Here is a 56,824-nt window from a genome sequence, read left to right as displayed (position 1 = left end):
GAGATAGTACTGGAGACGGTGGTTCCATCACAATTGGTCACACTACATATTCAGATGGAACGGCATTCGCATATGTATGGAAACAACTTTTAGAAGAGCAAGGATATGACGTAGACATCACAACGTTTGAAAAGGCTTTTTTATTTGAAGGAACGACTAATGGGGATCTAGACATTTCGTTTCCTGCTTGGTTGCCATTTACAGATCAATCTTATGTTTCACTCGATACGGATGATTTAGAGATATCTGAAGAAGGAATTATGTACAAAGGAGCACATAATGGTCTTGTGGTCCCTACCTATATGGAGGATATCAACTCAATTTCGGACTTAAATGATCATATTGATGAGTTTGATGCAACCATTGCTGGAATAGATCCGGGTTCATCCCTAATGCAAATCATGCATGAAGAGATTATTCCTCACTATAATTTAGAGGCATTTGAGCTTACAAATTCGTCTGAACAAGCGATGATGCAACAGCTCGATACGGCTTATCAAAATCAAGATCCTGTAGTCGTTACGCTATGGAGTCCGCATTATGCTTTTGAGGATTATGATCTAAAATACTTAGAAGATCCTGATCAAGCCTTTGGAGAGCCTGATGATATTTATTACATGGGACGTAACGGGTTTACGGAAGATTTTCCTGAAGTCGACAGTTGGCTAAAAAATAGCTTTTTTGAAGAAGAACAGCTGTCAGAGCTGCTCTCTCTGCGCCAACAACTAGGTGATGATGAAGAAGCTGCCTCACAATGGATTGAAGAAAATCGCGATGTAACAGATAGCTGGCTTGACTAGTAAAAATAGATGGAAGACCGATTAAAAAGCTAAGGGATATCAACTCCCTTAGCTTTTTCTTCACCCTTTTGAACCTACCACTTGATCACTTTTCTCTTGATCATTTGTAAGGAAGTTTAGCGAAACCACTCCACCAATAACTAAAACAACGCCAATAAACTTTATCAAACTAATCGGCTCATCAAAGACAAAAATACTGATGACATAAATTAACGCCGTGCCAACACCTACCCATATTGCATATGCAACGGATAAAGGGATATAGTTCAGTGCATTTGCTAAACTAAACATCGCAATGACAATAGCCACTACGGCAATAATTGAATATGAGAGCTCACTAAATCCTTGGGATAACTTAATGTTTGTTGTAGAGATTACTTCGAAAACGATTGCCGAAATCAAGAAAAGTATGCCTTTAAGTTTGTTATTCACTTTTTATCACCTAGTCTCTAGTTCAAATTTATAATTAATACTCCAACTAAAATGACACCAAGAGCCGTTATTATTTTTATGTTCATATGCTCTTTAAATAAGAACACACCGATCATCGCTGTTAATACCATTCCAATGCCACTCCATGTTGCATACGTAATTCCAACCGGTAGATCGATCATGACAATCGATAACAAATAGAAGGTCGGTACATACAAAGCAATGGTAACAATCCCATACTTCTTAATGCGAAACCCTTCTGATTTCTTCATAAAAATATCGCCAATTGTAGCGATAATGATTGCTGTAAAAAGAGCGAAATATGCAGTCATCTTAAAACTCCTTCGTTATACTAATAGAGGCATTGCTACAGAATACTTTACGTAATCCATTTCCAATGTTTTTATTGTTCTCACACGTCCACATATAAGATTATTTACCCTGGTCTTTTAACTCTTCACTTATATCAACCCCAGTCCATTCATGAGATGTAGTTATTACTCCTCTATTTGGTTACAATAAAGTATAGTGTTACACCATAGTCAAGGAGGATTATTCTTGGATTTACAACATCATTTAACGACAGGGCAGTTCGCTAAGATCATGAATGTAAGCAAAGACACTCTTTTGCATTATGATAAGATGGGACTGTTCTCACCTGAAATTAAACAGGATAACGGGTATAGGTATTACCTAATCAATCAATTAGATGTATTTAATATCATTCTGGCCCTTAAAGAATTAGATATGCCCTTAAAAGAAATAAAAGAGTATATTGTGAACAGGTCACCGGAAGAGCTCATTGACCTTCTGCAAGAACAAGAAACGTACCTAGACAATAAGATTAAACAACTTCAATTGATGAAAAAGGTCCTATCAGATATGAAAAACAATACGAAACATGCGATAAAAGTAGACACTTCTGAAATAAAAGAAGAACACCAAACAAGTGAATATCTACTGTTAACAAAAGCCCATCCTTCTATTGAAGACAATGAAATTTATCAATCAATCCTTGATCATAAGAATGCTTTAAATGAACAAAACATTACGGCCTATTTATCAGCTGGTTGGATGTTTGATTCTACAAGAATAAAGAATAAAGTTGGTTTTTATTATGATTATTTATTTAGTAGAGTGGATAGAGAAAAAACAACCTATAACTATATAAAACAAGAGGGTACATACCTCATCGCCTATCATACAAGCGGCTATTCAAGGATTGAAGATACGCACGAACGATTAGTCAGATACGCTAAAAAACAGGACATGGATGTAATAGGGTATTTTTATGAAGACATTTTATTGGATGAATTAACGGTTAGAGGCTATGAACGATACCTCATTAAAGTTTCGATCATGATTAGATAAAAACAAGCACCAAGGCTTTGTAAGCCTTGGTGCTTGTACTATATCTCTTTTTACCTACTTAATCGTTTCATATAACAATGTCGATCTTTTCCTCCATACATCGGTCGCGTAAATTGAAGAGTAAAACCTGCTGCTTCTAGATTTTTTATACTAGCATGGTTCTGAGGGTGAACCGTTGAGTAGAGATACAGACACCCACTTTCCTTCGCCCGCGTTTCTCTCAGCTCATGAAAGTATCGTTGTAAACCAAGACCACGTACTGATTCATGGACTACGGTGGAATCCAATGCTGCAACTAGGGACCTTTCTCTCTCAGGTATTCCAAATTCAATACCAAGATTACTTTCACTCACACCAGGAAATGCCAATACAGAAAATGCAACTAACTCTTCTTTTCTAAAAACCCCGTATACTTCACCAGTACCATTTAGAATATCTAGGAAATAACGTTCGTCATCCATCGCAAATAACTCCTGAGAAGGTAGACGCGAAATAACGTCTAACATAAGCTCTCTTATTGCAGACAGGTCTAAATGATTTAGACGCCGTGTTTCTAACTGGTCTCCCTCTTTTGTATACAAATCCAGAACTCCCTTAGTACATAAAATTTATGTTAACATACAATTATTAGGATTTTGCTTACTCTTGAATAGTAGATAGGGTGAAAACTGAATATGAGTATTTTTATTTCTTTACTCCTTGTTATCTTATTAACATTTTCATATAAAATAGTTGATTTAACTTTTCGCATGTTGATCGGAAGAGCTTTGTACCAAAAAATAGAACATGCGATGATTTATATATGGGGAACATTGATAACGATCATTGCGTTCTTTTATGTAGATAATTTCGTCTTTCGCTTACCTATTCACTATGAACCAATCATTCCATTAATTCTTATTACGGCGATAACGTTTATGTTCACTTCTCGACACTCAGGATATCATCCGATTGGAAAAAAGAACATCTTAAACTTTGTCATAATGTACCCTATTTTTGAAGAAGTTATTTTCAGAGGGATGATGATACCAATTCTTAATAACTCACTTCCTACATACTCTGTTTTAGAATTATTTCACACACCCGTTACGCTACCGATCCTACTGTCTGCCTTTTTATTCGCAATAGCCCACTTACAATATTATAGCCTTAATCGGACTAGCGTGAAATTTATGCTGTTCGCCTTTCTAGGAGGAATTCTACTTGGGATGATTGCGAATGACTCACTATCCATCGTTTTTGCGCTATTCTTGCATATAGAATTTAATTTACTTGCAGTCTATTACTCAAAAAAGTTTAGCAAAAAGGGTAAAAGTATTTCCTGAAACAAGTAGCCTGCATCAACTTAAAAAAGTACCAAAGCTCAGAAAGCTTTGATACTAGTCAATTCATTTTAAGCCATTAATTCGATAACATAATCATAGACATTCTTAATAATTAATACTGAAGTGACCACAATGAATAGAATACGTACGAAACCACTGCCATATCTGATCGCAAAATGGGCTCCCACAATCGATCCCGCTATCCCAGACACACCCATTAATAACCCGATCGTATAATTGACTTGCCCTAAAATCATGAAGAGAATTAATGCAGAGATATTACTACCGAAGTTTAAGAACTTCGCATTACCAGCAGCCTGCAAGAAGTTATAACCAATAAAAAGAAAGGCAAACATAAAAAATGATCCCGTTCCAGGCCCCAAAAAACCATCATAGAAACCAATTGTAGTGAGAGTAACTGCAAATAGGATCCATCTTTTTTTAGTTAATTCTTTAAAAGTAGAAACACCTTTACCCCAGTCTTTTTTTACGATTGTATAAATAGCTACCACAATTAACATAAAGAGCATGACTGGTTTAAACAAGGCGGGATCAATGATATAAACTGTCCAAGCACCAAGCAATGAACCTATGAGAGATAGTGGAAAGAACTTCAGAACGGATTTTAATTCTAAATGACCCGATCGATAGAACATAAATGTACTTGTTAACGAACCCATTGTTCCAGCTAGTTTATTTGTTGCGACGGCTGCAGTAGGATTTAGACCTGCAAAGAGCAAGGCTGGGATGGTTATTAATCCTCCACCACCAACTACAGCATCAATAAACGCAGCCAGGAAACCAATTGTAATGATTAGTAAGACCATATCTATGTCTAAATTCATGTATGTCTCCTGATTACTCGTATATTTTTTTCCTTATATTTTTCTTTTTTGAATCCTTTTAAAGATAAAAATTATGCCTATAATTATGCCCACTACAAAAACCAAACCAGCTATACTGGTGACAGGTGCTAATAACAAACCATGTTCCTCCGCATCATATTTTTTAGAATATTATATCATGAGAAATAGTTAAATATAGTCGAATGGTAGTGTATGTCCCCTCATGGAGGTTTTCATATGACAAGTCACGATGGAAAAGAAGAATGGCTAGATGGTGGTAATATGTCAAACGTATACCGGTCAGGAGAAACTGTTCGACGTGATTTAAAGACTGATAGCAAAAGAGTCCATTTGTTATTAAAGCATTTAGAGAGAAAAGGTTTTGATTACGCACCAAAATTCATAGGTATTGATGAAAACAACAGAGAAATAGTAACCTTTATTGAAGGAGAAGCAGGAAATTATCCATTGAAAGAGTATATGTGGTCTAACGAATCATTAAAGGAAATAGCAAAGATGCTTAGGCATTATCATGATTCAGTCAGTGACTTCCCCCTATTAAATGAATGGAAACCAATGGAGGGTACGCCTGGGGAAAAAGAAGTTGTCTGTCATAATGACTTTGCCATGTACAACATCATTTTTAATAAACAACATCCCGTAGGTATTATTGATTTTGATGTAGCTGCTCCTGGTCCAAGACTATGGGATATCGCTTATACTCTCTATACATGTGTCCCGTTAAGTAGACTGTCATATACGGAAAAAGGTGAGATTGTCTATTATGAACAGTCTAGTGACTCTACGATTAGAAAAGAGAGAATAACATTGTTTTTTGAAGCCTATGGAATGAAAGACTTGGATAAAGATTTTTTAGAGATGGTATTGCTTAGGATAGAATGTTTATGCACATACATGATAAAAAAAGCGAGTGAAGGTGATGCAGCTTTTCAGAAAATGATCGACGAAGGACATCTTATCCATTATAAAAAGGATCTAGAATTCATTCGCGAACATGGACACGAGTGGATATAAGAGTGTGAACAACCTCCTTTAAAAATTGTAGTCATTTGCACTTTCCTATACAATTAATCCGAGGTGGGTAACTTGGAGCAATTAACGTATACACTGTTAGCTTATATAAATAATTCTCTTGAAAAAGATATTAACTACTCTATCGCAAGGAGCTTCTTAGAAAATATAGATAGGTTAGAGACGTTTTCATTGGAAGCCGTTGCTGAAACGTGTAGTGTAGCTCCTTCAACTATCAACCGATTCTGTAAAAGAATTGGCTTTAAGAATTTTTCTAACCTACGAAACAGCGTGATCTTATCCAATAAGACTAGAGAATCCTCTGAAAAAATAAATAGATATTTGGATCCAATCAGTTTTAAAGATCAGTTACAGGAAAATGTTGACATGATCGATACAATCCCAACCGAACAAATTGAGCGTATTGTTCACCATATAAATTCATCTAAGAGAATTGTTATATTGAGCTTTGAGAAATATCAAGTTCAAACGTTAGAGCTACAAAAAAAACTACTACTCTTGGGGAAATTTTGCGAATGTGACACAAACCTTTTTAAACAAATGGACACTCTAGATGTCCTGACAGAGGAAGATCTAATCATTACGATTTCTATACAAGGCTATCTCTTAGCAGAGGGTTTGCCCCTAATTGAAAAGATTCGAACAACAAAGGGAAAGCGATTACTGATCACATTTTCGGATGAGCCACAACACCATGAAGTATTCGATGAGATTATCCAATGTGGAAAAACTGAAAATAGTGCTGTAAGTAGTCATACCTTACTTCGATTATTTGATGTTCTTGTTCATTGGGTGAATGAGTACACATACGATTCTTAAACTGGTCTAAATGAGACCAGTTTTTTTATTTTTAAAAGGGTACATTATATATATGGACGTTGTTGTGTTACATTCTCGAACTGAACATATTACATGATTTATATGGAGGCAAAAATGATGGCTAATTATAAGTTCCCTAAAGACTTTTTATGGGGCGGTGCAACAGCCGCTAACCAATTAGAAGGTGCGTACCTTGAAGGCGGAAAAGGCATGAACCTTGCAGATGTTATGCCTGGTGGAAAAGTGCGACTAGATGTAATTGGAAAACCAGGTTTTGATTTTAAAATTGATCATGAGAAATATGTATATCCGAACCATGAGGGTATTGATTTTTACCATCGTTATAAAGAAGATATTGCTCTCTTTGCTGAAATGGGATTTAAAACGTATCGAATGAGTATAGCATGGAGCCGAATCTTTCCTAAGGGCACAGAATCAGAGCCAAATGAAGAAGGTTTAGCATTCTATGATCGTGTCTTTGATGAATTGAAGAAATATAATATTGAACCAGTTGTGACGATTTCTCACTATGAGACGCCACTTCATTTAATTACGGAATACGGAGGGTGGAGAAATCGTGAGTTGATTGGTTTCTTTGAACGCTATGCAACAACATTGTTTGAACGCTACCAAAACAAAGTGAAATACTGGTTAACATTTAACGAAATTAACGGTGCAACACATATTCCACTTCTAGGACTTGGATTCTCACCTGAGACAGAGGAAACGAAGTTACAAGATAGTTTCCAAGGTCTGCACCATCAGTTTGTAGCAAGTGCTCTTGCCGTAAAAGCAGCACATAAGATCATCCCTGAAAGTCAAATTGGATGTATGCTTGTATATGCACCAACTTACTCAACTGATTGCGATCCTCAAAATGTCATGCATTCATTACAAGAGCAGCGTATTTTCAATAATTATTGTGGAGATGTACAAGTAAGAGGAGCATATCCGGCATTCTCAGATCGTTACTTCAAAGAGAATAACATCTCTCTTGATATCAAAGAAGGTGACTTAGACGTCATCAAAGAAGGAACTGTTGATTTCATTTCACTAAGTTACTATATGTCCCGCACAGAGAAAAAAGATAAAACACCTGAGGAAATTGGACAAGGTAACCTAATTGGTGGCGTGAAAAACCCGTTCTTAAAAGCAAGTGACTGGGGCTGGGAAATTGATCCGACTGGACTTCGTATCGCACTTAACCAGTTGTATGACCGTTATCAAAAGCCGCTATTTGTTGTTGAAAATGGATTGGGTGCCTATGATAAGATCGAGGACGATGGGTCAATCATTGATGAATATCGTATCGATTATCTTCGCAGCCATATCGATGCAATGGGCGAAGCCATTGCTGATGGTGTCGAATTAATGGGTTATACGCCATGGGGTTGTATTGATTTAGTCAGTGCTTCAACAGGCGAAATGTCCAAGCGTTACGGCTTTATCTATGTAGATAAACAAGACGATGGGTCTGGAACACTTGAACGTAAGAAGAAAAAATCATTTTTCTGGTACCAAAATGTGATCACAACTAATGGTGAAGAGCTTTAAGAGAGAATAGATACTACTTAAAGACTAGGACAAAAGCAGATAAGCAGACCAAAACGACAAACATTCCTTAACAGGAGCGTTTGTCGTTTTTTTATATGAACATTAGCGGAAGGATAATCCGAAAACTCCCTTTGGGACCCGCACGTGGCGTGCCACGGAGCACGTTGAGGCCGAGCCCCGGAAAGCGTATAATTCTCATGTACCGGTGCTACTCAGCACATTTTATACTATTCGCTTTAATCCCAGCCCCTTTTTAATATTTATTATTTAATTGATTTACTCATTATGACACTACGGTAATTTGTCATATCCCAATCCACATACTCAACAAATTTATACCCTCTTTTGGCGTACATGGTGATTAGATGATCTGCTTTCTCAGCTGTATCAAGAGACACTTCATTCACATCTATTTGTTTATGAGCGTATAATTCAACCTCATCCAACAATTGTGTCCCTAAACCAGCTCCTTGTAACTCTGGTAGGACACCAAATTGTCCAATCACCCCAATCCCTTCTTTTCTATACCAATCGCATGCCATTTTACTACCTGGAGGATAAAAAGAAATAGTGCCAACTATTTTTTCTCCCTCCATTGCAACGAGACAGTGCGCATGCTCTATTCTTTCTAAAGTGATTGAACTGTCTTGGTGAGAAGCAACATATTTCAGCCCCATTTCAGCAAGTTGTTTATAGGCTCTATTGAGCACGTATGTAAGTTCCTCAATATCACCCAGTTTCTTATCAAAAGGTAGTATTTTAAGTTCCTTTTTGCCCTCAATTTTATCCACAGTGATCACATCCTCATATTTTTATAGATCTTAAGAATTGTTAAGGTTTTTTACAACTAAATATTAAGTTTTGTTTTATACACTTGTGCTCATATTAAATAAATGAGGTGCAAGATCACTTGAAAAACATAAAATTTTTAACACAATATATGACCAACCCTAGAACAGTTGGCGCCGTTCTTCCTAGTTCCAAATATCTTAGCCATAAAATGTTAGACAAAGTAAACTTTAAGGCCGCAACTTGCATCATTGAATATGGATCTGGGACGGGTGCTTTTACTAAAGAAATACTTAAAAAAAGAAACAAAGATACAATCATTATACTAATCGAATATAATAAAGAATTCTTTAAGCTACTTAAAGCGAATTTTGAGCATGAAGAAAATCTTTTTATCATAAATGATTCAGCCGAAAACATTGAAAAACATTTATGCGATCTTAAGATTACCTCTGTAGACTTTATCGTTTCCGGACTCCCATTTGCTAGTTTACCTACTGAAATGTCTGAAAGGATATTAACAAATACGCTTAAAATTTTAGACCAAAATGGGGTCTTCATTACATTTCAGTATACTAAATGTAAGATTTCTTTTATGGAACAATTTTTCTCTACAATTAACGTTGAAAAAGAATACAGGAATGTACCTCCAGCTTATATACTAACTTGTAAGAAATAAAATGATTAACAGGAGATTCTTATGCCACCGAAAATTCTTATCATTGATGATGATGTAGATATCAGAAACTTAATTGAGGTTTACTTAGTAAATGAAGGAATGGACACAGTAAAAGCCGAAAATGCAGTTGTTGCTTTACAGCTATTAGAATACCATGACTTTGATTTGGTTATTTTAGATATTATGATGCCTGAAATGGATGGCATCGAAGCATGTATAAAGATTAGAGAAGAACGAAATATGCCTATTATAATGCTTTCAGCAAAGTCAGAAGATATGGATAAAATTCAAGGGCTTACCTCTGGGGCAGATGATTATTTAACCAAACCCTTTAATCCTCTTGAATTGATGGCCAGAGTCAAATCTCAATTAAGACGAATGAACAAATACAACGATCATAATACTCGTGTTAAGAATGAGCTTATTGAGATTGGAGAACTAGAAATACATCTGGATACACACCAGGTTTTTGTAGAGAAGAATGAAGTTCGACTTACACCTAAGCAATTTGATATTTTAGCATTGCTCGCTCGTAATAAAGGAATTGTTCTTAGCATCCAAAAAATTTATGAGACAGTCTGGCAAGAGGATTTTTCTAGGTCCGATAACACGGTGATGGTGCACATCACAAATATTCGAAATAAAATTGAACAGGACCCTAAGCATCCCATTTATATTAAAACGATTTGGGGAGTTGGTTATAAGATATGAGGAGCAATAAATTTAGAAATAAGCTTGTCGTCAAGTTGCTAGGTGTCGTTGCTATCAGTTCTGTTATCTCTTTTATCACGTTGTTACTTTTTTTTCGTTTGGTTGCATATCTGTTCGAGCTTAACAATATTACTAATTTAAACATTACCCCTGCCATGCTGTTAACGGCTCTCGGCTTCTTATTAACTTTATCAACATTTATTGTATCTTTTGTTTTTTTCATAAGAAAAAAAATAAGATATCTAAGGGAAATCTCCGAAAATGTTCATCAAATTGCTAACGGAAAGTTAGGTCAGCTTATTAACTTAAAGGGTAATGATGAATTAACAACTCTTGCAAGAAACATAAATAATATGTCTACAGAATTAGAGTTAAAATTCCAGAATGAACGTAAATTAGAAGTAGAGAGAAATGAATTAATATCAAATGTGTCTCATGATTTACGCTCTCCCCTTACATCAGTTATCGGTTATGTAGATTTGTTGATAAAAAATAAATATCAAAATCACGAACAATATAAAGAATATTTATACATAATCAATCAAAAATCAAACCGCCTAAAAATATTAATTGAGGAGTTATTTGAGTATTCACGATTATCCAATCCATACATTAAATTAAATAAGAATGTCATGAATATGGTTGATCTAGTGGAACAAGTAGTAGGAGAACATACTCCTATATTTGAGCAAGAAAAAATGCACATACTAAAAAATATTGATGATTATAATATGCCAGTATCTATGGATGTCGAAAAAATCGTAAGAGTATATGAAAACCTTTTTGTGAACAGTTTAAAATATAGCGTAAAGCCCTCAAAAATAAAAATAGACCTTAAGAAAAATGGTGAACTAGCCATTTTCTCCATCTCAAATGAAATTGAGAAAGATGCATCGTTACAAATGAATAAACTGTTCGATCGCTTTTTTGTAGGTGAAAAGGCTAGAACAAATAATGAAGGAACTGGTTTAGGGCTAGCCATCGCAAAGAAAATCGTAGATCTTCATCATGGACGAATTTATGCAGATCTTAATGAAAATCTGATCACTTTTGTGATCGAGTTTCCCATACAGGAAACGTGAATGAGGTGTATAAATAATGATGAAAAGTGGTTTAATTCTCTCACTTATTCTTCTAATCATTGCTTTAGTTGATTTTAAGAAAGGAATAGATAGGGATGACAAGACACACAAGCTAATTCTAAATCATCTGGGACTCCAAAAAGGACAGTATTCAATTCATTCGTTTGGAGATAATCCTAATGAATTTCTCATAACGTCCTCAAAAACAATGTATATCATTAGATTCGATAATTATAAGAAACCAAGCAGAATTGTGAGGACAGAGGTGAAGTAACAATTAGGGATTATCGCAGGTCAAACGTCCATCCCATCTCTTGTAGGCTATCTAGTGTATCCTGTGGTATATCCTCTGTACTACCACTTTCTATTAGCTCACAACTATAGATCGAAGTTTGTGCAGGATAACTTTCTGCAATCTCATCGTGTGTGATCTGAATTAAATCTCCACTTTTTAAGTCGTTGAATAGGTTTTCGTCTCCTGTTTGGTTATTCATATCAATCGCACCTTGGTCACTAATGATGAGATTCACATCATTAGTTGACTTTAGAAGTGTCCCCTCCATCTTCCCTAACGTAGACTGACTGTTTTGGGACCAACCTACATATCCAACCATACTAACGGTAAGTAGGAGAACAAAGATAAACCGTTTCTTCACACGATTTCACTCCTCTTCATTTTTTTGCTCACTACCCGCTATTTACTAGATTGCACAGAGCAAGTACAATCCCTTTACATTTTACAAATTAATTTCAGCTAACAGCAGTTTGATGATTCTACTAGAAAGAAAAAAGCAAGGGACATTCTAAACAAGATAGATCATATTTTCTCAGCGCAGAGAAAAGCTAAGACTCTAAGTTTAAATAAAAATAAATCAGTACATAGCTTGTTAGTTTTTATATTCTTCTTGATATGACAATAGTGTATGTATAGATAGAAAAGAGTATAGATATAGTTAAAGCATGTACAACACCTATCGTTAGGTTCTGATTATTAGTTAAAACCATGCCTACCCCGCTTAAGAGTTGTATGATCACTAACAAAATACTTGCTGTACCTATCCATGCTAATAAGCGTTGCTCCCTGTATCTCACTAGAATCCAAATAAATAATAACACGACTAAAACGGATAAAAACATGCCCGAAATCCGATGAAACATTTGAGCAAAAACAACGTTTCCTTCGCTAAATAAAACAAATTTACCGTCACAGAGTGGGAAGCCTGAACAAGCTGTTGCAGCCCCCATATGTTTTACAAATGCACCCGTATAAATAACAGCGTACGAGTATAATGCTATTGCCACAATAAAACGTTGAAAATGTGTGCCTACGTTTACTTTAAAAGGCTTAACCTGATTTTCAAACGTAAAAAGAAAAATTGTAAAGACTGCCGCAAGAGAAACAGCGGAAAACCCAAAATGTAAAGCCATTATTAATGGAGGTTGTCCGAATACAACTTGCCCCGCTCCCATTAAGCCCTGAATAATAATGGCTAAAGAAGCTAAAAGCGCAAAGAACTTTATTTCTTTAATATAAGAAAGCTTGTGCCATGCCCAAAAGGATAGAATGAGTACCAACATGCCCGCAAAGCTAGAAATTAAGCGATGAGTGTATTCTATTATGGTCTCTAACGTGGGGTTATAGGGAATTAGCTCCCCAAAACAAAGCGGCCACGTCGTTCCACACCCTTGCCCCGAACCAGTTTTAGTTACAATAGAGCCTTGTAAGAGAACAAATAGCACAACAATCATAGTAAAAAATGTATAACCTCTGAATTTACTCATGTTCCCCACCTGTTTCTACACTTTCTATCCAATTAACAATTGTATCTATGATAATAGCTTGTTGTTCGCTCACTGTTATGAGAGCAGCGTTGTCACCAGATTGGCTTCCATAATCACCAAAAAAAGCATGATTACCGCCCTTGATTTCTACAAAATCAGTTGTTTGAGGTAAATTTATACTGTTCTCTTTAATTTTATTCGGAGTACTCAATCCATCCTCTGAGCCACTAATAGACAAGACAGGTAAACTAGAATTGAATAAATAGTCATTGCTCGCTGCATATGATCCAAGTAAAACCAGACCGTTAACTTTGTCTAACTGTTGATCTGCAAACATGGCTGCAGCTGCGCCTCCCATTGAATGCCCACCGACATACCATTGAATTACCTGATTGCTTTCAATCATTCTGTTTGCTTTTGATCTATCCAAAATTGGTAGGTTTAACGTCACTGATGGTATAGCAACCGCAATATTCTGTTTTGATAATTCTTGTGCTAAATACTCATACGCATTAGATTCAACTTTTGCACCAGGATAAAGTATTAACCCTTTTTCTGCTTCTTCCGCAGAATATAAAAGCCATCCATCGTCTACTTGATGTGCTTCTTCAATTTTAATTTCCGAACTATTTATAGCTTCGTACGTTACCTGTGTCCATATATAAAAAGATAATAAGCTTAACATTATAACTAGGCATACAATAATTAATGTTCTTTTGTTGAATAACTTTTTCATCATTAAAACCTAATTATCCCAAATCCAATTAGGATAAGGAGAAGAAATAGTCCGCTAATCAAGAGTAGTAGATAAGATTCCTCTCTCGGATTATCCTTTTTCAGGATTATCTCTGTTAGACCTATTAAAAGTAAAGCTAAGACTAATTTAACTATAAATATAATAGGGAAAGACAAATAAAAAGCTAATCCAACTCCTGACCCCAACATAAAAACGGAACAAAGGCGGAAAAGCAACTTCAGAATAAATGACCTATAAAACATATTTAATACAACAAACACAAGTAAAATTACCCATGTCCCCACATGAACCTGATATAAAAAGTCGTACATAAACAAACCCCTCTCTTCTATATGTCATTTTAGACATATTAAACTATATACATAGTAATCAGAATCAATCATTGGAGTCAAGTTTATGTGATATAATTTCGATATATAGACAAATGTTAAGGGATTGATTTTTTTATGAGCTTACAATATGCCTTATTAGGTATCATCTCTAAAAAACCCGCAACTGGTTATGATGTGGTTAGAATATTCAAAGAACAAATGGTGTATTTTTGGAACTCTACTCACAGTCAAATTTATACTGAATTGCACAAAATGGAGACAAAAGGATTAATTCATCATGAGTTGGTCATTCAACATACTTCACCGAACAAAAAAATATATTCTCTTACAGATCAAGGTAGAAAAGATTTAGTTCAATGGGCTATAGAGCAGCCATTAAAACCAGCAAAGATTAAAGATGAGTTCCTAATTAAAACCGCCGCATTCAATGTTTTAACGGTTCAAGATATGATTAAATTAATTGATGATGTCATAGAAAGAGAAAACAAAGTACTAGAAATGACAAATAGTTGGAGAGAACATTATATTAATCAAGAAGAAAATGACTTGGGTACAATGTTAACGATCGAATACGGTATTCGTTATTCAAAAATGTATTTAGATTGGTGTACATGGGCAAAAGATTATATTGAGAATTCCTTTCTCAATAAAGGTTCTAGCTAGAATAAAAGCGAAAAAAAACCAAAGCTCTAAAGCCCCTGGTCTTACTAGCTAAATAATCTAAATCCGTTCGCTGTTGAACAGTTCCTAGACTCAATTTTGAAAACTAATACCCCGCGCCACATCTAAAGGTGATGCGGGGTATTAGTTTTTTTTAAACATATCCAACTAATTGTCTATTTTAAGCTGCTATTCTTAAACCACGCAGTTAGTAAATCCATCACCCTATTAAAAGCACCCTCATCAAATGGAGACAAGATAGTAGAGCTTTCAAGCAGCTCTAAGAAAGATAAACTTCCGCCTTTTGTACATAATTCGTTATACATTCGCCACGCTTCCTCTTTATCTTTTTGAGACAATGCCCATATTTGTAATGCACAGATTTGAGCTAGCGCATAATCAATGTAATAGAAAGGGGCTTTAAACAAGTGTGATTGTATTTGCCAAAAGTTCCCTCGTTCTAAATACTCATCATCATCGTAGTTCTTGTCCGGCATATACATGAACTCAAGCTCTTTCCATTTATTTTTCAAAGCGGAAGAAGGCATATTTGGGTTTGCATAAACAAAATGTTGAAACTCATCTATACAAGCTCTGTAAGGAAGTGAAAGGATAGCATCCTCCAAATGAGCATACTTATATTTCTCTACATCCTCCTCAAATAAATCTTCTAGCCTTTCCCAAATCAAATATTCCATCGCCATTGACGTAATTTCACAGGCCTCTTTAGTAGGGAGAATATATTCTGGAAGGTTGTTTTGATTACGATAGACATGCATCTGAAAGGCGTGCCCGAACTCGTGACTTAATACTTTAACATCATTTCCTGTACCCGTTAAGTTAGCAAAAATATATGGGGTATTATAGTCACATAAATACGTGGAAAAAGCACCCCTTGCTTTTCCTGTTTTGGTACCTAGATTCAGTAGGTGATTTGTTTCCATAAAATCAAATAACTCTCCTGCTGCAGGGGATAACTCATGAAATGTCTGTTTACATTTCTCAATAATCCAAGTCGTGTTCCCCTTTGGCGTGGCATTTCCGTCAAAAAACCTTAAACTCTCATCGTAATGCTTTAAACGATCTACTTTTATTCTCTTTCTTTGATTCTCTCTTAGTTGTGTTGCTAGAGGCACAACATAATCTTTTATCATCTCTCTAAACTTCTTTACTTCCTCTTGACCATAACTAACTCTTGAAAGCCTTGCATACCCTAGTTCCACAAAGGAAGGGTAGCCAAGTTTTTCAGCTGTTTTTGTCCGAACTTTAATAAGGTCACTAAAAATAGCATCAATTTCAGATTCCTTTGTTCCCATAAGTTGATATTTTTTCTCGCTTGCTTCTTTTCTAATGTCTCTATCGGGCGAATTCAAAAAGACCTCTAGTTGAGATATGTTTTTTTCTTCACCCATACATTCAATTTTAGCTGTTGCTAAGACTTTTAAATAATTGCTAATCAGTTTATTCTCTTCCTCTAACTCATTAAGTACACGATCGTTCACTGTATTTACCGTGGCATGCGCCATTTCAAATAGCTGGCTTCCGTATTTTTCTTCTAATCCATGCTTATGATTTGATTTTATTAAGGTGTTGTAATACTTCGAAACAACCATCTCATAAATCGGCCACTTCTTATCACTAAACGTTTGCTCTTCTATGTATTCAGGGTTTGTCATATCTGTAAGGTGTCTGATTTGAGCGATTGTTAACGTTGTCAAAACATGATTTCTTAAAGAGTTAATCTCATCAATCAACTCACATTGTTTCTCGAAACAATCTACAGATTTAAATTGTTCCAAGAGATCTTCTACTGTCGTTTTAAATTCGTCAAGATCTGGCCGTTTATAGTTAAGTTTATTAAAGTTCATCATTTACCCCCAGCAACTGAAATTGAATGTTACTCATTAGCTCAAATACAAAAAAACAAAAATAGATAAAATAGGAAGTGAATACATAAGAACGATACCCACTCCGAAAAACTTCTCAACATTAGCAAAAAGATAACAAAGAAACCATATTGGTTTCGCCAGAAGAACTAGAGGATTCGGGTAAGTCCTATCCGTATAATTTTCACCTATGGCTCCTCCTGCAAAAAAAGTAGCAAGTAAAATGATTAATACCCCACTAGGAAATGCATTATATAATGCATATTTTTTAGTGTTACTCATTTCAACCTCCCAATTAGAAAGTTTTGAATCTAACTTACTTCTATAAGAGGCCAGGTTTCACCTTCCAATAATTCTCATTAATCAAAATTCCCTTTAAGTTGCTTCAGCTTTTCACACGTTATATTAATACAATACATGCGCAATTGATGATCCTTTTTAAATTAAAAAGCGAACTAAAGTAATATACTCTAGTTCGCCCCTACTCTCGATAACTCGTGTCTTACAAAAAATACTCCGTACAAGAACCGTGTAATCAATTCAACACTTTCATCATAATTAAATCAATTTGTTCATCGTCACCCATGTAAAAAGAGTGTGTCCCTGTTTGTAAAAAGCCTATTTTATGATAAAAACGTATAGCTTTTTTATTCTCTTCCCATACGCCTAACCAAATCTTCTTTTTGTTAAGATCAGTAGCAGTCATAATCGCTTTCTCAATCAAGTATTTTCCGAGACCTTTACCTTGAAATTCTTTTCTTATATAGATACGCTCCACTTCAAGACGATCATGACTCATTTGTTCTGATTGAGCTTCATTAACATTTATTTTTAAATATCCAGCAATGTTGGCTTCATCATATATAAAATAGAACATGGAAGACTCGTTTTTTAATTCTTTTACTAATTGGTTCAGGTTATAAGCTTTTAATAAATAAGCTTCCATATTCTCAGGTGAATTTTGATCTTTAAATGTATCATTAAACGTCTCAATGCTTACCTTCTGGAGTAACTCTATATCTTTAAGTTGGCACTCTTCTACCCTTTTTTTCATAACACATGCTCTCCTTCTCTTCTAAGCTCAATCATTACGTTTGTTTCCTTTTTCCAAATTACCAATTAATTATACAACAAAAAAGCACCAAAGCTATTTCAGCATTGGTGCTAAAAATTTATACGTAACATTATAATTATCTGAGTTGGCTATAATTCACTTTTAGATTTTTAGTTCTTCTTTAACCCTCCCATCAAATAAATCCTTATTTCTATAAACAATGAAACTTGATACACATAGAAATAACCCCGAAATAAGGAATACAACTCTAATTCCAAACAGATCCGCTACCATTCCCATTAGAAGCGATCCAACACCAAAGATCCCTGTTCCAATGGCACCTAAAGAAGTATACACGGTTGCCAATTGTTCTTTTGAGACACTCGTTTGGATAATTGTTTGTTGAGGTACTCCTTTTAATTGTGCGAAAAGCCCTACACAAAGCGATAGTAATAAAGCTACGATCGGGAGACTATTTAGACTAAACAAAATTGTTATGATGAAACTGGCAACAGAACTAAAAAGAATGAGTGTACCTAATCTCTTCTCAATAAAGGAAGCATATTTTATGCAGTAAATGCTTCCTATGATTAATCCTAAAAAGAATGACCCATTAATAAAACCCCACCATTTCTCATCGGCGTGTAATGCATCATTTACAAACACTAACAAAATAGCTGCAATCCATACTGTTCCTGCCATGGTTTCAAATACATCTATTATCGCTATCTTTTTAAGAACTGGGGTGTTTAATAAGGTTTTCCATCCTTCTTGAATCTGTTCTAGTTTTCTCCTAGCATTAAGCGTTTGGTGCCTTACATTTTCTAGAAAACATAATATGATACTCGATACCGTAAAGATACACCCAACTATCCAGATGATTTCTTGTGCGCTCAATAGAATTAGAAATAAACTACCAAAGAACCACATGATTGTTTGGATTGTTTGAATGACTGTTTCTGAGATACCATTCGCATGGATTAATCGTTCTGAATCTACATAATGAGGAATCAATGTTCTCATGATAGGATTTGCACACCCATCAAAGAAAGCAATTGAACCTATAATTAAGTAAATTATATAGTAGTTAGAGCTTGTTACATGAGTGAACGAAAATCCTAGAATAACGAGAATGATCGTTTTTGCAATTTGCGAACAAGCCAATAACCACTTTAAATTGACCTTGCCTATTAACAGAGGTGTTAATAAACTTGAAACAAACATGGATGTAGTTATTGTAAATGGAACAAAGGATGCAGCTGTTGCAGAACCTGTTAAATCAAAAATCACACTAATTATACTAACTATATATAGGACATCCCCAATGTTAGCCATGGATTGACCGGTTAGTAGTAAAGAAAAATTTTTATTCCATTTCATTTTTATATCCCCCTGATATTGAAATAAATTCAGATGTAGTTAAAGGGGATTATTAAATTGGACTGCTCATAGATCTATACTCCTTTTACATAACGGACAAATCTGGGGGATTAGATTTGTCACAAATTTTATATCATTTCAGCAAGAAGTTGATTGGCTTCCATATATTCGTTCATGTTTACTTTACCTAATTATACCAGGATATGCAGGCTGATAAAAGAAATGTACGGAAGCCAGATATTCCATTTCTATGTCTTATTTGAAATAGCGAAATATAATACAAAAAAAGTAAGCAGAATAACATTCTGCTTACTTTTAATCATTTAATTAGTTGCTAGCTTTATAACGGCAAGACTCGACTAACTAATTAAAAAAGGTTCTTTTCCATTTGTTTCAACAGTCTTCTAAAAAGCAATTTCTCGTCTTGAGTAATTTCTGTTAATAAACGCTCTTGCTGTTTTTTCCATATCTCACTAACTGGTTTCTCAATCTCTTTCCCAGCATCTGTGAGATAGATTCTAGTTATTCGTTTGTCTTGAACATCTTTGTGGCGAATAATTAACCCTTTTTTTTCTAGTGATTTTACCATGTTGGTTACAGTTGGGGCTTCACAATTTAACTGATTACACAGTTCAACTTGAGTCATACCATCTTTATTCCAAAGTTTACATAATAGATTGTCTTGGCCTACATGTAAGTTTAAATTAGTTAATAATTGATTATAGTTTCTTCGGTTCTGTGAAGAGATTTTATCTAAAAGAACTCTGATATCATCATTTACCATATCAAGACCCCACTTAACAATTTAATTAGTGGACTAACTATATCGCGGAGTTATGTTTACGTCCATTTCTAATACGATTAGTCCTGATTGCTTTCACCATACTCTTTACCGAAAATCTCCATCGCATCAAGGACTGGCATCAATTTAATCCCCTTTTCAGTTAAAGAGTATTCTACTTTTGGAGGAACCACTGGATAGACTTCGCGCTTAATAACACCATCATTCTCTAGTTCTTTAAGCTGTTTTGTGAGAGATCCTTGTGACAAGTTTCCTAGAAATGCTTTAATATCTGAATATCTTCGTGTGTCGCCTTTTAAGTACCACAAGATAAAGTATTTCTATCTGCCTGATAACACATTTTGTGTGAATGCAATGGCGTACATATCAGTTTTACCTTCAATAAAATCACGCTCAAAACCGTCATTACAAACCTTCATCTTTACGCTCCTTTCCTAAGTACATAAAAATGTACTAAGTCCATTTAGTTTGCCCTCTTTGCAGATAAACATAATGCCCTTATGATGGTGAAACACACCAAAAATTAATAAATCATCAACTACATTTTTCCGGACTTTTAGTTAGCAAGCTAACTAAAAGTATACCACAGATAGGAGCTAGAGATGAATGGATAGCGAAAATTCCAAACTAAAACTTTCGATTCTAGATTTTGTTCACATATATAAAGATAACCTTGCTAGTAAAAGTCTTAAAAATGTGACAGAAATGGTGCAACTTGCGGAAGAGTTGGGTTACTCAAGGTATTGGTTTACGGAACATCACAATACAACAAACTTGATGAGTACCTCACCAGATATGTTAAGTATGCACGCTGCTGCACATACCAAAAAGATTCGCGTAGGGTCCGGTGGTGTGATGCTTCCAAACCATAGTCCGTTAAAAGTCATGGAGAATTTCACTTTGCTTGAAGGGTTATACCCTGGCCGCATTGATCTTGGAATCGGAAGAGCCTCTGGAACCGATGCCCAAACGATGTTGGCATTGTTGCGGTCTAGAGAACTGCTAGGAGCCAATGATTTTCCAGAGCAACTGGATGACCTTCTTTCATTTTTTAATCGTAGCTTTAAAGAAACACATCCCTTTAGTCACATAAATCCTCCTGGTGACGAATCCATGGTACCAGACCTGTACATGCTTGGGTCTAGCGAAGGTGGTTTACACTTTGCACTTCAAAAGGGACTTGGTTTTGTATTTGCTGCTCAACTTGCACCACAATTGGCTGTTCCTATGTTACGAGCCTACAAGAATGAATTTAAGCCTTCTTCTTATTTAAATGAACCGAAAAGTATGATGGCTATTATGGTGATTACAGCTGAAACCGAAGAAGAGGCAGAATTTGTCGCAGGTCCAGCAGAATTAATGTGGGCACAGATGAGTACGGGGAAAAAAATTCTTTCGTTTCCAACTCCAACAGAAGCTAAAAATCACACGTATACTCTTGCAGAAGCAAGTGCTAGAGAACATAACAAAGCGAGATTTGTTATCGGGAGTGCTGAAACAGTTGCTGAAAAATTGCACCAAATGGCGAAGGCCAGTTTGGTTGATGAAATTATTATTGCTGATTTTTACCCTAATCAAGAAAGTCGGAAGAATGGACATAAATTACTGGCTAAACAATTTGGATTGATTTAAGGGGATTATGGTTAATGATCGTTTTGAAGGAGAGAAATCAATAATGCGAGAAAGAAAGCTAAAACTCATTGGGAATATTGATGGAGTTGGGTGGAGTCATACGGGTTGGAAACACCATGAGATGCCATCAAATGCGAGTGAAAGCATCAATCATTATGTAGAAAAAGCCAAACAACTAGAACATGGTAAATTTGACGCGATCTTTTTAGCGGATGTTAGCCACATTGGGCCGGGGATGATCCCTCATTATCTTAGTATGTTTGAAGGCATCTCTATTTTGTCGGCTTTAAGTATGGTGACTAAATCTATTGGGTTAATAGCAACAATTGCGACTTCGTATGCTGATCCTTTTACAGTAGCTAGACAAGTTGCTTCGCTAGACAAAATTAGTAATGGACGAGCTGGATGGAACGCGATTACATCTAATCCAGGAGGTTTAGCCAATTATAGTCGCTCTCAATTAAGCAAATCAGATCTTTATCCAATGAAAAAGGAGTTTCTAGAAATTGTAGAGGGACTTTGGGATTCGTATGAAGATGATGCCTTTATCCGTGATAAAGAAAGTGGCATCTTTTATGATCCAAGAAAGATGCATCCTCTCTATTACAAAGGAAAATACTTTTCAGTGGATGGTCCATTAAATGTTAGTCGTTCAAGACAAGGAAGACCTGTGATTTTCCAAGCAGGAACATCTTCAGACTTTATGGATATAGCGGCTAAACATGCTGAAGGGATTATGGCACCTGGAGATCATTTTGAGTACCTTAAGGGATATACGGCTGAACTAAAAAGAAGAGTTCAAGATCAAGGACGCTCTCCTGATGATTTCCTGATGATGCCTGCGCAAAATCCAATCGTAGGAGAAACTGAGAAAGAGGCATTAGAAAAACTGAGAGAAATTGAATCATTCATGCCTATGGGTCACAGATTACCTAGACCTCAGTTTATAGGTTCTGCGGAGAACGTAGCAGAACAAATTGAACATTGGTATCGAGAAGGCATTATGGATATCATGCTGATTAGACAGAATGGTCCATCAGGTTTTGAGGACTTTATTAAGTTAGTAGTTCCTATCTTGCAGGATAAAGGAATTGTTCGAACAGACTATGATGATCAACCGACACTCCGAGGGAATTTAGAGCTGCCATATCCTGAAAGTATGTACACAAAAAACGTTAGAAATTAAAGAACTTAGTACATTCTATTGTACTAAGCTCATCTATATCGCCTTCTATAAATGAAGCAAAATCAAATATAGATTGATATTCTTCTTACTTCTTAGCAAAACCTTGTTTATTTAAATACTCTTTCATAAACGTGAGTGAGCTACGCTCTAAATGATCTTGTATATGATCGGACCATCCTTTGACTGTTCGTGCTGTAAACGGTGCTCTAGAAGACCTATTTTCATAGTAGTGTTTCATTTGTTGATCGTAAATATCAAGAGAATCTTTGTCTAATGGCTTATACGTATTTTCAGACATCACTATTTCTTGAGGTAATTTAGGCTTAGAATCGGGCTTTTCCCCTTTAGGATGACCGATACACAGGCCAACCAATGGAATAACGTATTCGGGAAGTTCTAGAAGGTCCGATAGCTCTTGTATATTCCCTCTAACGGCACCAATGTACACTCCGCCTAACCCTAAAGATTCAGCTGCGGTTAGTGCGTTTTGAGCCATGATGCCAGCGTCAAATGTTCCGATTAATAGATATTCTATATAAGACAAATCAACACTAGGAGCCATTTGATGATTGCGATTAAAGTCTGCACAAAAGATCCAAAATTCTCCTGCCTCTTCGATATATGGTTGGTTAAAACAAAGATTGTTTACTTTTTTGCGAAGCGCCTGATCAGAAATTCGAATAATAGAAACAGTTTGTAAAAGACTAAAAGAAGAAGAATGGCTTGCAGCTTGGAAGATCGTGTCCCTTTGTTCATTAGATACTGGTTTCTTTTCAAAAGAACGAAATGACGAGTGATTCTTTAACAAGTCTATTGTGCTGTTCATAATTGTTTCGCCTACTTTCATACGTTTTCGTTCTTAAAGGATAGAATGAATTGTTCATAAATTAAAGAGGGCAATAAAAATGTACACAGTACAAAAGAATGTACATTCGTTTCCCACAACAAAATAAGAAGGAGTTTTTGAAAAATGAATAAAAAATTACGCGTAGGCATTATAGGTGGTTCTATTAATAACGGATGGGCCAAAGGAACGCATATTCCTGCAATCGAACAACTAGATGACCTTGAACTCAAAGCTGTTAGTACGAGTAATATGAAAAGTGCTGTAAAAAGTGCGGATGCTTTTAAAGCTCCATATGCTTTTGATAATGCCGAACAATTAGCACAAGAAACAAATGTTGATATGGTAGTCGTTAGCATTAATGTTAAAGAGCATTATGATGCAGTAAAAGCAATTGTTCCAGCAACCAAGCCCATTTATTGTGAATGGCCACTGGGCTCAAACACTAACGAAGCCTTAGAAATGCAGGAATGGGTTGAATCAGGAAATGTACCCAATGTCATTGGATTGCAGTCGAGGCAGTCTCCTACTATTAATTATGTAAAAGATTTACTAGCTGATGGCTATGTTGGAAACGTTTTGTCAGCCAACTTAAAGATCTCGATTGATGCTATGGGCGGAGTGGCTGATGGGGCTTCTGCTTACTTATTTGATAAAAAGATAGGTGGCAACCTGTTGACTATCGTAGGTGGACATAATCTTGATGCTTTTACTCAAATGGTTGGAGATTTCAAAGAACTTTCAGCAGTTACAGCGCAACAATTCCCTGAGGTCGAATTAACAGATGTTCAGAAAACAATTAAAAAAGATACCGATGATCAAATTATGATTACAGGTAAGTTAACCAATGGCGCAACTGCTAGTGTTCATATTCAGGGAGGTGTTAAACATCAAACTGGTTTAACATTAGAGATTTTTGGAGACGAGGGAACGATCACACTCAATGCCCCTGCTTCTATTCAATTTGGATTCCATCAATTACGAGGAGCAAATTCTACTGATAAAGAACTTCAGGATTTAAGCATCCCAGATCATTACTACTGGGTACCGGCTTCTCTTAAACATGATACAGGAATGATTCTTAATGTGGCTCAAGCACATAGTAAGTTTGCTAAGGATATTTCTGAAGGAACTTCGAGTCTACCTACTTTTGCGGATGCAGTGAAGCTTCATCAACTTCTAGATACAATAGAGACAGCTGCACTAACTGGAGAGCGTCAGTACTTATAAAATCTCATAGATCCTTTCTTTTGTAGAGAATTTTAGAGCAACATAGACTTTGGCAACTGAATAACATAAGCAGCCCCGTAACACTATAAGTGATACGGGGCTGCTTATTATGAAACTATTTTTCTACCGCTGTCTTTAATGCTTCATCAATCGAATGCTCACCTTGCTTAATATAAAAACTCTTACCAAAAAGCTTCTCATTCCCTATTGTTTGAACAAGTACCTGAGCAACATCCTGTCTTGTGATTAGATAATCATTAAAATGATCTTTTCTTGTTGGGTGTAACTCTATTTTTCCAAGTGCTTTGTCATTGTTCATCGGCCCTGGTCGCACAATGGTGTATGGTATGTCGCTTTTTTCTACGTAGAAATCGGACATATTCTTTGCAACCGCATATGGTTTCATTTTCTCGCTTTCCTCGTCCACATCTAAACTGTCCGCAGCACTTAGTTGAATAAAGTGTGTGACACCGGATGATTTTGCGTAATCGACAGCCTTTTTAGTTCCCCATAAATCAATGAGCAATGTCTTATCTGCTCCAGTACCTCCACCCGAACCTGCAGCAAAAATAACAGTATCAATGTTCTCAAAAGCATGTGAGAAATCCTCTTCTAAGTCACCTAGTACAACACGATTAGCCCCTAGAGATTTCAATTCTTCTACTTGTTCTTTTTTTCGTACAAGAGCTGTTGCTTGATGATCTGTTTGCTTTAATTGAGTAATAATTTCTTTTCCAACTTGACCGTTTGCTCCAATAACTAGTACATTCATTTAATTCCCTCCAAATATTTTGCATGCATGCGCCTGCATGTTCTTAATGTTACTTATACCCTTATCATGTTCAATGAAACTAGAAGCATACCTTTTTCCTATGCTACGATTCTTACCATTCTTGTTTTGTTGGCGTCACAAAAATATCGTTAATCATAACATTACTTGGCTTATTCACTGCAAAAGCAATCGTTTCAGCCACATGTTCAGGTGCAATGGCTACTTCATTTAGGTTACCTAACACGGAATTCACATCTTTGTCCGTTACTTTATCTTGCCAATTAGTCGCGATTACGCCTGGTGAAACGTACACAGCTTGAATATTATGATTGACGGATATTTCTTTTCTTAAGCTTTCTGTAATGGCTCTTGTTGCGTATTTTGTCGCGCTATAGACGCCGTGACCTTCCCCTACTGCGTGCCCTGCAACTGAGCCAACATTAATAATTTGACCACTGTCTTGCTTTTTCATTTGTGGGAGAACAGCAGCTATACCGTATAAAACTCCCTTTAGATTTAAGTCGATCATTTTTTCCCACTCATCCACGTGAGCATTATCCCATTTTGAAAATAACATCAAGCCTGCGTTATTAATGAGTGTGTCCACTCTTCCGTATTTCTCCACTGTGAAATCTATTAACGCACTTACTTCGTCTCTTGAGGAAATATCCGTTGCTTTAAATGAAGCAACTCCACCATTGCCTTCAATCTCTTCAACAATTCCACTTAGTTCTTTTTCATTACGAGCAGCTAGAACAACTTTTGCACCTTCCTTAGCAAGATGTTCTGCTGTTGCTTTCCCAATCCCGCCTGAAGCACCCGTTACGACAATCACTTTATCCTTAATGTAAGACATCTATAATTTCTCCTTTCTAGAATCCTAATTTATATTGAACAGGAACCATTTCATCTGTTGATTTTCTTAGTTGTTTAGCAGCTTCTAGAGCCCAGTAAGGATTACGAAGCATGCCTCTTCCTACCGCTACAAGATCTGCATCTTCTGTTCCTACCACCGCATTAGCGAGCGTCGGGTCATCTAATCGACCTACCGCAATAACCGGTACATTTAAAGCTTTTTTGATTTCTCTTGCGAGTGGAACTTGATATGCTGCGTGTGTACCTGGTTTACCCCAAGCTGCAATTTGACCTTCCCCACCAGATGAGATATCAAAGATCTCTGCCCCAGCTTCTTTATAAGCTTTAGCAAGTTCAATTGCTCCATTAATATCATAGCCACCATCTACATATTCTTTTGCAGATATACGCATAATGAGAGGCATGTCAGTAGGAATCTCTTCTTTGGCTGCTTTAAGAACATCAGAACCAAACTTCGTTAAATCTTTTCCAAATTCATCTGTTCTCTGATTGGTGAGTGGTGAATGGAATTGATGAATGAGATAACCGTGAGCTCCGTGGATTTCAATCACATCAAATCCTGCTTGCACAGCAAATCTCACAGATCTTCGAAATTTCTCTACTAGTTCATAAACTTCCTCAGTAGTTAATTCTCTTGGTGTTTTTGAATTCTCATCAAAAGGAATAGCAGATGGTGCAACAGGTACTTTAGCATCTTCAGCTTTTCGACCTGCATGTGCAATTTGGATAGCTGCCTTCGCACCATGTTGGTGAATCCCATCTACAATTCTTTTTAATGCCGGAATTTGTTCTTCAGACCATAGCCCTAAATCATAATCAGATATGCGTCCATCAGGTTCAACATCCGTCATTTCAACCATTACTAGACCAGCACCACCAATAGCACGGCTTACATAATGAATATAATGCCAATCCGTCGCGATACCATCTTTCTTATCCACACTGTATTGGCACATTGGCGACATCATAATACGGTTTTTAAGCTCTAAACCTTTTAAGGTAAACGAATCAAACATATTTGGTTCTTTCATCATTGCCATCTCCTCATAAATTAAATGCATGCGTCTGCATGTATTTAGACGTTAACATCCATTTTATTTGATGTCAACTAAGTAGAGTGTACTTGGAAGAAATCCAAATAGACTCTCTACCTTAATTTCGTTCATTTGTATTCTTTAAGACACTAAAGATTACACTGTTATCCTTCTCATTTAAATCCAAATCATGTATAACCGAATTAAACGTGTTTAAAGCACGTTCAAATTTACTCTCTCCTAATGACGTGAGGGACGTGTATATTCCTCGTTTGTCATCTTCGCAAGTCGTTCTCTCCAATGCACCACAGGTTTTAGCTTCTAACCTTCCTACAAGTCGAGACATGGCACTCTGACTAAGACCAATTAATTCTTGAAGCTGTTGTAATCGTAGCTTGCGATCACTTTCTTGTGATAGATAGTACATGACATAAAATTCTTTAAGTGAAATATCGTTATTCTTTTTTAGTGCAGACTCCAACTCATTTGAAATTTTATCTTTTATTGAGGTTACTTCTAACCAATTATTTAAGAAGTCGTATTGAGACTCGTTATTCATAAGATCACCCTTTTTAAAAACGAACTATTTATATTGTGAATCTATACCTATTATAACCTAAAATTCTTATGACGTAATTTACGCTTTCAAGAGCCGGAAACGTTTAATTTACATTATCATATTACAGTATATTAAGTTGTTGCTATTTTAAAGCTCTATAGAACTTTTAGTATCATGAATTATTTGGCACAAAAAAACAAGGGTAAGTTAATACCCTTGTTTTAACACATTATCTTTTAAAAATCGCGTTAAACTTTAGTAAGTATCATGACTCCATAAGGCTCGATCGTACCCGTGCTTTGGAGAGTTACCTCAGATAAAAGCTCATTCATCGGTTCATTCAGAGTGATGGTTTGCTCCTCTCCGCTGTAGTTAAGTAAAAAGAAATATTCCTTGTCCTTACTGGCTCTTATAGCAAGCTCAATTGTTTTAGGGAGAGTCAGCTCTGATCTTGTCTGTAACCCTGTATCCATTAATAAAAGGCTTGCAAGTTGGTCGTTGAAGACACCGCCAAAATAGTAGCATGTACCTTTTCCGAAGCTGGTTTTGACTAGGGCAGGCTCATTAGCATAATAGCTATTTTGATAAGTCGCAAGTACAGTTGTTTTTTCACGTAAGATCGTTAGGACCTCATTAAATGTTTCTGCCTTCAGAGTATGTTCTCCCCACTCAAGAAGTGGGTTGTCGTCATATTGATTAATTCTAGTGAAATCACTAACTTCGACGCCAGCTAGATCTGAGAGCAATCCTGGAAATGACTTCATATAAGCATGGCCATATTCGTTTTTATAGCCTGAGCGACTCCCAAGAATGAGTGTTCCTCCTTGCTCGCTATATTGCTCTAATAACTTAGCTCGTTTTGGGGTCATAATAGCCGCATGCGGATAGACAAGAACTTTGTAGGTTATGAGTTGATCTAGCGTCGTATCGTCATCTATGGTGAAACAATCTACAGGAATATGTTGATATTGAAACGCTTTAAACCAAGATCGAATACTTTTACCTGTAAATGGACCATGCCATGTATCAAGCTCTCCATCCCATTCGTTGTCATAATCATGTAAAATGGCAGCTTCCGCTAAGTAATCTGTTCCGAATAGGGTTTCCCCAACCCGTTTAAGTTCTTCACCAATCTTTGCCGCTTCTTTTACTCTTCGGTTTGGCTTATTATCATAATTGTTTAATCCGTGCCAATACATTTCTGTTCCTTTGATGGCCGTGCGCCAGCGGAAGTACAGAACCATATCTGCACCATGCGCAATGGATTGGTACGTCCACAATTTAATTTGACCCGGCTTAGGTGTGGGCTGCTCTAACCGATTAACCCAGCCTCCTGGCCCACTCTGCTGTTCGAATATAGCAAACTGACTACTAATATCTCTTACGGTACTAAGGTTCCAGCTCCATTTGCGATCAAAAAGCGGATCATCGCCTCCTTCTGGAAAGACAAATCCAAAGTTAGGATACGAATCATACGCATAAAAATCGAGTAACTCATTTGTTAATTGATGATGATTCAAATGACCAAACTTTCCGTTTGTTGTCACCCAATGATTGGGTGCATGTTCCCGAATAATATCAGCCTGCAGTTTAGCGTAACGAATGGTACTATCAGAGACAAAACGTTTTTCGTCTAATGCATGATGAGGATTGTCTGAATCGGCCGGAGTCACTCTTGGCAAAAAAACCTGTTCCCAGTCAGAGTACGTCTGATTCCAGAAGACGGTACCCCATGCTTCATTTAACTGATCTAATGTTCCATATTTTTCTTTGGCCCATTCTCTAAAAGCATCATGGTCAGCATCAGAGTAATAAACATTGGACTCACAGTTAAATTCGTTACCAATTTGCCAGCCACATATAGCCGAGTGATTTGCATAATGCTTTGTAAGTTTTTCGACGATGATCTTAGTGAATTCTCGATAGGTAGACGAATTATAATTATAATGTCCCCTCAGACCGTGGTGATGCGTAGTCCCATCCTTCGACACATTCAAGACCTCAGGATGATTGTGTGTCAGCCACGCAGGAGGAGTCGCTGTAGGAGTAGACATGATGACCTTTAGGCCACTTTCCTCTGCCAATGAAATAGCGCGATCAAAAAGATCAAATGAAAAGGTTCCTTGGACCGGTTCAAAAACACTCCAAGCAAATTCCCCTATACGCACATAGGTAAAACCCATCTCTACCATTCGTTTATAATCATCTGCCCATATTGATTCATCCCACTGCTCCGGGTAATAGCAGACGCCCAATTCAATGCTCTTGCCAGGTACCTGTTGATTCACCAAAAACACTCCTCAAAAATTAGTTTTGATAGCGCTGTCATTTTTGTTCATACCTTTTCATTTTAGCGATTATTGCGGAACAGATGTCCTCCAATAATCAATCTATTCGAATTTATCATTTTCTAATTTATTATTCTATATTATTCATTCTCTAAATTTCGACAGCATCTAGTACATAGTATTAAAATTCTAAAAGTCTGAGCTATCAATATTACTTAGAGCTTCATTAGTGATAAAATAAATTTATACTGTTCGAGATTTAATATGTTAGCTGTTACTCATTCTAGAATTAGGATAGGAGGAATTAAAATTGGAGGAAGCTTTTCCAGAGAACATGGATGTAAAAAGCACTGGATTTGGATTAACACTGTCCCTAATAAGTGGAAAGTACAAAATGATCATTTTATATTTGCTCCATGAACACCATACGATTAGGCACAACGAATTAAAACGTAAAATTGGAACCATTTCATTTAAATCACTTAGTCTTATGTTGAAGGATTTAGAAAAAGATGGATTAATAAACAGAGTTGAATTCCCCCAAATTCCTCCTAAAGTTGAATATTCATTAACTGAACGCGGTCTCTCATTAATACCAGTACTAGATTCGATGTGTGAATGGGGAGAGAACCAAAATAAATAAGAAGCAACGAATAGCCGTTGCTTCTTATTCTATGTTCAGATTAATTCTTTTAGAAAATCCACATAATCTTTAGCGCTTTTATCTATCTCATCTTGAGTACTAAAATCTGCACCATAAAATGCAAAGAAAGATTGATAATCTGCTTTACAGTATTTTGCTGTTATTTCAAACGGTGCTAGAAGTTCTTCTAAATTATATTGGTATCTTCCTGCCTTATCATAGTCGATCCCTTTACCGCCTGTCGTAACGCCTAATGCCATTTTTCGACCTTTGATGTTATTCCCTGCTTTTCCAAATGCCCAACCCTCTGTTAACACTTCATCTAACCACTTTTTAAGGATAGGTGGACAATTAAACCAATACATCGGGAACTGTAATACTAGATTTCCATGAGATGAGATAAGTGATTGTTCGATTTCCCTATCAATTACACCATCTGGATATTCTTTTGCCAATTCATGTATTGTAAATAAATCAGGATGCAACTTCATTTCCTCTATCCACCTTCTATTTACGATAGAAGACTCAATATCTGGGTGACCAATTATAACTAATGTTTTCATCTTTCATCCTCCTTTAAACCTACTTTTATTATAGTTAGGGTTTAAAGGTAATATAAGTACGCACATTTTTTTGGGGTACTTACTTAAAGGTTAGTGTACCCTTATGAAACTCATCATATCATTAATGGCTTATATCATTTTTTTGTTAAGTTATAGCTTGTGCTGATTAAATGACTCATATCTTTTTTAGAAATCGATCCATCCAAAATAATAGAGTTCCAATGCTCTTTATTTAAATGAAAAGCAGGTACAATCGACTCGTATTCACTACGCCATTGATTAATCATGCCAGGCTCGCATTTCACGTTTATCCAGATCTTATTTTCTCTTTCGAAGATCCATGCGAATGTTTTTTCATTGTTTTTATGCCTGATTAATGTCCAGTTATCATCTTTAAATGGTTGATCTTCATACACATTGTCGTATTGCATACAGTAATCTATAGCTTCCTGTCTATTTTTCATTTTGGTTCATTCCTTTTCAGCGAATAAAGCAATTTTTTTGTATTAGTCGCTTTGTGTTCTCAGAAGAATTCGTCCTCTTCCTCTTCTTTTTTCACTTCTTTTTAAGGCCTCTGATGCATCGTTTAAATCGAAAATACTATCGATTTCAGTTTGTAAGGTCTTATTCGCTATTAATTCAGCAATAGTTTCTAAATCGTTTTGAGTAGGATATTTGGAGTTGAATTTAGCAGTTACATGATGGAGATCCGCTTTCTTTTGTGAAGGTTTTTTTACGAGAGAAACAAAAATCCCGTTTTCTTTTAACAGAGCCCATGATTGATCCTCGGTCTCTCCACCCACTAAATCTATAACCAGATCTACTTTATTTACTACTTTTTCAAAAGCTGTTGTTGTATAATCAATCGCTTGATCTACACCTAAGTCTTTTATGAAGTCAATATTCTTAGTGGATGCTGTTCCTATTACCGTAGCCCCTTTCCACTTAGCCAATTGAACAGCATACTGGCCAACACCACCAGCTGCGGCATGAATAAATAAGAACCGTTTGATCTTTTTCTAAATTCCCTTCTGTGAATAACGCCTTCCAAGCAGATTCTGCTCCGCCTTTAATGGTTGCTGCCTCCTCAAAACTAAGGATATCTGGCATTTTTACTAATTGACTTGCTTCTGCTAAAGCATACTCTGCATACGAACCTTTTACATTCCCAAATACACGATCTCCTAGTTGGAACTCTGTTACATTTGATGCTACAGCTATAATTTCACCTGCCATAGAGGCGCCAGGTGTATATGGAAAAGAACTAGGAAACACATCCTTTAACCATCCATTACGAATTTTAAAATCTAGAGGAATGACTGAAGCATATTTTATTTGTACAAGAACTTGTCCAGATTGAGGTTCTGGCGTGTCAATCCTAGCTAACTCCATCACTTCTGGTCCACCATAATTCGAAATTGTTATAGCATTCATTTTACCCATGTTAGTATCTCTCCTTTGTATTTCAATAGAGTTCTTCATCCTGAGCATCTAAAAATCGTTCTACGTTTACAGTCATTTTTTTAGAAATGCTTATGAAACTTCTTAACTCATCTTCCGAAACATCTTTTAATGTAACCTTCTCTAATAACTCCCATACTTCTGCAATCTCTGTTACAGCCTGCTTACCTTTATCTGTTAACACCACATTGGTGATTCGTTTATCTTTTATTGATCGCTTTCTTAAAACAAACCCAGCATCTTCTAAACGTTTAACTGATTTTGCTACTGTAGAGTGATCAATTCTCAACTTATTTCCTAAGCTATTTTGCGATTGTTCATCTTTCTGACCTAGCTGCATCAGCATAATTTCTTGTCCTGGGTACAACCCAATTTTTCTTAATAACTGTGCAGCCAAAACTCTATGTGAACGCGCTAATGCAAAAATGGAAAAGCTGGCTGTGTCATCTGGAATATTAAATGGTTGATTCACCTTAATCTCACTTCATCTCTTTTAACATAGGATAATACCAGCAAGTTCTCTCTAAGTCATTTTCGTTGCCGGCAACCTAATAGTATATTATTTATGTGTGGTTGGCAACGTATATACTTTTTGTTAGCTTTAATTTGTAAAAATAAAAATAAAGTACCAAAGCTCTAGAGCCTTGGTATACCCCTGTTAACAGTTTTCATCATTTATTGCAGGTATATTTATTTCTTTGACACATGAAACAACCGACAAACTCACTATACATTTAACTATTGAGATAATATCTTGAACGGGAATCCTTGTGCCTTCGTATTTAGATATCGCCCTCTCGACCCCATCTTCATATGGAATTTCTGCAGCCAGTTCACCTGGGTTAATGCAAGTGACCGCAATCTGATCTTTTCTCAAATGTTCTCTTAAAGCACTTGCTATCCCACGTAGTCCATATTTAGAAGTTACAAAAGAAACCTGTGAATTTCTTGTATTATCTAATCCAGCCGTTGATCCAATCAAGATAACCTTACCACTTTTTGATCTTCTTATATTCGGCAATAATGCTTGAATGAAGGTTATTGTTGAAACCAAGTTAATGTTTAATATAGCAGCTATATCTCTTGGATCATCATGATCAAAGTCATAATAATCTTCGAACCCATTCTTCTCCCATACGCCTACATTATAGATAACCACATCAATTGTTTTGTCTTTTAACGCATCCTTAACCAAACCTATTCTATCTTGCTGAGACAAGTCTACTTCCAACCAGATTCTCTGAACTCCGTCATTCAAATCTAAGGCATTTGGTCTACTTCTTGAGATGATCCACACTGTGTCTCCAAAAGCAGGCAATCCTTTCACAAATGCATCTCCCAAGCCTTTACTTGCTCCAAAAATAATAAAATTCCTACTCAAACTACCTCAACCTCTCTATTAAACCTAATGATCTAGAATAGAATAACAAAGCACTTGTTACATAAACACTTCGTAAAGTCGGATATATACTACATCTTTAGTTGTAGAAGAAAACTCAACTTTTCCTATACATTCGTTTATCTACAAAAGCAATGACTCCAAAAAATTTCTATGCTATGATGTTTTTTATTACATAACAAGGGGATTAGACAAGTATGCTAAAACTATAAAACCTTTTAAGGTAGTAGTAAGTTTTCCATGCGCAAAAAGACTTTATGAGTTTATTCTCATAAAGTCTTTTTGTTAAAAATAAATGGGTATTTTCAGGGGGAATCATTATGGAGAATTTTAAATTAGTAAGCGATTATCGAGAGAATGAAAAGCTTAGAGACAGCTTTAATCAATTAGCAAAAGCAACGTTTCAAATAGATTTTAGTAAGTGGTTTAACAAAGGGTACTGGACCGATAAATATGTACCTTATTCATTAACTAATCAAAATGGAGATATCATTGCGAATGCTTCAATCTTTAAAATGAACATTGTGATTGATCATGTGTCATATAACGCCATTCAAATTGGGACTGTAATGACTGATGTTCGTTACCGTAATAAAGGTCTATCCAAAATTCTAATGACTGAGATAATGAATGCTCAAAAGGACTATTGTGATTTTATCTACCTATTTGCAAACGAATCTGTGCTTGAATTTTTTCCTAGATTCGGGTTTTCTCGAGTTGATGAAAGTGAATATAGTTTAAAGATCCATAATAGTCATTTGAATATAGCAATGAAAACTGATATAAGAAAGTTAGACGTTGACTCTGATATCATTTTGCTTGAAACAACCGCAATAAATCGCTACGTAAATAAGAGTAAAATCATTGTAGAGAATAATGAAGAGCTCTTAATGTTTTATTATTTAGTTGTGTTTCCTGAATCCATATACTACATTTCGGAATTAGAAGCTGTTGTCTTAATGGAACTTGAAGAGCGTACATTGCATATTTTTGATATTATCTCAACTAAAGAACAAGACACTTATACAGTGTTAAGTAAAGTAGTAGACGAGAAAATGGAACATGTTGTGTTTCACTTTGAACCAGATCATATTAAAGGGTTACACGTTGAAAAAGTTCAGACTGATGATGATGCACTGTTTTATCTATCAACTAGTCCCGTATTAGAAGGTCATTTCAAATTCCCAATTACATCACACTGTTAACGTTCAATTTATTAGTCCTCAATCATTGAGGACTTTTTTAGTCACCTTTCCTTTCTAGGTTTTTCTCTCCCCATAAATCAAGTTGTTCGTAGATCGGCATAAGTTCTAACCCAACTTCAGTTAATGAATACTCAACTTTAGGTGGAACTTCATTATATTGAACTCTTTGAACAATTCCATAATCAATCAATTCCTTTAGGGATTGATTAAGCATAGTTCCTGTAATACCTATTACCTGTCGCTTTAATTCGTTATACCGAATGATTCTATTACTGCACAATGCAGCAAGGATAGGTAAGTTCCATTTTCCTGATAAAACTTTTAGTGCGTAATGGGCTGAAGCTATCTCTTTATTTACGTGATTATTAGTCATCATGTATTCCTTTCTAGGTCATTTTTTTCTTACTTAGACAGTTTATTATGCGTACTTGTTATCTAGATCACTTTAATTATAATCAAATTAGGAAATCAAGTCATTGTTGGTTTTAACAATAAAAGGAGTGGTTGGTTTGATAAATATAGAAATCATTACGCTAGCTTTACTGGAGAGGTGTAATTAAATGACGACGAGTAAAAATAAGATGCGCGCTGCACAATACAACGACTATGGATCACCAGATGTTTTATACGAAGGTTATATAGCAAAACCAGCAGTAAAACCAGAGGAGGTACTCATTCGTATATATGGTACAAGTGTAAATCCTATGGACACGATGTTTCGATCAGGAAAACTGAAGATGTTAACAGGAAAAACATTTCCAAAAAGCACTGGAGTTGATTTTTCTGGTGAGATCGTTGAAATTGGATTAGGTGTCACACGTTTTCAAGTAGGCGATAAAGTGTGGGGTCTTCTACCAATGAACTTAAAAAGCCAAATGGGAACTGCTGCTGAATATGTATCGATAGTGCCAGAGCAATTATCCCTGAGTCCTACGAACATTGACCTTTTGCAAGCTGCGGCGCTGCCAGGAGTTGGTGCGACTGCTATCATTGCATTACGAACTAAAACAGAACTTAAAAGAGGTGAAAGATTGCTTGTGCGTGGTGCAAGTGGCGGAGTTGGCAGTCTAGCTGTACAAATTGGCCGCATGTTAGGTGCGCATGTGACTGCACTTGCGAGCGCAAAACATCTTCATTTTTTAAAGGACATCGGTGCAGATGAAGTGTTTGATTACTCGAAAACCTCCCCTGCTGATCTCGGAACGTTCGATGTTATTATGGACACCGTGGGCACAGACCTCAAACATTACAGACGCTTGCTTACAAACAATGGACGGATGGTCACTATTAGTTTTCCTAGTTTTGCTACATTCTCTTATATAGTAGGCTCAAGCATTTTTGGCTCTCGTAGAGTACGAACGTTTAGCGCGAATCCAAAATCCGAGCTTTTAAAGGAATTAGCAGGTTATGTAGATGCAGGCTATATTAAACCAATTATCGATAGTATTTACCCACTCTCCGATATTGCTGAAGCACATCGTTCTTTGGAAGCTGGCGGCGGGTGTGGAAAACGCATTATACAAATATAAGTAGTAGAAAATTTAGTACAATGAAGAATAAAGCGCTAATATTTATAGCGCTTTTTTATTAACAGATTTCTCATCCCCTTTTTGGCTTACACTTTTTATTTTTTTAGCCCTTGAAAAAGAAATAACTAGAATTCTCTTCTCTGATTATTTAAGAATAATTCGTAATCTTAATATCTTTTTTCTATATGATATACTAATTTTAACTATGTCATTTGGAGGAACAGGTACATGAAACCATCTGTTGGTGTTGGAGCATTAATACTTGATCAAGATAAAAATATATTGCTAGTCAAACGTAAAAGATCACCTGAAGCTGGTTGTTGGAGTTTACCCGGTGGAAAGGTAGATTACATGGAGACGATAGAGAATGCAGTAGTGCGTGAAATCAAAGAAGAGTTAAATATTGATATCACCGTAAAAGAACTCTTGTGTGTGACAAATCATATTATCAAATCAGAGGATATTCACTATGTCGCGCCAACCTTCCTAGCAGAAATCACCAGAGGCACTGTACATAATATGGAACCGCAAGCCTTGGAAAGTGTACAATGGTTTTCTATAAAAGATATCCCTAAAAATATTACTATCACTACTGATAACGCTCTTAAACATTTACTTATTTAATAATATGGAGGAAGTATGAAAGCAATTTTATTTGATCTAGATGGAACACTTCATGATAGTGAAAAATGGTATATTCAAGCTTGTTGCAACTGTATAGAGAGCTTCAGAAAGAGTACTCTTACAACTGAAGAAAAAAATTATTTAATTGGTAAGCCAATTACACGCATATTAAACGAATGGTTTAGTGGACAAGAAGAAATAATTCTTGAATCATTCTTTGAGCATTACGAAATGATTAATGGCCAAGTTGAAGAATATGCTGGTGTATATGAAATGTTAAGCGAATTAAAAAACAGAGGAATCAAAATGGGTATAGTTTCATCCAAATATAGAAGATATGTTGTTCAAGAACTTCAGAATACAAACCTCATTTCATTTTTTGATGTCATCGTCGGGTTAGATGATTGCACAAATCATAAACCCGATCCAGAGCCTTTATTAAAAGCAATGAGGACATTAAATCAAAAAGCTGAGGATTGTCTATATATTGGGGATCAACCTACAGATATTTTAGCAGCTTTTAATGCTGGAATTGAGGGGTATGGAGCACTGTGGGGAGAAGGGAAAATGAATGTGCTAGAAGCCGTGTCTCCAACAGGATTGCTTCATCATCCAAAGGATGTACTAACTATTAGTAATAAAATATCTTTATCATGATACACCACACATAGATAAAACCACACCGGATCGAACGATCTTTGTGTGGTTTTATCTATATGTTCATTTACTTCAGTGCGAGTATTTACTTGTAGATCTTTTTTAACAAAGAAAGCACCAAAGCTCTAAAGCCTTGAAAATACTATAACGGTTGAGAGGACTCGACAGCCACGAGTTAAACCTCACTAATTCTTTTATAGTTCTTTAAATTTATTCTGCGCCTGTACTAGAACGTATTGCTCAGTCCACATTTGAGTCGTTATAATTAGTTCTTCATTCGCTTTTTCAAAGAAAAAAGCAGAACCAACTTTCTCTTTGAAATCCCATCCTCTTGATTGAATCAGTTGTTTGATATTCTTATCTGATGTCCCGAAGCCTTCTTCTTTATTACTCTCGGTTAGATACCAGATGTAATCATCTAATTCTGCTATTTGTGCTACTTCATCATCAGATCTATTGAATGTATCAATTACAGTTCGTGCAGATAAATTTTCAATCGGAAGAGCAGGGTAAAAATAATAGGATTTAGTTATAAATAAAAACGCAGCTAAACTAATCACACATATACTTAAAAAAATTCCAAACCATTTCATTCAAGTCGCCCCTTATGTTTTATCTTTTTAAAAAGATTACACCCTCATATTTCTACCTCTTTTTCCATATTACACTATATTTATGTTCTTAAATCTTAATTCTTTATTAAGCTTCCGATCTACTTAATACACCATCCAATGCTGCATTAAATCATTCGATCTACCTTTTCAAATATATGTATATTCGCTATAATAACTTATACACTTTCATACTTTTTATTGGGGGTTCCTAATTGAAAAACGTAATACTTGCTATGCAAATTATTGTTTACTCTTTGTTTTTATTATTAGTCATTAAAGATTTCTTACCGAACTTACTAATTTTCAATACACTTACCACTCCTACTATCGTTGTATCCATGATTATACTTTCCTTAGTTGAGACAATTCTCAGCTCTACGACAAAAATCAAAACAAACAAAGAACATTTCTGGATAAGTTCCATTTCGATATCCTTATTCGTTTTATTGATAGTCATCTTTGTTCTTCAAGGGATCCAATCTCAATCTGGGCTAGTAAACCCAGTGTTGTTCTTACTTTTCATCTATACAATTTATGAAACACATAAGAATTATAAAGAAATGAAAAAAACTACTGAGCTACATAACGTATAAACTTTAATATTTCTTCTGAATAGACTCCTTTAACAACTTATATATCCCCAAAACAAGTAGGACCAAAGCTCTTTAGCCTTGGTCCTACTTATTTAAAACGATATTCGTCCCTGAGGACTCTAATGGCCATTAAGGCTTTATTATCATCTCAACACCTTCAAAATTGAGAGCTTCAATCTCCAACTCTTCTTTTAATAAATATTTATCAAAAAAAGCCTTCGTATAAGAGTTAATGATGTCGCGTTGTTCCAAGGCGTCCCTACTTCCTCTTGAGTCCTTATCCGTAGCCGTAAATAAAGAATCTGAAAAATCACCATGCGTCACATCATCAACGATGCCAAGATAGGTTTTCTCGCTGTTCGATTCAAGAAAAAATGCATTCGTATTATAGGCAAGCACGGTACCAAGTTGCATAAAAGGTTTCTTCAAATCACTGTCTAAAGCGCCTAACATATTACCATCAAGATTAACACCACCGATAAATCGCTCATCATCACGGCTGACAAGTACAGCTGTGGTCCCACCAAAAGAATGGCCAAATACCCCCATCCCAATATCAAGCTGTAGTCTACCTTCAAATATGGATTCAACGTCACCTGTATTCATTTTGTACAAATGATCGGCAACATAACTAATGTCCTCGCTTTGTAGATCAGCATATTTTGAAAAGTTTACTGCCCCTGGTGCTGATGTCAATTTTCTTGAGGTCTCAATCGCTTTCTCTTCATCGAACTTCTTTGACGTAATACTAAGTTGTAGCATAACCTTTTTAAGGAATTCAGATGCATAGTCAGATATATCTTCAAAAAACCTTTCTGACATTCCAACAGTTCGTCCATCCGTGAATTTAGACACACCAGATTCGGCATGCCCAACCGACACCACAATATAGCCAGCACTTGCTAAATCTTGGGCAAATAAAGTTCCCTGCTGTGGGTAAGCCCCAGCTCCGTGACTAAAGAATAGAACGGGATACTCGTTTTCCTTTTCGGATAGAGCCAAATCATCATATGACCAGGTTTTAAAATCTGTTTCAAAAAGCTGTTCACCTTCTGTTCCTAATCTGGTCGTTAGTTCATCCCTAAACGAATGAAACTCTGGGAATGCATATTCTGCTGTTTCTTTGTCTTCATTGCTATCAGAGGGATAGAAAAATAGTGCTGTAATTTCCCTTTCTGAGTTGTCTGATGCTGTGTGTTTGAAATCCATCTGTGTACGCCCAACTGTATATTCTCCAACTGGTTTCGGAAATTCTTTTTGAATTGTAAAATTGTTATCTCTTCCAAAAATGAGATACAAAATTATAGCTAATACAATGATCAGAGTGCCCACTAAAAGTAGTTTTTTCATATGTTGTCCTCCAGTAAATCATGTTGTTATGGTAGATTCATTTTGCAAATATAATGATCATTATGGTGGCTATCCTGTCACGAACCATTCACTCCTCTTTATTTCTATACGATTAGTATAAACAAAGTTGAAAAACAAAAAATCGTACAAAAGGGCAATCCCCTGCTGTACGAATGGGCAAATATATATCAATGTGAATTATAATTGTAAGATGCCATACTCTACTGCTACGGCAACGGCTTGGGACCTTGAATTCACACCTAACTTATTATAAATACTAGTTAAATGAGTTTTTACAGTACGTTCAGATATACCCATGTCGAAGCCAATTTCTTTACTTCGAAATCCACGAGAGATCGCTTTTAGTACAATCAGTTCTTTATTTGATAGAGAGACTTTTGATGAGTGAGATTGTTTTTCCGGTGCTGATATCTTGTTCGCAAATACTTTTTCCGCTATTTCTGGTAGGAGCAATGTTTCACCTAGTGCTGCTGCATCAATTGAGCGAAATATCATTTCCCTCCCTGTATCTTTAAGCAAATACCCTTTGGCACCTAACTCCAGTCCACGAATCATCATTTCATCTTCGTTATATGTAGTCAAGATAATGACTGGAATAGTGAGTCCCTTTGCATTAAGCACATTAATGGCTCCTAATCCGTCCATTTCTGGCATATTTAAATCCAATAAGATAACATCCGGATGAGAAGTCTCTGCCATTTTTACAGCCTCCACACCATTAGAGGCTTCTGCAACTACTGCATACTTAGGATTAGTCTCCAAAATTAGCTTAAGTCCTTCACGAACGACAAAATGATCATCTACTATAAGAACATTAATTGTCATAAATCAGTTTCCTCCTGTTGTAATGGAATGCGAACTGAAACGTCTGTACCTTGCTTTCCACTGTTTATTTTCATATCTCCTCCAAGAATTCTAACGCGTTCATATAATCCAATTAAACCATAGCTACCTGATTGCTGTTCAATTAGCTTAGTATCAAAACCTAAACCATCATCTGTTACTTTTAGTTCAAGTACATTCTTCTCGCATGTAATAAAAACTTCTACCTTCGATGCATTAGAATGTTTAGCTGTGTTTGCTAAACATTCTCGGATGATGTGTAAACTATGTTCAAAAATTAACTTTGACACTTCTGGTGGATGAGGCATTACTTGTGTAGAAATAGAAATACCTGTTGTATTTCGAAAGTGTTCAGCCTCTATTTTCACCGCTTTCGAAATATCTAGCTCCTCTGCCGAATACGAACGTAAGTCATCAATTGCCGTTCTAGCTTCTGAAAGCGTACGTTTTGCTTGCGCTTTTGATCGCTGAACAATCTCATGGGCACGTTTTTCATTGCCATTTTTTAATTGTGCATCCACCGCATCCAACTGCATGATGAGCCCGGCCACACCTTGTGCCAAAGTATCATGTAAATTACGTGCCATTCTTTGACGTTCGTTAGCTATGGTTAGTTCTTCGACTTTCCTATGTGATTGCTCCAATTCATGTAAAAACAATTGAGTTCGTACCTTCGCCCGTACTTGTTTATAAAACAAAGACGCATACCCTATAACAAAAAACATAATGAACAAAAGCGATGGCACGTTTGCTAATACATTCTCGTTCGGATCAAACCAAATAATCGAAAAAGAAAATAACGTACAGTAAAAGGCACACACTAAGAAAACCTTCATTCTCTTTAAGTAGACGCCAATGCTTTGCCCTGCTAAAGCTGTCAAAAGGCTCACAAAAATTTCTGAGTGAGCGTTAGGCATAACAAAGGCGCACCCCCAGACAACAAGTCCCTGTATCAAGAAATAAATCCAAGGACCCTTAGCAACAATGGATCCTGCATACCAATGTAGAAGAGAATGTATCAGAATAAAAGCTGTAAAACTAATCAATTCGAACCAAGTAGAAATCACGGAAAACTGGGTGTATATCACAGAAAAATAAACTAGAACAACCCAGATTAAAGCGGGAACACGAGAATCGTTTAGAATGTTCTGGCTATCAGACTGAGAGCTATTAAATGCTATGTTTTTCATATGAACATTCATAAATGACCACCTTACGTATGAGGTTTGGGTTTAAGCATGATAAGGATGCCTAAATAAATCAAATTGTATTCTACGAAGGTCATAAGATTTCTTAAAATAGCTAAATCCTACTGACCTTTCATACTCTTTAATTTTATCCGCTGTTCTTCTACCAATTCAAAATTTGTTGTTCAATTATCCACTAATTTCTTAGTATATCAATATCTCTGCAGTTTTGTCTTAACTTATAAGAGGCCTAAATTTTTCTTAAACGTTAATTGAAACGTTTGCTGTTGTGAAAACATGTAGAAAGAATGTTTACTCCGCTTACGATATAGTGTACTATTTAATTAATACACCATACCATAAGTATTGGAGGAGAAAACTATGGATAAAAGCGAACATAACGTAACACTTCAACAACTTAAAGGGAAAGTCATTTCTGACCTAGAAATCACAGAAGCTGCTGTCGTCTTGAAATTTGAGGATAATACATTCTTAGATATTTATTTAGATCAAGAAAAACAAGTAATAAAAACTTCTACGAATAAATTGTGATGAATGCTAGAAGGACATTAAAAGGAGTATATCTATGTTTAGATATACTCCTTTTATAGTCTTAAAACTATTATGCTTGATGCCACTCCAATTGCAGGAGTCACAAAAAAGCTCCAAAGCTCTGAAAACCTTGATGCTAATTCTTACTTCTATGTGATTGAAAGATGTCGAACCTCCACGAGTTTAACCTCATCCCCAAAATAGAAATAACATTTCTTGTATCTTTTCCTCTATGAGTTATTATAATCTAATATGTGTCATAAATCAGGAGGTACGTATGAGGAAGCTGATATTATTACTCTTGTATGTCTTAACGGCTGGGATCTTTCTTTTGTGTCATCTAACAGCTAGCTCAACCGTACCTTTTAGCGCTGGAAATGGAAATGTAGCCTTATATTTTATTATCATATTAATACCTATTCTAATTGGTATTGTTTATCTACTATCGGACTTTTTAAGACATTTAGTGATAAATAAAAAGCATCTGAACATCATAATACTCCTTTTAATTACGCAGATTTGTCTCGGGATTTTTTATCAATATAATCAGTTAGACAATTACAGAGATACCTTAGCAAATGCATACTTCGATTATTTTGGATACCATGATATGGAGTATATTCATATGATCACAGTCGGTTTTAGTAGTCAATTAAATAATCAATATTTTAATCTAAATACTTGGTTTATGTTCTTATCATTCACCATTTTAAGCTCTTTAGTAGTTAATCCCATTAAAAAGATTATAAATCACCTTACAACTCGGTAAAGTATTTTTACATGATTAATAATTCACTGTTTAATTTCCAACGATATTGTTATTAACTTCTAGTGGTACTATTTCATTTATTAAAAATATCAAAAAGCTGTTTCACTATTTCTTAAGTAGGTTGGCGTTCAGAGTTTTTGTTTTATTACCCTTCTACCAATGCATAATAATAATGTGATTCTCCACTATCTTCTACAATCAGAACATCATCTCGTTCTTTTGCTTCATAAATAATTGAGCCTACCGTTAACTTATTTGCCATCTCATTTGAATAATCATAGTTTCCTTCCATTGCTTGTTCTTTTATTTCTCCCACTTGATCGCCTTTCGTTAACGTTAATTCATCTACCCAATCAATGTTCGTATTATATATAACTCCGTTGTACATCAAAATGTCAGCTTCTGAATTCCCTTTAAAAATCTCTTCTGCTGTCGGATTTTCTTCACTGTTTGAAATGATCACTGGCTCGCTGTTATTAGAACAGCCTACGAATATTAGGGCTAACCCAATATAAAATACATTAATCATTTTTTTCATGCAGCACCTCTTTCAATGTAAAAACTGACTTAAAAGTTAAAGTAATAATAGATATCAGAATTGCCTCTTTCAGACGTGAACTCATAATTTCTTGTATCTAACCCACCAATCTCAAATCCGTACTTCAAATAAAATTTATTTGCAGCAAGGTTATAAGCTTGAGCGATGGTACTTAATCCTTTACAGTTCTTTTTTGAGGCTATGGTGATTGCGAAATCAAGCATGTCTTTTGAAATTCCACTCCGTCGATAATTCGCATTTACTTTAAGGTCACTTAGATAGCAATATTTATTCCAGCCCGTTTCAAATATTGCTAATCCAACACATTGATCTTGATCAAATGCGGCAACCGCAAAACCATTTTCATTTATTGTCTCAAATGAGTAGTTCTCTTCTGGAAATACCTTTTCCTTCGGCTCATTAAAATATTTCTCGTGATACTCCCATTTGTCATTTGGCTTAGTAACCACTAGTTCACCAAATAACTGGAATGTTTCGTTAGGCAGTTTCAAACAATCTTTCGTCTCTTCTGTGACTAGTTCAATTTTCAATGTCGTACCTCCCTATCATCTAAAATAATTTATTGATTTCAGTATACTTTACATTAAGAGGTGTCTAACCACCATATCAATGTCTACTATTAAGAGTTTTCGTCATGATCTAATTCCTCTCCAAAATATAATCCAAGCCCCTTTCACTTGAAGATGTGCTTCTTCAAATAGTTTAGAACTTAAACTTAATCCTTCTATCAGAGAAAAATAACTGGATGTAATATTCTCTGCTTGTAGCTCATTACTGATTTCACCGTTACATTGTCCCTGCCTAATCAGTTCTATAAAAAGTCGATCAACCTTCTCTGAACAATACTTTAGCATCGACTTTATTTTTTCTTTGCTCTCGACTGGTGGGTATTGAGTGATTTGATTATAAATTTTATTGGAAGGATCATTTTCATCTGTATTATCTTCTATATATTTCAAAAAACATCTGTAAAGTGTTGTCTCTACATTGTCTCCCTCTCTCTCATTCAGTGAGTTTTCTATATAGTGTATATAATCTTCGGTCATCGTTTCTAAGACATCATTTAACAAGCTTTCTTTATTCTCATAATGAGAATAAAAAGAAGATTTTTTGATTCCTACCTTTTTTACAATTTGAGAAATAGACGTTCCTTCATAGCCAAGTTGTGCAAATAGCTCCACACTGTGCATCTTTATTAAATCTTTTGTGTGCAAACCATACCCTCTCCTTTGATAAAAAATTATATAGCTTTAAATTCTTTTCCTTTAATGAATAATACCAATGTCACTATTAACCCTAAGGCTCCTGATATAAATAAAATCCACTGGATGTCGTAACCTGCTGAAACTAAACTACTGATTAATCCATACGCAATTGGATCAAACCCATTCATGGCTAAAAAAATCAGACTCATTACTCTGCCCATTAAACGAATATCTGTCGTCTCTTGAACAGCAGTAAAAATAGGGATGAAAACAAATGACATTGAAAAACCTACTAAAAACAGAATGATTGTTAACATAATCAAATTGGGAGATAAACTAAAGATAACAAAAAACACTAGGGTAGAAAACAGCCCTATTAGTGAGGCACGGCCTTTTTTGTTTATTTTTTTATAGCTTAATATCAATGTCCCTACAACCAAACCTACCCCTAGACTTACTTCCATATAACTTAAGTTAATTGGACTTCCTCCATGTATATCCACTAATACTGGAATGGATATGTGTAAAGCTCCAAACACAAAGAAGTTTAAAGAAATTAAGACAAGGATGCCCGTTAACAAAAACTGAGATGAGCGTACAAATTTGAATCCATCTAATAAATCTTTAAATGGACTTTGTTTACTTGTGATCTCGACGGCTGCTTCTTTAATTAGTGGAGGAAACACAAATATAGCTGAAATGAAGACAAGAATGGTTGCAACCAAATAGCTTTCCGCAACCCCCATAGACTCCATTATAATACCTGCAAGAATTGGTCCAACGATAAAAGAAACTTGATCCACACCTTGGAAATATGCATTCGCTTGTTGTAATTGGGACTTGTGAACGGCTTTCGGAATCATAGAAGAGCTTGCTGGTCCAAAGAATGCATCTAACATTCCAAAGAATGCAGATAAGATGATCAACATAAGTAGAGTCATTGAGTCTATTGCCACTAACCAATATATAACAAACAACAATATACCTTGAATCAAGTTTGTCCCAAACATTATCGTTGTTTTTTTGTATTTATCCGCTAATACACCACCAAAGGTGATCATAATTAATCTAGGTACGGTTGCTGCTATCAATACAACTCCTAGGATTTCTGGTGATCCTAACTCAGTGACAACATACCAAGTCGTTGTTGTTAAGAACATGCTAAATCCTACAACTGCAAAAATCCCAGCTATCAATAACAGCATGTACGTTTTATTTTTAAATAAAGATACTTGTTCCATTATAATTCTCCTTCGTTACACTCTTTAACGACCGACCGGTCGTTCTCGATAAAAGTATAACTAAAGCTTCACAAATTGTAAAGTAAAAGAAAGTATACTCAGCTAAGTTCGCTATATATCAAATAGAAAATAAAATGGCCCCATTCTTTTATTAGTTTTAACTATAGTAAATAAAAAGATGCCTATTCATTATTTAAAAACCGTATTTAATGTAATTACTAGTCTTATTTAGACCAGTTTACTCACTTAATGAAGAGTATTATTAGTATACAGACTATGACTCATTTCAACTATAGGAGGTAACCATTATAGAATCTTCTAAGATTGAATTTAATTTTAGCAATAATATTGAGAAAAAAATTCTTATAATTGCACATGATACAAAAGAAAATATAAAGTTTTTATATGAACTGCCGATTCTATTAACGGTTGAGAATCAGATTGGTATTAATAAATTAAATTACTCACACAGAGAACTATTACTCCTAGAAACTAAGCGAGGTGTTGTAGCTCAGGATAACCTCATGTGCTTAGAAAACAAGAGGCATATTACTGTATCTCTTAAATATGCAAATAAATTAATTAAATTAGGAGAATTAGAGATGAATATTGAAGAAATGAAAAAAATTAATAACCGTGTTCAAGTCTTAATTGATTTAGTTGAGTCATAAGTCTTTTAGGGACGGTGTAAAAGGACGGTAATTAAGTAACAAAAAGCACCAAAGCTCTGAAAGCCTTGGTACTCTAAAAGTAGCAGATGAAGGGGGTAAAACCTCACCACTCCCTCAATGCCGCGTTTATTTATGCTAAATACCCTATTTCTTTATCACAATTTCACTCCATATTTGGATGTTAAACACTCGTTAATGAAAAAAGAAGATCTGAATAAACATAACAAACATAAAAATATATAACTGGATTAAAACACCTCTCCTTTTAATGTGCTTTTTCGCATCGTTTATCATATCATCATCAATAGGAAAGTGGAGTGGGATAAATTCTTTTCCTGAGCCAATTCCTTGTGAGAATTGCAATGTATTAAAATAAATCAATACAGCTAACAGTGGGATAAGAATGAATAAGCTCTTAAAATAAACGATCAGGAAGACGGTTAAGAGAATCACTCGAACAAAGTTTCGGCTGGTCTCTGTCCCTCTTATTGTTGATCGCACTAATAGGTAGACTATTGGATTCTCATTCTTCTTAAAAAAGGCTAATGGTAAAATATTTCTAAAAGATGACTGATTTGACTTTATATCTATAAAACTACTTAAAAAAATCTGACCTACTTTTCTCGTTTTCTCTTCAGACTTCATTAGTCTCTTCCAAGAATGAATAGGAAAAATCCTATTTCTACTATAAAGTATACCAATAAGTATGATACCTATTATAATGGCAACACCAAAGATGACAGGTGCTTCTAGTAATAAAAGAAAACAAACTCCAACACAAGCCATGTGAAGTCCAAAGAATAACTCTGTTCTTTTTGTACTCGTGCTAATGATCATAACCAGAAACAGAATGTGCAAAATACCTATGAGTTGTATGAAAATAAAAAGAGTCGCCAGTTCGCCCATATTTAAAGAAAGTGCGTATAGTAAAAACAAGGTAAACAAAGCAACCTTTATCGATTGAATGGTCAGGTTATAAAGTAAACAATAAATCAAATAACCTTCCATCCCTTTTACTTTAGGAGCTAAATAAATCTCATCAAACTCACTAATATAGCTAACGATGCCTCTATTGAGTGTTAAAAAAAGAAAGAGACCGGTAAGAATGAAAGATTGATAGAACGAATGAAGATTGCCATCTTGTAGTACCATGATAACGACATACACCAATAACATAATAAATGGTACTAACGCAAACACACCACTATGTCCCAACACTTTGACAAGAATTTTACTATTTTGTTGCATTGAATTATGGAATCGTTCAATAAATAAATCCTTCATTTTTTATCCTCAATGATTGAAAAGAAAATATCCTCTAACGTTACATCTTTCATATGAACAGCAGACAGGTAAGGAACATCATTATAAAACTTTTGGTTTCCTTCATGTAAAACAATGACCCTATCACACAAGCTTTCCGCTATATTCAACATGTGAGTTGAAAGGATAATTCCTACACCTTCTTCTTTAAGTCTAATAAGATCCTCCATAAAGTATTTTAACCCTCGTGGATCTAAACCCATAAAGGGTTCATCAATAACAAGAAATGTTGGATTTGAGATCATTGCACTAATAATCGAAACCTTTTGTTGTGTACCTTTTGATAAAGCGTAAGGATATTTGTTCATGTGGGCTTGAATTGAATATCTGTCTATTAGAGCATTTAAATAATCGTCCTTATCAATTTGATAAATCCTCTTTATAAATTCAAAATGTTCGTTAACAGTCAGGTTCGGATAAAGCTGTGGTTTATCAGGAATAAGAGCGAGTTTGTCTCTCTGACTATACCAATCTTGCTTGTTAATGGTGACATCACCATCCATAGGTTTTAAGGTGCCTATAATGTGGCGAAGTGTTGTGCTTTTCCCTGCTCCATTCAAACCGACTAAACCAATGATTTCTCCAGTGTGAATATCAAATGAAATGTCTCTTATGATTTTTCGAGTAAGATATCCACCACTAACATGGTTTAAGCTTAAAATCATCCAAATGACTCCCTCAATGCGTTATTTTATAATTCTGATTAGGTTACCTCAGGTTTCTTATGTAGTTAATAATTTCAACAACCACTTCTTTTTTCCTTCTCAAAAATATAAGTACTTTCTCCTTGCTTATCTCATGGAAAGAATAATGTTATTTCCAATTATATACTCCGAAAATTTTAAAAGTACCAAAACTCTAAAAAGCCTTGGTACTAATTGGCTGCGGTTGAGAGGCATCGAACCTCCACGGGTTCCACCTCACTAGGCCCCAAAGACAAGGAAACATGTTATCTGCTGCAAACACGTACATCACTTACATTAATTAACACTAATTCAAATAAAATCACTTAATTAGTATATATCGGTTAAGAATTGGATAACTACAAATACCTTATTCTTCGCCACTTGGAGACCCATTATAACTATTGCCCATGTGAGATATACGAACATTAGATGGTTTAAAATTAAATGTTAGAAGTATATTAATTACCAATATATTCATAAGTTTTATTTCTAGAAAGCTTTTGAACACTGAACAATAAACTAACTAGTTAAGATGATGATGTAAAGAAAATGGAACCACTCATATATATAAACTGTTGTAAAGCCTGTGCTGTTACTCCTATGTCAGACCATCCCCCAACGATAGTTAAGTTAGTACCTGCAGGTATCAAGGTATTTAAACTATTATTTATTGCAGATAATATGGTCGAAGTTGGATTTGAGACACCAGGTAAAAAGCCAGAACCTGAATAAGTTATAGTAGTTGGGTTAATCGTAAAATTAAATGTTCCTGTATCTGCGCTAGCTACTGCTACATATGGTCTGAAATCGGTTCCGATAGATGGCGTAAACGCAGCATAATTATTAAATACACAAGATATACCTGTAATGATTACATCATCGGGGAATGAGAAGAAAAATTGAAAATTATCGGTTGAAAAAGGAACAGTAAAAATACTTCCAGATGAGAGTGTCAAATCGCTACTGGTTCTGCCAAATGATAATAAGTTTATGTTTGTAGAAACCCCAGCTACATTAGTGCTAGGAAAAGCAGTTCCTCTGCCGGCCCCACCTGCAGAAGAAAACACCACAGGGAAACCTGATTGAGCTAATGGTCCAGTTGCTCCGGTTACTCCCGTTGCTCCCGTTACTCCTGTTGCTCCTGTTACTCCTGTTGCTCCTGTTACTCCCGTTGCTCCTGTTACTCCTGTCGCTCCTGTCGCTCCTGTCGCTCCTGTTACTCCTGTCGCTCCTGTTACCCCTGTTGCTCCCGTTGCTCCTGTTACTCCCGTCGCTCCTGTTGCTCCTGTTACTCCTGTCGCTCCTGTTGCTCCCGTTGCTCCTGTTACTCCCGTCGCTCCTGTTGCTCCTGTTACTCCAGTTATTCCTGTTGCTCCCGTCGCTCCCGTTACTCCCGTCGCTCCTGTTATTCCTGTTGCTCCCGTTACTCCTGTTGCTCCCGTTACTCCTGTTACTCCGGTCGCTCCTGTTGCTCCTGTCGCTCCTGTTACTCCCGTTGCTCCTGTTACTCCCGTTGCTCCTGTTATTCCTGTTGCTCCCGTTACTCCTGTTACTCCTGTCGCTCCTGTTACTCCCGTTGCTCCGGTCGGCCCTGTTGGACCTCGTGTAATACCATCCAATTGCAAAAAGCCGACATCATCTATTAATATGTTGGATGCATTTATTTGTGGTAACGTGTTAATAAGAATAAGAGCTTGAGTAGCTCCCAATGGTGCAGGCAAAGTTGTTTGATTGACATCCAACCATGTATTATTAGGTACGCGTTGTGGAGGTATACTTGTAAGAAGTCCGTAAGAAATAAAGTTAAATGAAGCATCATAATAATTTACAGTTAAACTTAGTGGGGCTGCTAGTAATGTAGGTGATACTTTTGAAATGGATACATAAAATTGATAGGTCTCACCTGGCTCTACATTTAAGATTTGATAGATAAATGCATTAGTATTAGTGTTATTAAATTGAACACTAAAAAAGCCAGAATGACTATAAGTCGAAGTAATTCCCGCATTTAAACCTATCCAAGGTGATAAATGACCTGTTTCGAATCCTCCATTGATAATTCGATTAACCATCCAAAGCCCTCCCTATTTTATCTTGGCATCTTAACCTAATAGATGCCTTAATATTCTATGAGAACTTTTAAATGATGAACCTTATTACGCCTATTATAGTTATTTAAGAGACTGCATCTATATTAATAGCTTCCTGCTCATACCTTTCTACATCTTCTTCCGTCAGAATAAATGTCCAGGCGTTTGGTTCTGTAAATGATAAGACCTTCCCTTCATAAATGAATTCTCCAACCCATTCACCTTCAATATAGAATTCTGCTTGTTCTTCGCTTGCTTCAATGACTCTTTCCTCGCTATTTTGCCAAGAGATTCCACCTCTTCCGATCTTCGTGGCATCCATACTTGCTACTTCCATTGCAGCACGATCTGAATAAAAGTAAACAGTGGTCATTAAATTAATAGCATCCACTTCGTCTCCTTGTGTTCCTAAATATAAACTATAGCCATCCACAGGAATTTCTTCCTCATCATCTGTTCGTATAGCCTCCAAAAGAGAACTTGCAAGGTAATGTCTAGTATGCCCTTCCTTTTGTTCTTCCTCTTTGAATTTCCTGACATAGGACAGCATGGTTTCTATTTGATCTCTATCTAATTTAGCAATTGTTTGCAGGTCACGATCTCCAATATCATCAATATGTATCTCAATCCCATATTCCTGTTCAAGTTCTTCCACTTCATTTTGAAGTTGATTGCAGCCAATTAAACCGAAACTTAGTAACAGAAATGTTGAGTAAGTTAACGTTTTATTCATACCTATGCCCCTTGTTTTCTTTATTTTTCATGCGCAATCATTTCCATATAATTTAATTAAAACCAAATTATTCTACAAATTTTTCTGATCTGAATTCTTTAATGCTCCCCATACTAATAAAGCGACACCTACAATAGCAATAATAATAGATAGTAGTAAAAGTAAGGTGGAAAAGCTATGAGTCGATAAAATCTGTTCATAGGTTCCCTCACTACCACTACTCTGCCCATTTGATAAGATTGCTGTTACTATATATCTCGTCATAAGCGTTATGATTGACGCTAGCACTAATATTGATCCGCTTATCATTTTCTCCAAGTTAACTTCCTCCTATTAGTTTGAAAATCCCAAAATTTTGTTATGAGCGGATTGATAAGTGAAGACTACTTTCGTCTGTGTAATCTATCTCACTAATGCACCTCTTTATTAACAGTTAATTATTAATTAATGCCTACAGAAAAGATTGTTTGAATTCGACCAATTGTTTCGTCATCATTGTTCAAGAAACGTGTGATAATTGCATACTGGATATCATCTTGACCGCGAACATCAAATGTCTCTCCCTCTAATTCTTCATTAAAACTTGTACTATCATTAAACGTAATGAGTTCATGTGAAACGGTATGTGAAGTATCATAATCAAGAACAATTTGCATTGTTTCTTCGTGTTCTACTTCATTTAAGACATCTGCATTCTGAATTTCTCCTTCTTCATTCAAAGGAATTAACTCAGTTTCATCACAATAATTCCAACAAACTGCAAACGAAGTGGTTTCCATTTCTTCATTTTCTGAATTATAAACAGAAACGGTAGGAACTTCATTCATTAGTGGATCAGCAACCGCATCTTCAGCATTGTTATCAGCCGTTAGTTCGTCACTAGAATCCGTTTCTGTGGACTCAGTTGAAGAATCATCTGAATTACATGAACCAAGAATTATAACTGACCCATATAATGTTGCTACAACAGCCTTTTTCATGTTGAACACTCCATAAATTTTTAGTATGTTTTTTTCTTTATAATTCATAGCTCAGTTGACGTTTTTTCATCATTTGCAGGATTTTTACCCTTAAATGATACAATGAGCACAATTAAACCAATTACAAATGCCACTAGAGCTAACCAAGCAACAAGATTAGAAACAGGAATGACATCTAATAAGCCTAATATTGCAATAATCGGAAGAACAAATATCGTACCAACGATTCCTTGATATCTTGAATGCCTTGCCCTACCTTTAAAAGAAGCCATGTTATACCTCCTATAATTAGCCTATTAAACCGTTCCCCCCTCCATTAATTCCAAACATAAACATATAACCAATTATTTTTTTATATTTTAATAATAAAATATAAAAAAGCACCAAAGCTATGAAAGCCTTGGTGCTACTAGAATATAGCCCCGGAGAATTCAAACCAATAGCGGCGTTAGTATATGATTTTACGTTTTTCACTAAATACATATTTAGAAGAAACTGTTTATTTTTCAGAGATCAATAGATACAATGAATGTACATTAGTACAAGCGAACGAACGTATTAATGGTAAGTATTTAATGGTTTGCAAGCGTTGAATTTTTATATTAGGAGGATAAATATGGCGAATTCTACACTACTTCAAGATTTCGAAACATTTTTCTCGAAGTATCAAGAAGTATGGAACGAGTGCAATGCTGAGAAGATGATTAAACTGTTATCACCAGAATTGGCTATAAGATGGACCGGTCCAGGGACCGCCGTTTCGGATTGGGGATATGAAGAATCTAAAATCGGCTGGGCACAAGCCTATGAACAATATAAAGGACATAAGCCTAAATGGCATTTTAATCAATTACATATTACACCCGCAAATGACAAAGAGGTAATAGCTATGTTCTGGTTAACTTTTGAAATGGACGGTAAAGTGGCAGATGTAGTTAAACTATTTGTTCAAAGATTTAGAAAAGAAGGGAATGATGACTGGAAGTTGATAAGGGAATATTGTGAAAGCATTGATCCTGATCACTTTGTTTCAAATCATTAATAGCAATTTTAATCATACACAATATTCAATGCGCACCGACATTTTTTCGATGTGATTTTATAATTCTAATTATTACTTTTCAACTCTAAAAAAGTACCAAAGCTCTAAAAGCCTTGGTACTCATACATTTCTTCTATATTCGGCACTGAGAAGTCGAATCTCCACGTGTTTAACCCCACTAAACCCTCAATGCCATAGAAACAATCATTCTGTATCAAGGCTTATTTCAAATTCACCTATAATTGTTTCACCATCTTCTTCATATAAGGGAATTTGTATATCTTGATTTCTCTCTCTTTCCTCTTGTTTTTTTAATGCCTCTTCAGGTGTTTTAGGTGAATCAGCTTCACCTGTTACCCTATCTAAGTCTGTTTTTTTAACGTAGCCTTCTGTTCCGTCTAAACCAATAGCCGAGATAAGATCAGGCTCTTCTTCAGCAGTTTCTACAAATAAAGCCGATCCGTAAGTTTTCCCTGAATCATTTATTGAATAATCAGTAATTTCTTGACCACCAAATGCTGTTTGAAGTGAGAACACCCCTACTAGGATCCCGATAGAAAATGTAGTTAGAACCAAAGTTAATTTTGGTGACTTTTTTATCATATTATCCCCTCCTTTTTATATTTACTATGACAATCTTGGTGAACTATTAGTGACATTATAAGCATTACGAAGGTCAAGAATACTTGAAAGTGAAACTGAAAAAAATCTCCACATTTTCAATCTGACAAATCAAATGTCCATCCCATCTCTTTTAGTAAATCTAATGTCTCTTGTGGGATATCCTCTACACTACCTCTCTCTATAAGGTCACAATGGGTTACATTTGCTGACGAAGGAAAACTTTCATTAACCGCATCTGAGGTGATTTCTATTTTATCTCCGCTTTTTAAATCATCAAATACTTTTTCTTCACCAGTATCGTTACCCATGATTACGACCTCTAGATCATTAATAATAAGATTTTGCCCATTATTAGACTTTAGAAATATACCTTCCATCGAGTTGGTAACATGTTCAATATTATTTGCAGCACACCCTATTAATATAATCATAGACAAAGCAATTAAAAAAATGTAGATTAGTACGCTTTTCATAGCTCATATCCTTTCTTATAAGAATAAGATACCCTTCATTTTTATTTACTCTATATATTACATAGAGATTGTTCGATTGTCTTTTTACTCTCATTAAGATTTAATTAATTTTAATCAACTAATTCCCTTAAGACTGGGCTGCCTTGCAATCCTTTTTTTATAAATCAAACAAAAAATGCCAAAGCTCTTAAGCCTTGGCACTATTGATATGCGGACCGGAGGGTTTGAACTCCCACAAGTTCAACCTCACTAAGCCCTCATTTTTGCAAAACGGTATAAATGACTACATTAACCTCCAATACCTATATAAAATGATAAAAAACAAATTTTTCACCTAATGCCAGAATTAATAATCGCTCCTATTTTAACGGTAGCGTATTTTTTTGCTAACTAACCCTTTTCTCCTTCTACTGCTAACAAGTACATGGATTGAGACATTGCATCTTCTTTTATCCAATCTCTATACTCTTTTTCAGCTAAACATCGCTCTGCTTCAGTAATATAATGATCTTTTACCATTTGAACACCTCTACTTGCCATCACATCTGCCCATATCCCTATCTGATCTTTAAATTTTTCATCTTGCCTAATTACAACTTCATGTTGTTTGCTCACATTAATATGATTCAGACCTATTTCAAGAAACCAATCGT

67 protein-coding genes and 1 pseudogene (2 of these 68 only partly in view) are annotated in these 56,824 nt (G+C 35.6%); 22 read left to right on the top strand and 46 right to left on the bottom strand.

Going from position 1 to position 56,824, the window contains the following annotated elements; genetic code table 11:
- Positions 1–800, top strand: the 3' portion of a protein-coding gene (locus tag J2S05_RS17090; RefSeq protein WP_306984927.1) for a glycine betaine ABC transporter substrate-binding protein. It extends 70 nt beyond the left edge of the window; the window shows 800 of its 870 coding nt (coding positions 71–870); its start codon lies beyond the left edge, outside the window; it ends in the stop codon at positions 798–800.
- Between the two features lie 60 nt (positions 801–860).
- Here J2S05_RS17090 and J2S05_RS17085 read toward each other — a convergent pair whose 3' ends face one another.
- Both J2S05_RS17085 and J2S05_RS17080 read right to left on the bottom strand, forming a co-directional pair.
- Positions 861–1,232 carry a DMT family transporter gene (locus J2S05_RS17085; protein WP_306984926.1) on the bottom strand — a complete coding sequence of 124 codons (372 nt, stop codon included), beginning with the start codon at positions 1,230–1,232 and terminating at the stop codon, positions 861–863.
- A 17-nt stretch (positions 1,233–1,249) separates the two neighbouring features.
- Positions 1,250–1,564: a DMT family transporter gene (locus tag J2S05_RS17080; protein WP_306984924.1), complete on the bottom strand. Its 315-nt coding sequence runs from the start codon at positions 1,562–1,564 to the stop codon at positions 1,250–1,252.
- Between the two features lie 226 nt (positions 1,565–1,790).
- Between J2S05_RS17080 and J2S05_RS17075 the strand changes: the two genes are divergently transcribed.
- Complete coding sequence (locus J2S05_RS17075; protein ID WP_306984922.1) at positions 1,791–2,603, top strand: MerR family transcriptional regulator; 813 nt, start codon at positions 1,791–1,793, stop codon at positions 2,601–2,603.
- A gap of 50 nt (positions 2,604–2,653) precedes the next feature.
- Here the strand turns inward: J2S05_RS17075 and J2S05_RS17070 are convergent, their stop codons facing one another.
- Entirely contained in the window at positions 2,654–3,184 is a 531-nt protein-coding gene (locus J2S05_RS17070; protein WP_306984921.1) for a GNAT family N-acetyltransferase, read from the bottom strand.
- Positions 3,185–3,277: 93 nt separating this feature from the next.
- Here J2S05_RS17070 and J2S05_RS17065 point away from each other — a divergent pair, with 93 nt between their 5' ends.
- A complete protein-coding gene (locus J2S05_RS17065) occupies positions 3,278–3,928 on the top strand; it encodes a CPBP family intramembrane glutamic endopeptidase (protein ID WP_306984919.1) in 651 nt (216 codons plus the stop codon).
- A 68-nt stretch (positions 3,929–3,996) separates the two neighbouring features.
- Here the strand turns inward: J2S05_RS17065 and J2S05_RS17060 are convergent, their stop codons facing one another.
- Entirely contained in the window at positions 3,997–4,773 is a 777-nt protein-coding gene (locus tag J2S05_RS17060) for a TSUP family transporter (RefSeq protein WP_306984917.1), read from the bottom strand.
- A 237-nt stretch (positions 4,774–5,010) separates the two neighbouring features.
- On the opposite strand from J2S05_RS17060, the gene J2S05_RS17055 reads away from it, so the two are divergent.
- The 3 genes from J2S05_RS17055 (at position 5,011) to J2S05_RS17045 (ending at position 8,199) form a co-directional block, all read left to right on the top strand.
- Complete coding sequence (locus J2S05_RS17055; RefSeq protein WP_306984915.1) at positions 5,011–5,808, top strand: phosphotransferase; 798 nt, start codon at positions 5,011–5,013, stop codon at positions 5,806–5,808.
- Between the two features lie 72 nt (positions 5,809–5,880).
- Positions 5,881–6,645, top strand: a complete 765-nt coding sequence (locus J2S05_RS17050) for a MurR/RpiR family transcriptional regulator (RefSeq protein WP_306984913.1) — start codon at positions 5,881–5,883, stop codon at positions 6,643–6,645.
- A 117-nt stretch (positions 6,646–6,762) separates the two neighbouring features.
- A complete protein-coding gene (locus J2S05_RS17045) occupies positions 6,763–8,199 on the top strand; it encodes a glycoside hydrolase family 1 protein (protein ID WP_306984911.1) in 1,437 nt (478 codons plus the stop codon).
- 263 nt (positions 8,200–8,462) lie between these two features.
- Here J2S05_RS17045 and J2S05_RS17040 read toward each other — a convergent pair whose 3' ends face one another.
- Positions 8,463–8,990: a GNAT family N-acetyltransferase gene (locus J2S05_RS17040; protein WP_306984909.1), complete on the bottom strand. Its 528-nt coding sequence runs from the start codon at positions 8,988–8,990 to the stop codon at positions 8,463–8,465.
- Between the two features lie 119 nt (positions 8,991–9,109).
- On the opposite strand from J2S05_RS17040, the gene J2S05_RS17035 reads away from it, so the two are divergent.
- The 4 genes from J2S05_RS17035 to J2S05_RS17020 are packed head-to-tail and all read left to right on the top strand — an operon-like array spanning position 9,110 to position 11,734.
- Positions 9,110–9,667, top strand: coding sequence for a class I SAM-dependent methyltransferase (locus J2S05_RS17035; protein WP_306984908.1), 558 nt, complete (start codon positions 9,110–9,112; stop codon positions 9,665–9,667).
- 21 nt (positions 9,668–9,688) lie between these two features.
- A complete protein-coding gene (locus J2S05_RS17030) occupies positions 9,689–10,378 on the top strand; it encodes a response regulator transcription factor (protein ID WP_306984906.1) in 690 nt (229 codons plus the stop codon).
- Positions 10,375–11,460: a sensor histidine kinase gene (locus tag J2S05_RS17025; protein WP_306984904.1), complete on the top strand. Its 1,086-nt coding sequence runs from the start codon at positions 10,375–10,377 to the stop codon at positions 11,458–11,460. Before J2S05_RS17030 ends, J2S05_RS17025 begins: the two co-directional genes overlap by 4 nt.
- 16 nt (positions 11,461–11,476) lie before the next feature.
- Positions 11,477–11,734: a hypothetical protein gene (locus J2S05_RS17020; RefSeq protein ID WP_306984903.1), complete on the top strand. Its 258-nt coding sequence runs from the start codon at positions 11,477–11,479 to the stop codon at positions 11,732–11,734.
- Between the two features lie 10 nt (positions 11,735–11,744).
- On the opposite strand, the gene J2S05_RS17015 is transcribed toward J2S05_RS17020, so the two are convergent.
- The 4 genes from J2S05_RS17015 to J2S05_RS20490 form a co-directional block, all read right to left on the bottom strand.
- Positions 11,745–12,116, bottom strand: coding sequence for a DUF3221 domain-containing protein (locus J2S05_RS17015; RefSeq protein ID WP_306984901.1), 372 nt, complete (start codon positions 12,114–12,116; stop codon positions 11,745–11,747).
- 238 nt (positions 12,117–12,354) lie between these two features.
- Positions 12,355–13,242 carry a COX15/CtaA family protein gene (locus J2S05_RS17010; RefSeq protein ID WP_306984900.1) on the bottom strand — a complete coding sequence of 296 codons (888 nt, stop codon included), beginning with the start codon at positions 13,240–13,242 and terminating at the stop codon, positions 12,355–12,357.
- Positions 13,235–13,981 (bottom strand): alpha/beta family hydrolase, encoded by a 747-nt coding sequence (locus J2S05_RS17005; RefSeq protein ID WP_306984898.1) that lies wholly within the window; start codon positions 13,979–13,981, stop codon positions 13,235–13,237. Before J2S05_RS17005 ends, J2S05_RS17010 begins: the two co-directional genes overlap by 8 nt.
- Positions 13,981–14,310: a DUF1516 family protein gene (locus J2S05_RS20490; RefSeq protein WP_370873656.1), complete on the bottom strand. Its 330-nt coding sequence runs from the start codon at positions 14,308–14,310 to the stop codon at positions 13,981–13,983. Before J2S05_RS20490 ends, J2S05_RS17005 begins: the two co-directional genes overlap by 1 nt.
- Before the next feature lie 135 nt (positions 14,311–14,445).
- Between J2S05_RS20490 and J2S05_RS17000 the strand changes: the two genes are divergently transcribed.
- Positions 14,446–14,994 (top strand): PadR family transcriptional regulator, encoded by a 549-nt coding sequence (locus tag J2S05_RS17000; protein WP_306984897.1) that lies wholly within the window; start codon positions 14,446–14,448, stop codon positions 14,992–14,994.
- A 173-nt stretch (positions 14,995–15,167) separates the two neighbouring features.
- On the opposite strand, the gene J2S05_RS16995 is transcribed toward J2S05_RS17000, so the two are convergent.
- The 6 genes and pseudogenes from J2S05_RS16995 to J2S05_RS16970 form a co-directional block, all read right to left on the bottom strand.
- Entirely contained in the window at positions 15,168–16,859 is a 1,692-nt protein-coding gene (locus J2S05_RS16995; protein WP_306984895.1) for a M3 family oligoendopeptidase, read from the bottom strand.
- 36 nt (positions 16,860–16,895) lie between these two features.
- Complete coding sequence (locus J2S05_RS16990; protein WP_306984893.1) at positions 16,896–17,159, bottom strand: hypothetical protein; 264 nt, start codon at positions 17,157–17,159, stop codon at positions 16,896–16,898.
- 253 nt (positions 17,160–17,412) lie between these two features.
- Positions 17,413–17,931, bottom strand: coding sequence for a GNAT family N-acetyltransferase (locus J2S05_RS16985; RefSeq protein WP_306984891.1), 519 nt, complete (start codon positions 17,929–17,931; stop codon positions 17,413–17,415).
- A gap of 162 nt (positions 17,932–18,093) precedes the next feature.
- A complete protein-coding gene (locus J2S05_RS16980) occupies positions 18,094–19,311 on the bottom strand; it encodes an MFS transporter (protein WP_306984889.1) in 1,218 nt (405 codons plus the stop codon).
- 367 nt (positions 19,312–19,678) lie between these two features.
- Entirely contained in the window at positions 19,679–20,095 is a 417-nt protein-coding gene (locus tag J2S05_RS16975; protein ID WP_306984886.1) for a MarR family winged helix-turn-helix transcriptional regulator, read from the bottom strand.
- A 77-nt stretch (positions 20,096–20,172) separates the two neighbouring features.
- A pseudogene (locus J2S05_RS16970) lies at positions 20,173–20,532 on the bottom strand (winged helix-turn-helix transcriptional regulator).
- A 187-nt stretch (positions 20,533–20,719) separates the two neighbouring features.
- On the opposite strand from J2S05_RS16970, the gene J2S05_RS16965 reads away from it, so the two are divergent.
- Together J2S05_RS16965 and J2S05_RS16960 are read left to right on the top strand one after the other, a co-directional pair.
- Positions 20,720–21,745 (top strand): LLM class flavin-dependent oxidoreductase, encoded by a 1,026-nt coding sequence (locus tag J2S05_RS16965; RefSeq protein WP_306984884.1) that lies wholly within the window; start codon positions 20,720–20,722, stop codon positions 21,743–21,745.
- Between the two features lie 43 nt (positions 21,746–21,788).
- Positions 21,789–22,931: an NtaA/DmoA family FMN-dependent monooxygenase gene (locus tag J2S05_RS16960; RefSeq protein ID WP_306984882.1), complete on the top strand. Its 1,143-nt coding sequence runs from the start codon at positions 21,789–21,791 to the stop codon at positions 22,929–22,931.
- Positions 22,932–23,016: 85 nt separating this feature from the next.
- On the opposite strand, the gene nfsA is transcribed toward J2S05_RS16960, so the two are convergent.
- On the bottom strand, positions 23,017–23,757 hold the full coding sequence (nfsA, locus tag J2S05_RS16955; protein ID WP_306984881.1) for an oxygen-insensitive NADPH nitroreductase: 741 nt from the start codon (positions 23,755–23,757) through the stop codon (positions 23,017–23,019).
- Positions 23,758–23,901: 144 nt separating this feature from the next.
- Here nfsA and J2S05_RS16950 point away from each other — a divergent pair, with 144 nt between their 5' ends.
- On the top strand, positions 23,902–25,005 hold the full coding sequence (locus tag J2S05_RS16950; RefSeq protein WP_306984879.1) for a Gfo/Idh/MocA family protein: 1,104 nt from the start codon (positions 23,902–23,904) through the stop codon (positions 25,003–25,005).
- 115 nt (positions 25,006–25,120) lie between these two features.
- On the opposite strand, the gene J2S05_RS16945 is transcribed toward J2S05_RS16950, so the two are convergent.
- From J2S05_RS16945 to J2S05_RS16925, 5 genes are all read right to left on the bottom strand, one after another.
- The gene (locus J2S05_RS16945; protein ID WP_306984878.1) at positions 25,121–25,777 is read right to left on the bottom strand and encodes an SDR family oxidoreductase; all 657 of its coding nucleotides are present in this window, start codon (positions 25,775–25,777) and stop codon (positions 25,121–25,123) included.
- A 112-nt stretch (positions 25,778–25,889) separates the two neighbouring features.
- Entirely contained in the window at positions 25,890–26,633 is a 744-nt protein-coding gene (locus J2S05_RS16940) for an SDR family oxidoreductase (RefSeq protein ID WP_306984876.1), read from the bottom strand.
- Between the two features lie 16 nt (positions 26,634–26,649).
- Positions 26,650–27,684, bottom strand: a complete 1,035-nt coding sequence (locus J2S05_RS16935; RefSeq protein WP_306984874.1) for an NADH:flavin oxidoreductase/NADH oxidase — start codon at positions 27,682–27,684, stop codon at positions 26,650–26,652.
- A gap of 121 nt (positions 27,685–27,805) precedes the next feature.
- Positions 27,806–28,246, bottom strand: coding sequence for a MarR family winged helix-turn-helix transcriptional regulator (locus J2S05_RS16930; RefSeq protein ID WP_306984872.1), 441 nt, complete (start codon positions 28,244–28,246; stop codon positions 27,806–27,808).
- Positions 28,247–28,494: 248 nt separating this feature from the next.
- Positions 28,495–30,534, bottom strand: a complete 2,040-nt coding sequence (locus J2S05_RS16925; RefSeq protein WP_306984871.1) for a beta-galactosidase — start codon at positions 30,532–30,534, stop codon at positions 28,495–28,497.
- Between the two features lie 334 nt (positions 30,535–30,868).
- Between J2S05_RS16925 and J2S05_RS16920 the strand changes: the two genes are divergently transcribed.
- Positions 30,869–31,177, top strand: coding sequence for a winged helix-turn-helix transcriptional regulator (locus J2S05_RS16920; RefSeq protein ID WP_306985219.1), 309 nt, complete (start codon positions 30,869–30,871; stop codon positions 31,175–31,177).
- Positions 31,178–31,212: 35 nt separating this feature from the next.
- On the opposite strand, the gene J2S05_RS16915 is transcribed toward J2S05_RS16920, so the two are convergent.
- The 6 genes from J2S05_RS16915 to J2S05_RS16890 all read right to left on the bottom strand — a co-directional run bounded on the left by J2S05_RS16915 (position 31,213) and on the right by J2S05_RS16890 (position 34,582).
- The gene (locus J2S05_RS16915; RefSeq protein WP_306984869.1) at positions 31,213–31,740 is read right to left on the bottom strand and encodes an NAD(P)H-dependent oxidoreductase; all 528 of its coding nucleotides are present in this window, start codon (positions 31,738–31,740) and stop codon (positions 31,213–31,215) included.
- A gap of 134 nt (positions 31,741–31,874) precedes the next feature.
- Positions 31,875–32,204 (bottom strand): MmcQ/YjbR family DNA-binding protein, encoded by a 330-nt coding sequence (locus J2S05_RS16910; RefSeq protein WP_306984867.1) that lies wholly within the window; start codon positions 32,202–32,204, stop codon positions 31,875–31,877.
- 42 nt (positions 32,205–32,246) lie between these two features.
- Positions 32,247–32,693, bottom strand: a complete 447-nt coding sequence (locus J2S05_RS16905) for a zinc-binding dehydrogenase (RefSeq protein ID WP_306984865.1) — start codon at positions 32,691–32,693, stop codon at positions 32,247–32,249.
- A complete protein-coding gene (locus tag J2S05_RS16900) occupies positions 32,686–33,183 on the bottom strand; it encodes an NADP-dependent oxidoreductase (protein ID WP_306984863.1) in 498 nt (165 codons plus the stop codon). Before J2S05_RS16900 ends, J2S05_RS16905 begins: the two co-directional genes overlap by 8 nt.
- A 22-nt stretch (positions 33,184–33,205) precedes the next feature.
- A complete protein-coding gene (locus tag J2S05_RS16895) occupies positions 33,206–33,673 on the bottom strand; it encodes a MarR family winged helix-turn-helix transcriptional regulator (protein WP_306984861.1) in 468 nt (155 codons plus the stop codon).
- Between the two features lie 186 nt (positions 33,674–33,859).
- Entirely contained in the window at positions 33,860–34,582 is a 723-nt protein-coding gene (locus J2S05_RS16890) for an SDR family NAD(P)-dependent oxidoreductase (RefSeq protein WP_306984859.1), read from the bottom strand.
- A gap of 338 nt (positions 34,583–34,920) precedes the next feature.
- Between J2S05_RS16890 and J2S05_RS16885 the strand changes: the two genes are divergently transcribed.
- A complete protein-coding gene (locus J2S05_RS16885) occupies positions 34,921–35,805 on the top strand; it encodes a GNAT family N-acetyltransferase (protein ID WP_306984857.1) in 885 nt (294 codons plus the stop codon).
- 37 nt (positions 35,806–35,842) lie between these two features.
- On the opposite strand, the gene J2S05_RS16880 is transcribed toward J2S05_RS16885, so the two are convergent.
- A complete protein-coding gene (locus J2S05_RS16880) occupies positions 35,843–36,178 on the bottom strand; it encodes a winged helix-turn-helix transcriptional regulator (RefSeq protein ID WP_306985217.1) in 336 nt (111 codons plus the stop codon).
- A gap of 187 nt (positions 36,179–36,365) precedes the next feature.
- On the opposite strand from J2S05_RS16880, the gene J2S05_RS16875 reads away from it, so the two are divergent.
- From J2S05_RS16875 to J2S05_RS16865, 3 genes are all read left to right on the top strand, one after another.
- Entirely contained in the window at positions 36,366–37,334 is a 969-nt protein-coding gene (locus J2S05_RS16875; RefSeq protein ID WP_306984855.1) for an NAD(P)-dependent alcohol dehydrogenase, read from the top strand.
- 228 nt (positions 37,335–37,562) lie between these two features.
- Complete coding sequence (locus J2S05_RS16870) at positions 37,563–37,958, top strand: NUDIX domain-containing protein (protein WP_306984853.1); 396 nt, start codon at positions 37,563–37,565, stop codon at positions 37,956–37,958.
- A gap of 15 nt (positions 37,959–37,973) precedes the next feature.
- Positions 37,974–38,615 (top strand): HAD family hydrolase, encoded by a 642-nt coding sequence (locus J2S05_RS16865; protein WP_306984851.1) that lies wholly within the window; start codon positions 37,974–37,976, stop codon positions 38,613–38,615.
- A gap of 194 nt (positions 38,616–38,809) precedes the next feature.
- Here J2S05_RS16865 and J2S05_RS16860 read toward each other — a convergent pair whose 3' ends face one another.
- The 4 genes from J2S05_RS16860 to J2S05_RS16845 all read right to left on the bottom strand — a co-directional run bounded on the left by J2S05_RS16860 (position 38,810) and on the right by J2S05_RS16845 (position 43,238).
- Complete coding sequence (locus J2S05_RS16860; protein ID WP_306984849.1) at positions 38,810–39,208, bottom strand: hypothetical protein; 399 nt, start codon at positions 39,206–39,208, stop codon at positions 38,810–38,812.
- 743 nt (positions 39,209–39,951) lie between these two features.
- Positions 39,952–41,172: an alpha/beta hydrolase family protein gene (locus J2S05_RS16855; protein WP_306984847.1), complete on the bottom strand. Its 1,221-nt coding sequence runs from the start codon at positions 41,170–41,172 to the stop codon at positions 39,952–39,954.
- A 198-nt stretch (positions 41,173–41,370) separates the two neighbouring features.
- On the bottom strand, positions 41,371–42,018 hold the full coding sequence (locus tag J2S05_RS16850; RefSeq protein WP_306984845.1) for a response regulator: 648 nt from the start codon (positions 42,016–42,018) through the stop codon (positions 41,371–41,373).
- Positions 42,015–43,238 (bottom strand): sensor histidine kinase, encoded by a 1,224-nt coding sequence (locus J2S05_RS16845; RefSeq protein ID WP_306984843.1) that lies wholly within the window; start codon positions 43,236–43,238, stop codon positions 42,015–42,017. The genes J2S05_RS16850 and J2S05_RS16845 overlap by 4 nt, the downstream gene beginning before the upstream one ends.
- Positions 43,239–43,604: 366 nt before the next feature.
- Between J2S05_RS16845 and J2S05_RS16840 the strand changes: the two genes are divergently transcribed.
- Together J2S05_RS16840 and J2S05_RS16835 are read left to right on the top strand one after the other, a co-directional pair.
- The gene (locus J2S05_RS16840; RefSeq protein WP_306984841.1) at positions 43,605–43,775 is read left to right on the top strand and encodes a hypothetical protein; all 171 of its coding nucleotides are present in this window, start codon (positions 43,605–43,607) and stop codon (positions 43,773–43,775) included.
- Between the two features lie 277 nt (positions 43,776–44,052).
- The gene (locus tag J2S05_RS16835; RefSeq protein WP_306984840.1) at positions 44,053–44,544 is read left to right on the top strand and encodes a hypothetical protein; all 492 of its coding nucleotides are present in this window, start codon (positions 44,053–44,055) and stop codon (positions 44,542–44,544) included.
- 145 nt (positions 44,545–44,689) lie between these two features.
- On the opposite strand, the gene J2S05_RS16830 is transcribed toward J2S05_RS16835, so the two are convergent.
- From J2S05_RS16830 to J2S05_RS16780, 11 genes are all read right to left on the bottom strand, one after another.
- Complete coding sequence (locus tag J2S05_RS16830) at positions 44,690–45,082, bottom strand: hypothetical protein (protein ID WP_306984839.1); 393 nt, start codon at positions 45,080–45,082, stop codon at positions 44,690–44,692.
- A gap of 29 nt (positions 45,083–45,111) precedes the next feature.
- Positions 45,112–45,633, bottom strand: a complete 522-nt coding sequence (locus J2S05_RS16825) for a GNAT family N-acetyltransferase (protein ID WP_306984838.1) — start codon at positions 45,631–45,633, stop codon at positions 45,112–45,114.
- Between the two features lie 102 nt (positions 45,634–45,735).
- A complete protein-coding gene (locus J2S05_RS16820; RefSeq protein ID WP_306984837.1) occupies positions 45,736–46,317 on the bottom strand; it encodes a TetR/AcrR family transcriptional regulator in 582 nt (193 codons plus the stop codon).
- 26 nt (positions 46,318–46,343) lie between these two features.
- Complete coding sequence (locus J2S05_RS16815; protein ID WP_306984836.1) at positions 46,344–47,549, bottom strand: MFS transporter; 1,206 nt, start codon at positions 47,547–47,549, stop codon at positions 46,344–46,346.
- Positions 47,550–48,412: 863 nt separating this feature from the next.
- Positions 48,413–49,504 carry an ABC transporter permease gene (locus J2S05_RS16810; RefSeq protein ID WP_306984835.1) on the bottom strand — a complete coding sequence of 364 codons (1,092 nt, stop codon included), beginning with the start codon at positions 49,502–49,504 and terminating at the stop codon, positions 48,413–48,415.
- On the bottom strand, positions 49,501–50,208 hold the full coding sequence (locus J2S05_RS16805) for an ABC transporter ATP-binding protein (RefSeq protein WP_306984834.1): 708 nt from the start codon (positions 50,206–50,208) through the stop codon (positions 49,501–49,503). The genes J2S05_RS16810 and J2S05_RS16805 overlap by 4 nt, the downstream gene beginning before the upstream one ends.
- Positions 50,209–50,756: 548 nt before the next feature.
- A complete protein-coding gene (locus J2S05_RS16800) occupies positions 50,757–52,301 on the bottom strand; it encodes an NTTRR-F1 domain (protein ID WP_306984833.1) in 1,545 nt (514 codons plus the stop codon).
- Between the two features lie 103 nt (positions 52,302–52,404).
- A complete protein-coding gene (locus tag J2S05_RS16795) occupies positions 52,405–53,052 on the bottom strand; it encodes a hypothetical protein (protein ID WP_306984832.1) in 648 nt (215 codons plus the stop codon).
- 72 nt (positions 53,053–53,124) lie between these two features.
- The gene (locus tag J2S05_RS16790; protein ID WP_306984831.1) at positions 53,125–53,370 is read right to left on the bottom strand and encodes a DUF1218 domain-containing protein; all 246 of its coding nucleotides are present in this window, start codon (positions 53,368–53,370) and stop codon (positions 53,125–53,127) included.
- Between the two features lie 122 nt (positions 53,371–53,492).
- The gene (locus tag J2S05_RS16785) at positions 53,493–54,032 is read right to left on the bottom strand and encodes a hypothetical protein (RefSeq protein WP_306984830.1); all 540 of its coding nucleotides are present in this window, start codon (positions 54,030–54,032) and stop codon (positions 53,493–53,495) included.
- A gap of 44 nt (positions 54,033–54,076) precedes the next feature.
- Positions 54,077–54,304 (bottom strand): DUF805 domain-containing protein, encoded by a 228-nt coding sequence (locus J2S05_RS16780; RefSeq protein WP_306984829.1) that lies wholly within the window; start codon positions 54,302–54,304, stop codon positions 54,077–54,079.
- 344 nt (positions 54,305–54,648) lie between these two features.
- Between J2S05_RS16780 and J2S05_RS16775 the strand changes: the two genes are divergently transcribed.
- Positions 54,649–55,074 carry a DUF4440 domain-containing protein gene (locus J2S05_RS16775; RefSeq protein WP_306984827.1) on the top strand — a complete coding sequence of 142 codons (426 nt, stop codon included), beginning with the start codon at positions 54,649–54,651 and terminating at the stop codon, positions 55,072–55,074.
- A 204-nt stretch (positions 55,075–55,278) separates the two neighbouring features.
- Here the strand turns inward: J2S05_RS16775 and J2S05_RS16770 are convergent, their stop codons facing one another.
- From J2S05_RS16770 to J2S05_RS16760, 3 genes are all read right to left on the bottom strand, one after another.
- Positions 55,279–55,677: a peptidase M56 BlaR1 gene (locus J2S05_RS16770; RefSeq protein ID WP_306984825.1), complete on the bottom strand. Its 399-nt coding sequence runs from the start codon at positions 55,675–55,677 to the stop codon at positions 55,279–55,281.
- A 116-nt stretch (positions 55,678–55,793) separates the two neighbouring features.
- Positions 55,794–56,171 carry a hypothetical protein gene (locus tag J2S05_RS16765; protein ID WP_306984824.1) on the bottom strand — a complete coding sequence of 126 codons (378 nt, stop codon included), beginning with the start codon at positions 56,169–56,171 and terminating at the stop codon, positions 55,794–55,796.
- A gap of 390 nt (positions 56,172–56,561) precedes the next feature.
- On the bottom strand, positions 56,562–56,824 hold the final stretch of the coding sequence (locus tag J2S05_RS16760) for a class I SAM-dependent methyltransferase (RefSeq protein ID WP_306984822.1). 544 nt of this gene lie beyond the right edge of the window; only the last 263 of its 807 coding nucleotides appear in the window; the start codon falls outside the window, past its right edge; it ends in the stop codon at positions 56,562–56,564.

Origin of the sequence: Alkalicoccobacillus murimartini (assembly GCF_030813245.1) — a bacterium.
Classification (GTDB): Bacteria; Bacillota; Bacilli; order Bacillales; family Bacillaceae_D; genus Alkalicoccobacillus; species Alkalicoccobacillus murimartini.
The sequence above is the reverse complement of the archived record's forward strand: the minus strand, read 5'-3'. Positions and strand labels throughout refer to the sequence as shown.

What these genes read in the sequence shown, in the direction of transcription:
- J2S05_RS16805 (WP_306984834.1), bottom strand. Translation starts at nt 50,208, where the DNA reads ATGATTTTAAGCTTAAACCATGTTAGTGGTGGATATCTTACTCGAAAA.
- J2S05_RS16965 (WP_306984884.1), top strand. Translation starts at nt 20,720, where the DNA reads ATGGATAGCGAAAATTCCAAACTAAAACTTTCGATTCTAGATTTTGTT.
- J2S05_RS16910 (WP_306984867.1), bottom strand. Translation starts at nt 32,204, where the DNA reads ATGAAAAATAGACAGGAAGCTATAGATTACTGTATGCAATACGACAAT.
- J2S05_RS16870 (WP_306984853.1), top strand. Translation starts at nt 37,563, where the DNA reads ATGAAACCATCTGTTGGTGTTGGAGCATTAATACTTGATCAAGATAAA.
- J2S05_RS16935 (WP_306984874.1), bottom strand. Translation starts at nt 27,684, where the DNA reads ATGAAAGAACCAAATATGTTTGATTCGTTTACCTTAAAAGGTTTAGAG.
- J2S05_RS16995 (WP_306984895.1), bottom strand. Translation starts at nt 16,859, where the DNA reads ATGAACTTTAATAAACTTAACTATAAACGGCCAGATCTTGACGAATTT.
- J2S05_RS17030 (WP_306984906.1), top strand. Translation starts at nt 9,689, where the DNA reads ATGCCACCGAAAATTCTTATCATTGATGATGATGTAGATATCAGAAAC.
- J2S05_RS16880 (WP_306985217.1), bottom strand. Translation starts at nt 36,178, where the DNA reads ATGACTAATAATCACGTAAATAAAGAGATAGCTTCAGCCCATTACGCA.
- J2S05_RS17045 (WP_306984911.1), top strand. Translation starts at nt 6,763, where the DNA reads ATGGCTAATTATAAGTTCCCTAAAGACTTTTTATGGGGCGGTGCAACA.
- J2S05_RS16800 (WP_306984833.1), bottom strand. Translation starts at nt 52,301, where the DNA reads ATGGTTAATCGAATTATCAATGGAGGATTCGAAACAGGTCATTTATCA.
- J2S05_RS16900 (WP_306984863.1), bottom strand. Translation starts at nt 33,183, where the DNA reads ATGGGTAAAATGAATGCTATAACAATTTCGAATTATGGTGGACCAGAA.
- J2S05_RS17020 (WP_306984903.1), top strand. Translation starts at nt 11,477, where the DNA reads ATGATGAAAAGTGGTTTAATTCTCTCACTTATTCTTCTAATCATTGCT.
- J2S05_RS16990 (WP_306984893.1), bottom strand. Translation starts at nt 17,159, where the DNA reads ATGAGTAACACTAAAAAATATGCATTATATAATGCATTTCCTAGTGGG.
- J2S05_RS16850 (WP_306984845.1), bottom strand. Translation starts at nt 42,018, where the DNA reads ATGACAATTAATGTTCTTATAGTAGATGATCATTTTGTCGTTCGTGAA.
- J2S05_RS16975 (WP_306984886.1), bottom strand. Translation starts at nt 20,095, where the DNA reads ATGGTAAATGATGATATCAGAGTTCTTTTAGATAAAATCTCTTCACAG.
- J2S05_RS17000 (WP_306984897.1), top strand. Translation starts at nt 14,446, where the DNA reads ATGAGCTTACAATATGCCTTATTAGGTATCATCTCTAAAAAACCCGCA.
- J2S05_RS16885 (WP_306984857.1), top strand. Translation starts at nt 34,921, where the DNA reads ATGGAGAATTTTAAATTAGTAAGCGATTATCGAGAGAATGAAAAGCTT.
- J2S05_RS16930 (WP_306984872.1), bottom strand. Translation starts at nt 28,246, where the DNA reads ATGAATAACGAGTCTCAATACGACTTCTTAAATAATTGGTTAGAAGTA.
- J2S05_RS16960 (WP_306984882.1), top strand. Translation starts at nt 21,789, where the DNA reads ATGCGAGAAAGAAAGCTAAAACTCATTGGGAATATTGATGGAGTTGGG.
- J2S05_RS16920 (WP_306985219.1), top strand. Translation starts at nt 30,869, where the DNA reads ATGGATGTAAAAAGCACTGGATTTGGATTAACACTGTCCCTAATAAGT.
- J2S05_RS17060 (WP_306984917.1), bottom strand. Translation starts at nt 4,773, where the DNA reads ATGAATTTAGACATAGATATGGTCTTACTAATCATTACAATTGGTTTC.
- J2S05_RS16835 (WP_306984840.1), top strand. Translation starts at nt 44,053, where the DNA reads ATGAGGAAGCTGATATTATTACTCTTGTATGTCTTAACGGCTGGGATC.
- J2S05_RS17005 (WP_306984898.1), bottom strand. Translation starts at nt 13,981, where the DNA reads ATGATGAAAAAGTTATTCAACAAAAGAACATTAATTATTGTATGCCTA.
- J2S05_RS16940 (WP_306984876.1), bottom strand. Translation starts at nt 26,633, where the DNA reads ATGTCTTACATTAAGGATAAAGTGATTGTCGTAACGGGTGCTTCAGGC.
- nfsA (WP_306984881.1), bottom strand. Translation starts at nt 23,757, where the DNA reads ATGAACAGCACAATAGACTTGTTAAAGAATCACTCGTCATTTCGTTCT.
- J2S05_RS17025 (WP_306984904.1), top strand. Translation starts at nt 10,375, where the DNA reads ATGAGGAGCAATAAATTTAGAAATAAGCTTGTCGTCAAGTTGCTAGGT.
- J2S05_RS17010 (WP_306984900.1), bottom strand. Translation starts at nt 13,242, where the DNA reads ATGAGTAAATTCAGAGGTTATACATTTTTTACTATGATTGTTGTGCTA.
- J2S05_RS20490 (WP_370873656.1), bottom strand. Translation starts at nt 14,310, where the DNA reads ATGTACGACTTTTTATATCAGGTTCATGTGGGGACATGGGTAATTTTA.
- J2S05_RS16785 (WP_306984830.1), bottom strand. Translation starts at nt 54,032, where the DNA reads ATGAAAAAGGCTGTTGTAGCAACATTATATGGGTCAGTTATAATTCTT.
- J2S05_RS17065 (WP_306984919.1), top strand. Translation starts at nt 3,278, where the DNA reads ATGAGTATTTTTATTTCTTTACTCCTTGTTATCTTATTAACATTTTCA.
- J2S05_RS16875 (WP_306984855.1), top strand. Translation starts at nt 36,366, where the DNA reads ATGACGACGAGTAAAAATAAGATGCGCGCTGCACAATACAACGACTAT.
- J2S05_RS16780 (WP_306984829.1), bottom strand. Translation starts at nt 54,304, where the DNA reads ATGGCTTCTTTTAAAGGTAGGGCAAGGCATTCAAGATATCAAGGAATC.
- J2S05_RS16770 (WP_306984825.1), bottom strand. Translation starts at nt 55,677, where the DNA reads ATGATAAAAAAGTCACCAAAATTAACTTTGGTTCTAACTACATTTTCT.
- J2S05_RS16795 (WP_306984832.1), bottom strand. Translation starts at nt 53,052, where the DNA reads ATGAATAAAACGTTAACTTACTCAACATTTCTGTTACTAAGTTTCGGT.
- J2S05_RS16865 (WP_306984851.1), top strand. Translation starts at nt 37,974, where the DNA reads ATGAAAGCAATTTTATTTGATCTAGATGGAACACTTCATGATAGTGAA.
- J2S05_RS16980 (WP_306984889.1), bottom strand. Translation starts at nt 19,311, where the DNA reads ATGAAATGGAATAAAAATTTTTCTTTACTACTAACCGGTCAATCCATG.
- J2S05_RS16985 (WP_306984891.1), bottom strand. Translation starts at nt 17,931, where the DNA reads ATGAAAAAAAGGGTAGAAGAGTGCCAACTTAAAGATATAGAGTTACTC.
- J2S05_RS16845 (WP_306984843.1), bottom strand. Translation starts at nt 43,238, where the DNA reads ATGAATGTTCATATGAAAAACATAGCATTTAATAGCTCTCAGTCTGAT.
- J2S05_RS17055 (WP_306984915.1), top strand. Translation starts at nt 5,011, where the DNA reads ATGACAAGTCACGATGGAAAAGAAGAATGGCTAGATGGTGGTAATATG.
- J2S05_RS16840 (WP_306984841.1), top strand. Translation starts at nt 43,605, where the DNA reads ATGGATAAAAGCGAACATAACGTAACACTTCAACAACTTAAAGGGAAA.
- J2S05_RS16915 (WP_306984869.1), bottom strand. Translation starts at nt 31,740, where the DNA reads ATGAAAACATTAGTTATAATTGGTCACCCAGATATTGAGTCTTCTATC.
- J2S05_RS16815 (WP_306984836.1), bottom strand. Translation starts at nt 47,549, where the DNA reads ATGGAACAAGTATCTTTATTTAAAAATAAAACGTACATGCTGTTATTG.
- J2S05_RS17080 (WP_306984924.1), bottom strand. Translation starts at nt 1,564, where the DNA reads ATGACTGCATATTTCGCTCTTTTTACAGCAATCATTATCGCTACAATT.
- J2S05_RS16860 (WP_306984849.1), bottom strand. Translation starts at nt 39,208, where the DNA reads ATGAAATGGTTTGGAATTTTTTTAAGTATATGTGTGATTAGTTTAGCT.
- J2S05_RS16810 (WP_306984835.1), bottom strand. Translation starts at nt 49,504, where the DNA reads ATGAAGGATTTATTTATTGAACGATTCCATAATTCAATGCAACAAAAT.
- J2S05_RS16775 (WP_306984827.1), top strand. Translation starts at nt 54,649, where the DNA reads ATGGCGAATTCTACACTACTTCAAGATTTCGAAACATTTTTCTCGAAG.
- J2S05_RS16950 (WP_306984879.1), top strand. Translation starts at nt 23,902, where the DNA reads ATGAATAAAAAATTACGCGTAGGCATTATAGGTGGTTCTATTAATAAC.
- J2S05_RS16765 (WP_306984824.1), bottom strand. Translation starts at nt 56,171, where the DNA reads ATGAAAAGCGTACTAATCTACATTTTTTTAATTGCTTTGTCTATGATT.
- J2S05_RS16945 (WP_306984878.1), bottom strand. Translation starts at nt 25,777, where the DNA reads ATGAATGTACTAGTTATTGGAGCAAACGGTCAAGTTGGAAAAGAAATT.
- J2S05_RS16855 (WP_306984847.1), bottom strand. Translation starts at nt 41,172, where the DNA reads ATGAAAAAACTACTTTTAGTGGGCACTCTGATCATTGTATTAGCTATA.
- J2S05_RS16830 (WP_306984839.1), bottom strand. Translation starts at nt 45,082, where the DNA reads ATGAAAAAAATGATTAATGTATTTTATATTGGGTTAGCCCTAATATTC.